64 protein-coding genes and 1 pseudogene (1 of these 65 only partly in view) are annotated in these 56,946 nt (G+C 37.2%); 32 read left to right on the forward strand and 33 right to left on the reverse strand.

Annotated features, from left to right (window positions below; all coding sequences use genetic code 11):
* The 6 genes from QZ276_RS05170 to QZ276_RS05195 form a co-directional block, all read left to right on the forward strand.
* Nucleotides 1-965: phosphomethylpyrimidine synthase ThiC (locus tag QZ276_RS05170; protein ID WP_292485909.1), on the forward strand; the 965-nt coding region annotated here is incomplete at its 5' end.
* Nucleotides 955-1,755 (forward strand): coenzyme F420-0:L-glutamate ligase, encoded by an 801-nt coding sequence (gene cofE / locus QZ276_RS05175; RefSeq protein WP_292485911.1) that lies wholly within the window; start codon nt 955-957, stop codon nt 1,753-1,755. The genes QZ276_RS05170 and cofE, both read left to right, overlap by 11 nt.
* A 104-nt stretch (nt 1,756-1,859) precedes the next feature.
* A complete protein-coding gene (gene trxA, locus QZ276_RS05180) occupies nt 1,860-2,138 on the forward strand; it encodes a thioredoxin (RefSeq protein WP_269634935.1) in 279 nt (92 codons plus the stop codon).
* A gap of 92 nt (nt 2,139-2,230) precedes the next feature.
* Complete coding sequence (locus QZ276_RS05185) at nt 2,231-3,259, forward strand: MBL fold metallo-hydrolase (RefSeq protein WP_292485915.1); 1,029 nt, start codon at nt 2,231-2,233, stop codon at nt 3,257-3,259.
* Between the two features lie 116 nt (nt 3,260-3,375).
* The gene (locus QZ276_RS05190) at nt 3,376-3,768 is read left to right on the forward strand and encodes a hypothetical protein (protein WP_292485916.1); all 393 of its coding nucleotides are present in this window, start codon (nt 3,376-3,378) and stop codon (nt 3,766-3,768) included.
* A 73-nt stretch (nt 3,769-3,841) separates the two neighbouring features.
* On the forward strand, nt 3,842-5,620 hold the full coding sequence (locus tag QZ276_RS05195; RefSeq protein WP_292485918.1) for a ribosome biogenesis/translation initiation ATPase RLI: 1,779 nt from the start codon (nt 3,842-3,844) through the stop codon (nt 5,618-5,620).
* A 3-nt stretch (nt 5,621-5,623) separates the two neighbouring features.
* On the opposite strand, the gene QZ276_RS05200 is transcribed toward QZ276_RS05195, so the two are convergent.
* From QZ276_RS05200 to QZ276_RS05215, 4 genes are all read right to left on the reverse strand, one after another.
* Entirely contained in the window at nt 5,624-5,881 is a 258-nt protein-coding gene (locus QZ276_RS05200; RefSeq protein ID WP_292485920.1) for a DUF5683 domain-containing protein, read from the reverse strand.
* Nucleotides 5,882-5,969: 88 nt separating this feature from the next.
* Complete coding sequence (locus QZ276_RS05205) at nt 5,970-7,364, reverse strand: MATE family efflux transporter (RefSeq protein WP_292485922.1); 1,395 nt, start codon at nt 7,362-7,364, stop codon at nt 5,970-5,972.
* A 196-nt stretch (nt 7,365-7,560) separates the two neighbouring features.
* Complete coding sequence (locus QZ276_RS05210; RefSeq protein ID WP_292485924.1) at nt 7,561-7,863, reverse strand: hypothetical protein; 303 nt, start codon at nt 7,861-7,863, stop codon at nt 7,561-7,563.
* 15 nt (nt 7,864-7,878) lie between these two features.
* Nucleotides 7,879-9,603, reverse strand: a complete 1,725-nt coding sequence (locus QZ276_RS05215; RefSeq protein ID WP_292485925.1) for a BatD family protein — start codon at nt 9,601-9,603, stop codon at nt 7,879-7,881.
* Nucleotides 9,604-9,767: 164 nt separating this feature from the next.
* Here QZ276_RS05215 and QZ276_RS05220 point away from each other — a divergent pair, with 164 nt between their 5' ends.
* Complete coding sequence (locus QZ276_RS05220) at nt 9,768-10,583, forward strand: mechanosensitive ion channel family protein (protein ID WP_292485927.1); 816 nt, start codon at nt 9,768-9,770, stop codon at nt 10,581-10,583.
* A gap of 34 nt (nt 10,584-10,617) precedes the next feature.
* On the opposite strand, the gene QZ276_RS05225 is transcribed toward QZ276_RS05220, so the two are convergent.
* Together QZ276_RS05225 and QZ276_RS05230 are read right to left on the reverse strand one after the other, a co-directional pair.
* Nucleotides 10,618-11,754 carry an isocitrate/isopropylmalate dehydrogenase family protein gene (locus QZ276_RS05225; RefSeq protein ID WP_292485928.1) on the reverse strand — a complete coding sequence of 379 codons (1,137 nt, stop codon included), beginning with the start codon at nt 11,752-11,754 and terminating at the stop codon, nt 10,618-10,620.
* Nucleotides 11,755-11,807: 53 nt separating this feature from the next.
* Complete coding sequence (locus QZ276_RS05230; RefSeq protein ID WP_292485929.1) at nt 11,808-12,290, reverse strand: 3-isopropylmalate dehydratase small subunit; 483 nt, start codon at nt 12,288-12,290, stop codon at nt 11,808-11,810.
* Between the two features lie 221 nt (nt 12,291-12,511).
* Between QZ276_RS05230 and QZ276_RS05235 the strand changes: the two genes are divergently transcribed.
* Nucleotides 12,512-13,708 carry an MFS transporter gene (locus tag QZ276_RS05235; protein ID WP_292485931.1) on the forward strand — a complete coding sequence of 399 codons (1,197 nt, stop codon included), beginning with the start codon at nt 12,512-12,514 and terminating at the stop codon, nt 13,706-13,708.
* Here the strand turns inward: QZ276_RS05235 and QZ276_RS05240 are convergent.
* Both QZ276_RS05240 and QZ276_RS05245 read right to left on the reverse strand, forming a co-directional pair.
* Nucleotides 13,705-15,123, reverse strand: a complete 1,419-nt coding sequence (locus tag QZ276_RS05240) for an NAD(P)/FAD-dependent oxidoreductase (protein WP_292486027.1) — start codon at nt 15,121-15,123, stop codon at nt 13,705-13,707. The genes QZ276_RS05235 and QZ276_RS05240 overlap by 4 nt on opposite strands.
* Nucleotides 15,124-15,175: 52 nt before the next feature.
* Entirely contained in the window at nt 15,176-16,243 is a 1,068-nt protein-coding gene (locus QZ276_RS05245; protein ID WP_292485933.1) for a formate--phosphoribosylaminoimidazolecarboxamide ligase, read from the reverse strand.
* A gap of 164 nt (nt 16,244-16,407) precedes the next feature.
* Between QZ276_RS05245 and truA the strand changes: the two genes are divergently transcribed.
* Nucleotides 16,408-17,241 carry a tRNA pseudouridine(38-40) synthase TruA gene (gene truA, locus QZ276_RS05250; protein ID WP_292485935.1) on the forward strand — a complete coding sequence of 278 codons (834 nt, stop codon included), beginning with the start codon at nt 16,408-16,410 and terminating at the stop codon, nt 17,239-17,241.
* Nucleotides 17,242-17,440: 199 nt separating this feature from the next.
* Here the strand turns inward: truA and QZ276_RS05255 are convergent, their stop codons facing one another.
* Both QZ276_RS05255 and QZ276_RS05260 read right to left on the reverse strand, forming a co-directional pair.
* The gene (locus QZ276_RS05255) at nt 17,441-18,490 is read right to left on the reverse strand and encodes a TRM11 family methyltransferase (protein ID WP_292485937.1); all 1,050 of its coding nucleotides are present in this window, start codon (nt 18,488-18,490) and stop codon (nt 17,441-17,443) included.
* Between the two features lie 30 nt (nt 18,491-18,520).
* Entirely contained in the window at nt 18,521-18,808 is a 288-nt protein-coding gene (locus QZ276_RS05260) for a YunC family protein (RefSeq protein ID WP_292485939.1), read from the reverse strand.
* Between the two features lie 172 nt (nt 18,809-18,980).
* Here QZ276_RS05260 and QZ276_RS05265 point away from each other — a divergent pair, with 172 nt between their 5' ends.
* Nucleotides 18,981-19,694, forward strand: a complete 714-nt coding sequence (locus QZ276_RS05265; RefSeq protein WP_292485940.1) for a hypothetical protein — start codon at nt 18,981-18,983, stop codon at nt 19,692-19,694.
* A 14-nt stretch (nt 19,695-19,708) separates the two neighbouring features.
* On the opposite strand, the gene QZ276_RS05270 is transcribed toward QZ276_RS05265, so the two are convergent.
* Complete coding sequence (locus QZ276_RS05270; RefSeq protein ID WP_292485941.1) at nt 19,709-19,885, reverse strand: preprotein translocase subunit Sec61beta; 177 nt, start codon at nt 19,883-19,885, stop codon at nt 19,709-19,711.
* Between the two features lie 121 nt (nt 19,886-20,006).
* Nucleotides 20,007-21,026, reverse strand: a complete 1,020-nt coding sequence (locus tag QZ276_RS05275; protein WP_292485943.1) for an S-methyl-5-thioribose-1-phosphate isomerase — start codon at nt 21,024-21,026, stop codon at nt 20,007-20,009.
* A 144-nt stretch (nt 21,027-21,170) separates the two neighbouring features.
* Here QZ276_RS05275 and QZ276_RS05280 point away from each other — a divergent pair, with 144 nt between their 5' ends.
* Nucleotides 21,171-21,923 carry an rRNA adenine N-6-methyltransferase family protein gene (locus QZ276_RS05280; RefSeq protein WP_292485944.1) on the forward strand — a complete coding sequence of 251 codons (753 nt, stop codon included), beginning with the start codon at nt 21,171-21,173 and terminating at the stop codon, nt 21,921-21,923.
* 10 nt (nt 21,924-21,933) lie between these two features.
* Here the strand turns inward: QZ276_RS05280 and radB are convergent, their stop codons facing one another.
* On the reverse strand, nt 21,934-22,602 hold the full coding sequence (radB, locus tag QZ276_RS05285) for a DNA repair and recombination protein RadB (RefSeq protein ID WP_292486030.1): 669 nt from the start codon (nt 22,600-22,602) through the stop codon (nt 21,934-21,936).
* A 354-nt stretch (nt 22,603-22,956) separates the two neighbouring features.
* Between radB and QZ276_RS05290 the strand changes: the two genes are divergently transcribed.
* The 3 genes from QZ276_RS05290 to QZ276_RS05300 are packed head-to-tail and all read left to right on the forward strand — an operon-like array spanning nt 22,957 to nt 26,332.
* A complete protein-coding gene (locus QZ276_RS05290) occupies nt 22,957-23,208 on the forward strand; it encodes a glutaredoxin family protein (RefSeq protein WP_292485945.1) in 252 nt (83 codons plus the stop codon).
* Between the two features lie 22 nt (nt 23,209-23,230).
* Entirely contained in the window at nt 23,231-25,561 is a 2,331-nt protein-coding gene (gene nrdD, locus QZ276_RS05295; RefSeq protein ID WP_292485946.1) for an anaerobic ribonucleoside-triphosphate reductase, read from the forward strand.
* Between the two features lie 15 nt (nt 25,562-25,576).
* Nucleotides 25,577-26,332, forward strand: a complete 756-nt coding sequence (locus QZ276_RS05300) for an anaerobic ribonucleoside-triphosphate reductase activating protein (protein ID WP_292484174.1) — start codon at nt 25,577-25,579, stop codon at nt 26,330-26,332.
* On the opposite strand, the gene QZ276_RS05305 is transcribed toward QZ276_RS05300, so the two are convergent.
* The 3 genes from QZ276_RS05305 to QZ276_RS05315 are packed head-to-tail and all read right to left on the reverse strand — an operon-like array spanning nt 26,329 to nt 29,023.
* A complete protein-coding gene (locus QZ276_RS05305) occupies nt 26,329-26,760 on the reverse strand; it encodes a hypothetical protein (RefSeq protein ID WP_292484176.1) in 432 nt (143 codons plus the stop codon). The genes QZ276_RS05300 and QZ276_RS05305 overlap by 4 nt on opposite strands.
* Nucleotides 26,761-26,799: 39 nt before the next feature.
* Complete coding sequence (locus tag QZ276_RS05310) at nt 26,800-27,489, reverse strand: hypothetical protein (protein ID WP_292484177.1); 690 nt, start codon at nt 27,487-27,489, stop codon at nt 26,800-26,802.
* Between the two features lie 40 nt (nt 27,490-27,529).
* The gene (locus QZ276_RS05315) at nt 27,530-29,023 is read right to left on the reverse strand and encodes a cobyric acid synthase (protein ID WP_292485948.1); all 1,494 of its coding nucleotides are present in this window, start codon (nt 29,021-29,023) and stop codon (nt 27,530-27,532) included.
* 87 nt (nt 29,024-29,110) lie between these two features.
* Here QZ276_RS05315 and cbiT point away from each other — a divergent pair, with 87 nt between their 5' ends.
* Genes cbiT through QZ276_RS05350 form a run of 7 tightly spaced genes read left to right on the forward strand, consistent with a single transcriptional unit; the run spans nt 29,111 to nt 33,412 of the window.
* Nucleotides 29,111-29,677 carry a precorrin-6Y C5,15-methyltransferase (decarboxylating) subunit CbiT gene (cbiT, locus tag QZ276_RS05320; protein WP_292485950.1) on the forward strand — a complete coding sequence of 189 codons (567 nt, stop codon included), beginning with the start codon at nt 29,111-29,113 and terminating at the stop codon, nt 29,675-29,677.
* A 26-nt stretch (nt 29,678-29,703) separates the two neighbouring features.
* On the forward strand, nt 29,704-30,336 hold the full coding sequence (locus QZ276_RS05325) for a cobalt-factor II C(20)-methyltransferase (RefSeq protein WP_292485951.1): 633 nt from the start codon (nt 29,704-29,706) through the stop codon (nt 30,334-30,336).
* Nucleotides 30,329-31,060 carry a precorrin-4 C(11)-methyltransferase gene (cobM, locus tag QZ276_RS05330; protein ID WP_292485953.1) on the forward strand — a complete coding sequence of 244 codons (732 nt, stop codon included), beginning with the start codon at nt 30,329-30,331 and terminating at the stop codon, nt 31,058-31,060. Before QZ276_RS05325 ends, cobM begins: the two co-directional genes overlap by 8 nt.
* Nucleotides 31,057-31,572: a cobalamin biosynthesis protein CbiG gene (locus QZ276_RS05335; RefSeq protein ID WP_292485954.1), complete on the forward strand. Its 516-nt coding sequence runs from the start codon at nt 31,057-31,059 to the stop codon at nt 31,570-31,572. The genes cobM and QZ276_RS05335 overlap by 4 nt, the downstream gene beginning before the upstream one ends.
* The gene (locus QZ276_RS05340; protein ID WP_292485955.1) at nt 31,569-31,928 is read left to right on the forward strand and encodes a cobalamin biosynthesis protein; all 360 of its coding nucleotides are present in this window, start codon (nt 31,569-31,571) and stop codon (nt 31,926-31,928) included. The genes QZ276_RS05335 and QZ276_RS05340 overlap by 4 nt, the downstream gene beginning before the upstream one ends.
* Nucleotides 31,897-32,691: a precorrin-3B C(17)-methyltransferase gene (gene cobJ / locus QZ276_RS05345; RefSeq protein ID WP_292485956.1), complete on the forward strand. Its 795-nt coding sequence runs from the start codon at nt 31,897-31,899 to the stop codon at nt 32,689-32,691. Before QZ276_RS05340 ends, cobJ begins: the two co-directional genes overlap by 32 nt.
* Nucleotides 32,681-33,412 (forward strand): precorrin-8X methylmutase, encoded by a 732-nt coding sequence (locus QZ276_RS05350; RefSeq protein ID WP_292485959.1) that lies wholly within the window; start codon nt 32,681-32,683, stop codon nt 33,410-33,412. The genes cobJ and QZ276_RS05350 overlap by 11 nt, the downstream gene beginning before the upstream one ends.
* Here QZ276_RS05350 and QZ276_RS05355 read toward each other — a convergent pair whose 3' ends face one another.
* From QZ276_RS05355 to QZ276_RS05380, 6 genes are all read right to left on the reverse strand, one after another.
* Nucleotides 33,413-34,081 carry a cytochrome c biogenesis CcdA family protein gene (locus tag QZ276_RS05355; RefSeq protein ID WP_292485960.1) on the reverse strand — a complete coding sequence of 223 codons (669 nt, stop codon included), beginning with the start codon at nt 34,079-34,081 and terminating at the stop codon, nt 33,413-33,415. It abuts the gene before it with no gap.
* A gap of 2 nt (nt 34,082-34,083) precedes the next feature.
* Complete coding sequence (locus QZ276_RS05360; protein WP_292485962.1) at nt 34,084-34,578, reverse strand: co-chaperone YbbN; 495 nt, start codon at nt 34,576-34,578, stop codon at nt 34,084-34,086.
* A 121-nt stretch (nt 34,579-34,699) separates the two neighbouring features.
* Entirely contained in the window at nt 34,700-35,422 is a 723-nt protein-coding gene (locus QZ276_RS05365; RefSeq protein ID WP_292485964.1) for a 2,5-diamino-6-(ribosylamino)-4(3H)-pyrimidinone 5'-phosphate reductase, read from the reverse strand.
* A 26-nt stretch (nt 35,423-35,448) separates the two neighbouring features.
* Nucleotides 35,449-36,303 carry a CBS domain-containing protein gene (locus QZ276_RS05370; RefSeq protein ID WP_292485966.1) on the reverse strand — a complete coding sequence of 285 codons (855 nt, stop codon included), beginning with the start codon at nt 36,301-36,303 and terminating at the stop codon, nt 35,449-35,451.
* A gap of 33 nt (nt 36,304-36,336) precedes the next feature.
* The gene (locus tag QZ276_RS05375) at nt 36,337-36,792 is read right to left on the reverse strand and encodes a universal stress protein (protein WP_292485968.1); all 456 of its coding nucleotides are present in this window, start codon (nt 36,790-36,792) and stop codon (nt 36,337-36,339) included.
* A 13-nt stretch (nt 36,793-36,805) separates the two neighbouring features.
* Nucleotides 36,806-37,912 carry an amidohydrolase family protein gene (locus tag QZ276_RS05380; protein WP_292485970.1) on the reverse strand — a complete coding sequence of 369 codons (1,107 nt, stop codon included), beginning with the start codon at nt 37,910-37,912 and terminating at the stop codon, nt 36,806-36,808.
* Nucleotides 37,913-38,774: 862 nt separating this feature from the next.
* On the opposite strand from QZ276_RS05380, the gene QZ276_RS05385 reads away from it, so the two are divergent.
* Entirely contained in the window at nt 38,775-39,089 is a 315-nt protein-coding gene (locus QZ276_RS05385) for a DUF167 domain-containing protein (protein ID WP_292485972.1), read from the forward strand.
* A gap of 48 nt (nt 39,090-39,137) precedes the next feature.
* On the opposite strand, the gene QZ276_RS05390 is transcribed toward QZ276_RS05385, so the two are convergent.
* From QZ276_RS05390 to QZ276_RS05400, 3 genes are read right to left on the reverse strand one after another with little or no spacing between them, the layout of a single operon-like run.
* Entirely contained in the window at nt 39,138-40,343 is a 1,206-nt protein-coding gene (locus QZ276_RS05390) for a class II fructose-bisphosphate aldolase (RefSeq protein ID WP_292485973.1), read from the reverse strand.
* A gap of 49 nt (nt 40,344-40,392) precedes the next feature.
* Nucleotides 40,393-40,875 (reverse strand): tRNA (N6-threonylcarbamoyladenosine(37)-N6)-methyltransferase TrmO, encoded by a 483-nt coding sequence (tsaA, locus tag QZ276_RS05395; protein WP_292485975.1) that lies wholly within the window; start codon nt 40,873-40,875, stop codon nt 40,393-40,395.
* 42 nt (nt 40,876-40,917) lie between these two features.
* A complete protein-coding gene (locus QZ276_RS05400) occupies nt 40,918-41,499 on the reverse strand; it encodes an FmdE family protein (protein ID WP_292485977.1) in 582 nt (193 codons plus the stop codon).
* Nucleotides 41,500-41,689: 190 nt separating this feature from the next.
* Here QZ276_RS05400 and QZ276_RS05405 point away from each other — a divergent pair, with 190 nt between their 5' ends.
* Entirely contained in the window at nt 41,690-42,181 is a 492-nt protein-coding gene (locus tag QZ276_RS05405; RefSeq protein WP_292485980.1) for a toprim domain-containing protein, read from the forward strand.
* Nucleotides 42,182-42,184: 3 nt separating this feature from the next.
* Here the strand turns inward: QZ276_RS05405 and QZ276_RS05410 are convergent, their stop codons facing one another.
* The 3 genes from QZ276_RS05410 to QZ276_RS05420 all read right to left on the reverse strand — a co-directional run bounded on the left by QZ276_RS05410 (nt 42,185) and on the right by QZ276_RS05420 (nt 44,096).
* A complete protein-coding gene (locus QZ276_RS05410; protein ID WP_292485982.1) occupies nt 42,185-42,559 on the reverse strand; it encodes a DUF356 domain-containing protein in 375 nt (124 codons plus the stop codon).
* A 124-nt stretch (nt 42,560-42,683) separates the two neighbouring features.
* Nucleotides 42,684-43,499, reverse strand: a complete 816-nt coding sequence (gene proC, locus QZ276_RS05415; protein WP_292485984.1) for a pyrroline-5-carboxylate reductase — start codon at nt 43,497-43,499, stop codon at nt 42,684-42,686.
* An 87-nt stretch (nt 43,500-43,586) separates the two neighbouring features.
* Nucleotides 43,587-44,096 carry a multiprotein bridging factor aMBF1 gene (locus QZ276_RS05420; RefSeq protein ID WP_292485986.1) on the reverse strand — a complete coding sequence of 170 codons (510 nt, stop codon included), beginning with the start codon at nt 44,094-44,096 and terminating at the stop codon, nt 43,587-43,589.
* A 208-nt stretch (nt 44,097-44,304) separates the two neighbouring features.
* Here QZ276_RS05420 and QZ276_RS05425 point away from each other — a divergent pair, with 208 nt between their 5' ends.
* Both QZ276_RS05425 and QZ276_RS05430 read left to right on the forward strand, forming a co-directional pair.
* Nucleotides 44,305-45,645, forward strand: a complete 1,341-nt coding sequence (locus QZ276_RS05425; protein ID WP_292485988.1) for a proteasome-activating nucleotidase — start codon at nt 44,305-44,307, stop codon at nt 45,643-45,645.
* A gap of 193 nt (nt 45,646-45,838) precedes the next feature.
* Nucleotides 45,839-46,156, forward strand: coding sequence for a DUF2551 domain-containing protein (locus QZ276_RS05430; RefSeq protein WP_292485990.1), 318 nt, complete (start codon nt 45,839-45,841; stop codon nt 46,154-46,156).
* Between the two features lie 15 nt (nt 46,157-46,171).
* Here QZ276_RS05430 and QZ276_RS05435 read toward each other — a convergent pair whose 3' ends face one another.
* Nucleotides 46,172-46,423: a transcriptional regulator gene (locus tag QZ276_RS05435; protein WP_292485992.1), complete on the reverse strand. Its 252-nt coding sequence runs from the start codon at nt 46,421-46,423 to the stop codon at nt 46,172-46,174.
* Nucleotides 46,424-46,789: 366 nt separating this feature from the next.
* Between QZ276_RS05435 and QZ276_RS05440 the strand changes: the two genes are divergently transcribed.
* Nucleotides 46,790-47,404, forward strand: coding sequence for a DUF99 family protein (locus tag QZ276_RS05440; protein WP_292485994.1), 615 nt, complete (start codon nt 46,790-46,792; stop codon nt 47,402-47,404).
* Between the two features lie 4 nt (nt 47,405-47,408).
* On the opposite strand, the gene glmM is transcribed toward QZ276_RS05440, so the two are convergent.
* Entirely contained in the window at nt 47,409-48,758 is a 1,350-nt protein-coding gene (glmM, locus tag QZ276_RS05445) for a phosphoglucosamine mutase (RefSeq protein ID WP_292485997.1), read from the reverse strand.
* A gap of 169 nt (nt 48,759-48,927) precedes the next feature.
* Here glmM and QZ276_RS05450 point away from each other — a divergent pair, with 169 nt between their 5' ends.
* Nucleotides 48,928-49,317: a GNAT family N-acetyltransferase gene (locus QZ276_RS05450; protein ID WP_292485999.1), complete on the forward strand. Its 390-nt coding sequence runs from the start codon at nt 48,928-48,930 to the stop codon at nt 49,315-49,317.
* Nucleotides 49,318-49,349: 32 nt separating this feature from the next.
* Here the strand turns inward: QZ276_RS05450 and QZ276_RS11545 are convergent, their stop codons facing one another.
* Nucleotides 49,350-49,421: a PGF-CTERM sorting domain-containing protein gene (locus QZ276_RS11545; protein ID WP_369334626.1), complete on the reverse strand. Its 72-nt coding sequence runs from the start codon at nt 49,419-49,421 to the stop codon at nt 49,350-49,352.
* 885 nt (nt 49,422-50,306) lie between these two features.
* Between QZ276_RS11545 and QZ276_RS05455 the strand changes: the two genes are divergently transcribed.
* On the forward strand, nt 50,307-51,071 hold the full coding sequence (locus QZ276_RS05455) for a DUF166 domain-containing protein (protein ID WP_292486001.1): 765 nt from the start codon (nt 50,307-50,309) through the stop codon (nt 51,069-51,071).
* The gene (locus QZ276_RS05460) at nt 51,055-51,432 is read left to right on the forward strand and encodes a DUF5830 family protein (RefSeq protein ID WP_292486003.1); all 378 of its coding nucleotides are present in this window, start codon (nt 51,055-51,057) and stop codon (nt 51,430-51,432) included. The genes QZ276_RS05455 and QZ276_RS05460 overlap by 17 nt, the downstream gene beginning before the upstream one ends.
* A 3-nt stretch (nt 51,433-51,435) precedes the next feature.
* Here QZ276_RS05460 and QZ276_RS05465 read toward each other — a convergent pair whose 3' ends face one another.
* On the reverse strand, nt 51,436-51,861 hold the full coding sequence (locus QZ276_RS05465) for a nucleoside 2-deoxyribosyltransferase domain-containing protein (RefSeq protein ID WP_292486005.1): 426 nt from the start codon (nt 51,859-51,861) through the stop codon (nt 51,436-51,438).
* A gap of 154 nt (nt 51,862-52,015) precedes the next feature.
* Here QZ276_RS05465 and QZ276_RS05470 point away from each other — a divergent pair, with 154 nt between their 5' ends.
* Nucleotides 52,016-53,467, forward strand: coding sequence for a dihydrolipoyl dehydrogenase (locus QZ276_RS05470; RefSeq protein WP_292486007.1), 1,452 nt, complete (start codon nt 52,016-52,018; stop codon nt 53,465-53,467).
* 112 nt (nt 53,468-53,579) lie between these two features.
* On the opposite strand, the pseudogene QZ276_RS05475 reads toward QZ276_RS05470, so the two are convergent.
* Nucleotides 53,580-54,308, reverse strand: a pseudogene (locus QZ276_RS05475) (permease).
* Nucleotides 54,309-54,888: 580 nt separating this feature from the next.
* Here QZ276_RS05475 and QZ276_RS05480 point away from each other — a divergent pair.
* Together QZ276_RS05480 and QZ276_RS05485 are read left to right on the forward strand one after the other, a co-directional pair.
* The gene (locus QZ276_RS05480; protein ID WP_292486009.1) at nt 54,889-55,074 is read left to right on the forward strand and encodes a hypothetical protein; all 186 of its coding nucleotides are present in this window, start codon (nt 54,889-54,891) and stop codon (nt 55,072-55,074) included.
* 122 nt (nt 55,075-55,196) lie between these two features.
* Nucleotides 55,197-56,946: the 5' portion of a hydantoinase/oxoprolinase family protein gene (locus tag QZ276_RS05485; protein WP_292486011.1), read on the forward strand. The gene runs 188 nt beyond the window's last position; only the first 1,750 of its 1,938 coding nucleotides appear in the window; it begins with the start codon at nt 55,197-55,199; its stop codon lies beyond the right edge, outside the window.

Consider the following 56,946-nt stretch of genomic DNA (forward strand, 5'->3'; position numbering starts at 1 on the left):
GTGGAGATATCTCAGATATACGTAGTAGAGTATTTGAAAACACCACCCTCCCTATTACAACTGTTCCTATTTATCAGTCTATAGTGGAACACGGAATGAAAAATGTAACATATGAGGATATATTCTCTACACTTGAAAGACATGTGGATGAAGGAGTAAGTTCTGTTGTTCTGCACTGTGTAGATAATAATACACTTGGTAAACTAAAGGGTTCAGAAAGAGTTATGGGTATGGTATCAAAAGGTGGATCATTTACCAGTGTATTTATGCTGACCAATGAATGTAAAAACCCATTCATTCAAAATTTTGATGCTGTCCTTGAAATCCTGAGGAAAAATGATGTGGTGCTTTCACTCGGTAATACCATGAGAAGCGGATGTATCCATGACCTTTATGATGATGCACAAATGTCGGAAATAGAAACCAATATCCGTCTTGCAAACAGGGCAAATGAAAAAGGTGTACAGGTGATTGTGGAAGGTACCGGTGGACATGTTCAGGCAAATGATATTCCTGATACAGTTAGATACTACAAATCCCTGTCTGAATACCCTCTTTTTGTGGCAGGACCCCTGCCTATAGATGTAGCCCTTGGATACGACCATATAGCAGGTTCTGTAGGTGCCAGTATGGCAAGTGGAGCAGGAGCTGATTATCTCTGCTACATAACGCCGTCTGAACATCTTTCACTGCCCACACCGGAACAGGTCAGAGAAGGACTGGTTGCGTTTAAAATCGCTGGTCATATAGGGGATACAATAAAATACGGTATAAGTGACAGAGATTTTATGCTGTCTATGAAACGGAGAAAGTTTGACTGGGACGGTCAAATAGAAATGGCGATTGATCCGGATAAACCTAAAGAAATGTGTCCAATGGAAGGTCCATGTACAATGTGTGGGGAATATTGTGCTATAAAAATTATGCAAAACTATCTCTCTGGAGATAATAGATATGGACATTAATTGCCCTAACATGCAGATGTTTGGAATAAAAACACCGATTATAAAATCCGGAGACGATATCTTAAAAGCTGTTGGAGCTGGGTTTGAAAATGCAAGGATTATCCCACAGGATAATGATATACTTATTTTGGCAGAATCAGCGGTTGCAACTGCTGAACATCGAATGATAAAACTTAGTGATGTCAAATCCAGTGAAATGGCTAAAGAATACGCTCAAAAATATGAGATAGACCCCAGAGAAATGGAACTTATTCTTCAGGAATGTGATGAAATAATTGGTGGTGTACCTGGTGCTGTACTTACCATTACAAGGGGAAATCTATCACCAAACGCGGGAATTGATAGTTCTAATGCACCTGATGGTTATGTAATACTTTTGCCGGAAAACGCACAAAAAAGTGCAGAATCAATCCGAGAGGGCATAAATAAACAATTTTTCTGCAACTTGGGGGTTATCATAGGAGATAGCAGAACCCAGCCGATGAGGCTTGGATGTGTAGGAATTGCACTTGGTACATCTGGTATTGTGCCTGTAGAAGATGCTCGAGGATGTCGGGATTTATACGGCAAGTCTTTAAACATTACACATAAAGCAACAGCAGATAACCTCGTATCTGCTGCCCAGATTATTATGGGTGAGGCGGGAGAATGTACTCCAGCTATCCTTGTAAGAGGTGCACCTGTAGACATTGTAAACGAATCGGTAGAAATGCACCTTTTTTCAAGAAACGAATGCATGTATTACAGCAATATAAGTAAAAACAACAAGTCTCTGTCCAAATGTCAATAACTTATTTATATGAAGAGAACACTGGTTTTGTATAACAATTGCAATACCAAAATGTTATTGTAAAGTTAAAATACCGTTTTGAATTTTAATATAAACATAAAAAGGTGAACAAAATGGGTAAACCAATATTATTAGATTTCAGTGCCACATGGTGTGGACCGTGTAAAATGCAAAAACCAATTATTGATGATCTTAAAGAAAAATATGGAGATCAGGTAGACATCAAAGAAGTAGATGTTGATGAAAATGGTGAAATGGCAAGGAACTACAATGTTATGGCAGTACCTACCATTGTAATCGAAAAAGATGGTGAAGAAGTCAAACGATTCACAGGATTAAAACAGGCAGATGTCCTGAGTGCAGAACTGGATAAACTTCTATAACCTTTCCTTTTGTTACTTTTTTGATATTAAATTGCATCCTTTCTAATCAGAATATGTATATATCTTAATATTATTCACCTGATTTGAGAGGGATGAAAATATCAGAACAATTAATAGGTCTTGGAATTTTTGCTTACCGGCAAAAAAACGCAAGAGGCACATTTAAACCACACCTTTCCATAAGTTTCAGGTCCAAAAAGGGCAGATTACATACTTTTTCTATTGATACAACCCGAATACCTGAAAAATATACACAGCCTGATGCATATCTTATAACACATGCACATGGAGACCATCACGGCAAGTCTGCAATGCTTTCAAACCGTTCATTGTGTTCTGATAAGACAGCACTTGCACTGGAATCCAGATATGGTAAGAAATTCAATGGTAAATCGGTTGAAATAGGCGAAACAATAGATGTCGGTGACGTATCCATCTATACCTATCCCACCGAACATACGGTAGGGTCAACTGCATTTTACTGGGAAAATGATGTAGGTACACGTATATTGGTAACAGGTGATGTGAAAGATGCATCCTGTCTACCAGATTGTGATGTTTTGATAACAGAGGCAAATTATGGGGACCCTGCGGATTTAAAATGCCACTTTAATGATGATCTGGATGGTTTTAAGGATATTTTTGAAAGCTGTAACCGTGTAGCCTTCGGTGCCTATGCTTTTGGAAAAGCCCAGAGAACCGTAGAAATTCTCAGGAAAGTGGGATATAACGGAGCTATAGAAATGGAGGACAATACTCTGAACCTGACACAACTTTTACTTGATAATCCGGGTGAACTTTCAGGTATCGGAGAGTCCGACAACAATGAGGTGTGTGTAGTTCCTCCTCACTATTTGGATGACCTGCCTGAAGATATATCAAAGTACAATGTAACCGGAAGAATAAACAAAAATCAGGTGTATCCGTCAATCCAGATAAGCGACCACCTTGATGCGTTTGGACTTGTTGATATGGTGAAATCAATAAATCCTGAAATTACTATTGTATATCATCCAAAGGGACATAGACCATCAAAATTTGCAGATTATTTGAATTCTATAGGTATTGATTCTATATCCATTGATAACATCAACAATGTTTTGAGCAATGAATTTATTTAACTGGTAGATATTTATCTGGGACAATAAATGTTTATATAGCTTCCAATAATTCATGGTATTCTACTTACAAAACCGTTTATCTATTCATATTAACTCATTCAGGAGACCGGAACAATTTGAGTGAATCAACCCCCCAAAAACAGGGAAAAGGAAAAAAAGAAGAATCAGAGGAACAGGAAAGTACCAGTAAGGTGAAGGGTCCTGAAGCATTTGAAAAAACACCGGAACAAAGAAGAAAAGACCGGGTAGAAGGAATTATTAAAACTGCAGTTGCGTCAATACTTGGTATTATAGCAGGAGTTGTTGCTGAGTATATTTTAGGAACTGGTGCAGGTACCACATGGTATGCAATAATAGTCATAATAGCGATTGTTACCTATTATATGCAGCGTGTTATCTACCCCCAGATAAACATCAGCACAAAAGAGTTTGGACTTAAAGATTGGTTTTATGTGGAGTTTCTCGTAATAGATTTTGCACTGGTTACTTGGGTATTGATGCTGAATTAAATATACAGGTTAATTTAAAAACTTCCTTTTTACAAATAGATAAATTCAGGTTTTTAACAGGAATTGGTTGGTTATGAGGATAGCAGTATTAAACTATGATAGATGTCAGCCCAGAAAGTGCAGTAAAGAATGCCATAAATACTGTCCCAGAGTAAGGACAGGTGATGAAACAATCTATTTTGGTGAAAAAGGAAAACCTATAATTTCTGAGGAACTGTGTGTAGGCTGTGGTATATGTGTCGATAAATGTCCCTACAAGGCTATAATGATTATCGGCTTACCGGAAGCACTTAAAGAACCTCCGACACACAGATATGGAACAAATGGTTTTGTGCTTTATGGACTTCCAACACCACAGGCAGGAAGAGTTACAGGTATTCTTGGTCCAAACGGTATAGGTAAAAGTACTGTAGTCAATATTCTATCCGGTACACTTGTTCCAAATCTTGGTGAATACGAAGAGGAATCCAGCTGGTACAGGGTTATTGAGAGATATTCAGGTACACAGATTCAGGACTATTTTAAAAAACTGTTAAACGGTAAAGTAAAGGTCTCTCAAAAACCACAATACATTGATAAAATACCCAAAGCGTTTAACGGAAAAACCCGTGAACTTCTTGAAAAAGCAGATGACCGTGGAGTGCTGGATCAACTGATTGAAAGACTTGACCTGGATGAGATAATAGATCGTAATATAAATGAGTTGAGTGGGGGTGAACTCCAGAGGGTTGCAATTGCGGCTTGTATGGTTAAGGATGCAGAATTCTATTTCTTTGATGAAATAAGCCCCTACCTTGACATCTATCAGCGTATAAATGCTGCACAACTTATACAGGAACTTGCTCAGGAAAAAGCTGTTCTTGTTGTAGAACACGACCTCGCTATCCTTGATATGCTTGCAGATGTAGTTCATGTTGCCTATGGTGTTCCCGGAGCATATGGTGTAATCACCTATCCCAAAGGTGTGCGTATAGCCATTAATCAGTATCTTAAAGGTTATCTTCCCGAAGAAAATATTCGTATTCGTCCAGAACCAATCGAGTTTGAGGTTCATCCTCCGAGGGCTGAAGCAGAAGTTGAAACACTGGTTGAATACGGAAAATTCTCTAAACAATACAAGGATGGTTTTTCGTTAACATCTGATGGCGGTTCATTAAAACAGGGTGAAGTGCTTGGTGTAGTTGGACCCAATGGTATTGGGAAATCGACTTTTGTAAAGGTACTTGCGGGAGAAATAGAACCTGATGATGGTGAACTCGATTTTGACATCAATATTTCTTTTAAACCCCAGTATGTTAAAGGTGATATCAATCTCAGGGTACAGGATTTTTTGAGAAGTATAACCAGCAGATTTGATACCAGTTATTATCAGGGAGAAATTGCAAGACCACTACAGATTGAAGAGTTATATGATAAGATGCTTCCCAATTTAAGTGGGGGAGAACTGCAAAGAGTTGCAATCGCTGCCTGTCTTAGCCGTGACGCGGATATGTATATCCTTGATGAGCCAAGTGCACATCTGGATGTAGAACAGCGTTCACTGACAACAAAAGCTATCAAGCGTTTTGCTGAAAATAATAAAAAGACCGCTATGGTGGTTGACCATGACATTTATATGATTGATATGCTGAGTGAGCGGTTGATTGTCTTTGAAGGTAAACCAGCGATATATGGTGTAGCAAAAAGACCATCCAGTATGCAGGAAGGTATGAATAAATTCCTTTCCAACCTTGATATAACTTTCAGAAGGGATGATGATACATCGCGTCCCAGAGTGAACAAGCCGAATTCCCGATTGGACAGGGAACAAAAAGCAGCAGGAGAATATTATTATTACGATTTTGATGAATGAAACTTAACCGGTCTGGATTTCTCCACTGTTCATTTTAACTGCATCGGTGTATGCATCGTACATATTGTATATCCAGAATATGGGATAAAGTACAAATCCAACAGCAGCAAACATTGTAACTATTAATATTATAGCAATTACAAAAAACATCTGACCTTTTTTGACCTGCTGGTTATATATTTGACCAAGTCCTGGAAATATCAATGAAAGCCCTAATGCAGCCAGAGGGTTTTTTAATCTCTCTTCATTTGTATTATCCATAATTAACCTCCACTTCCCATCAAATATTTATGTAGTTTTTAGTATAAGTACTTTTTCAATCTTTTTATAAAAAATAACGTAAATAATTTTATCTGGCACTTTGTGGGATTTCGTATTCATATCCGGTTTCAGGAATATACCCTTTTAGAACCTTAAATTCTCTATTCATCATAAAAATACTAAGCAGGAAGGATAAAAACCCGGCAATTGGGAAAGCTATCCATACTCCTTTTAAATCGAAGAATCCAGGTAGTATAATAACCAGAGGTATCAGGAAAAGAATCTGGCGCGATACAGACAGAACAAATGAAGGTTTTGCTTTACCAATAGCCTGATATAAAGTAGCTCCTATAAATTCAAAACTTGCAAGCGGCACAACCAGTACCATAATTCTTATTGCGGATTTTCCAGAGTTTATAAGATTTGGGTCATTACTAAAAACACCAAAAAGTTGTTCGGGGAATGCATAAAATATTGCAAAACCGATGGATGCCATTACAGTAGTTACAATAATCGATAACCTTACAGATTCCATCACTCTCTCAAAGTTTCTGGCACCGTAATTGAATCCTACAATAGGTTGTAATCCCTGAACAATTCCTATCATTGGCATGAATATGAACATGAACAGTCGGTTTATAATTCCAAAAACAGCGATTGAAATGTCTCCTCCATATATTGCAAGAACATTGTTTAGTACCACCACCATCAAACTGCTGGATGATTGTCTGGCAAACGGTGACAACCCTATGGTAATGTTTTCTTTTATGATATCATATTGTGGTATCAAATTTTTAAGATGAAGTTTCAGTACGCTTTTTCCGCTGAACAGATAATATACAAGGAATAATGAACCGATAATCTGTGAAATTATAGTAGCAGAGGCTGCTCCTTTAACACCCCATCCAAACCCAAATATAAAGACGGGGTCAAGGATAATGTTTGTCACTCCTGCGATGACCATCGTAAACATTGCCATGTTGGCGTTGCCTTCTGCACGCACGACATTGTTTGTAGCCATTGCAAAAATAAAGAATATACATCCGTAGGTGATGATACGAAGATAATCCACAGCATATGGGAGGATTGTATCGGTTGCACCGAAGGCCTTCATTATAGGATTAATATAAAGACTGACTGCAACAGTTATCAGGGCACTGAAAACAAATATAAGGAATATGACATTTCCAAGCGTTTTTTCAGCTCTGTCTATATTGTTCGACCCGAGATTACGGGATATAATCGAGGCACCGCCAATACCAATTATAAGACCCAAACCAGCCATAATCATCTGCACAGGAAATGCAACGGTTAACCCTCCGATGCCCTGGGCACTGGCATCTCCAAGGGCTTTCCCTACAAAAATAGTATCAACTATATTATAGAGAGCCTGAATCACCATGCCTGCAATGGCAGGAGCTGATAATTTTAATAGGAGGTTACTGATTTTTTCATTGTTCAGTAATTCTCTTCTATCATTCAATATAACTCCTCTCTATTAACAGGATTAGTATTCCAGTAAGTATTCAGACGGCTGGTTTAAAAAAATCTGTAATCTTCATCGATATATAAAAATGTATATCGAGGTTACAATATGAACTTTACCGTTTTTGTGGATTAATCTCTAAAGTTTTCATCTTTATAAGGGTTTTGAATGAGGTATATTGTGATATATGAATTTAGGCTTTGTTTCTTGAGAGATACCACGTCAAAAATTCCGTATACATTATAAGTCCTATAAGGGTCGACCATATAATAAGCAGTATATGGAAATTATTTACAGGAACCAGATCATTTGCAAGAACCATATGTTGATGTGATAGGAACCCTATAACTGTTTCCGGTATAAGAAGTACCATAACCACAGGCGCAGAAACAAGTAACAGTATAGCCATCATGGATGATACATTAATAAGTAAAAGGAGAACAAGTAACGAAAATATTCCGAATATAAGTATTGATGTGATGGTTATCATTTCCATAAAATCCCTCTTTTATTATCCCTTTCGTTTTATATTTATATAGGCTGATATTGGAGCTAATGAGAGTAATGCAAGAATCGCCATAAAGGCTGTAACCATGAATTTGGTTGCATCAATTCTTGTTAGTATAGGTTCTTCAGGTTTATGTTCTGTGACTACACCTTTATCCACGTAAAGTATTGCGGAATTGGAAATAGCCTTTGTCTGGTTGTTATTTATATCAACTTCCAGTTCAGGTAAAACATATCTTCCGGATTCATTGGTTGTTAATGTGTATGTTATTTCTTTATCTGCTTTTGGACCTAATTTACCATTCCATTGTAAATCTCCAGAAACCAGGTTTAGCTCTTCAGGGATGCTATCTGTGAAACTGATATTTGCTATCCGATTGCCGGTATTTTCAATGTTTATTTTCACTTCTACATTGTTACTAACGTTTATAGAATCAGAACTTAATGATTTGTCTACTTGTATCCATGAACTGTGTACATCAATTTCCTTTTCACTGGATTCAGTAGTATATTTACTACCTTCATCAACCCATTCAAGTACTGCAGGTTTTAATGTATATCTTCCGGGTTTTGTTGGTTTGACTTGATAGGTTACTTTTTTCGTTGAATCAGAATTAACTACCAGTGAATTTTCCAGTGAATCGTTCCCAATGATTGTAAATGAATCAGGGATTTCATCGGTAACATCTACCAGTTTTTTGGAATTGCCCATGTTGTGTATTATTAAACTAACCTGGACAGTATCATTTTCTTTTTCCCTGTACAGTGTGACATCTTCTTTGCTAATTTCTTTTTCTATTTTCATGTATGAGTTAATCTGGGTGCTAACCGTTTTTGAATCTGTATAGGTGTTACCGCGATAATCACGCCCTGAAACTACAAAACTGGTAACCATATTTTCCCCGGTAGGATCATTTGGGGGGTTGATTCTAACAGGGAATATTTTACTCTTGTTTTGGTCTATTACATTGCGCATCATTACAGGTTGGCCAATTTTTCCGGTGTTTGATGAACTTTCAAGTTTAACTTCCTGTACAGGAGTGCTGCCTGTATTTTCTACAAGGGCTTTGTATTCAATGGTTTCATTCGGGTTATAGCTGTCTTTATTGTTTAAAATGTCAATAGAAAAGTCTGGATTTCCGGGTCTATATGTTTCAAGATATACAACACCCTTTTCAGGGTATAGACTTGCAACTCTTACCATAAACTCATTGTAATATTTTCTGGATTCGGCTTCTTTGTAATTATCTGTGAATATATTTTTCTTATAAGGGTTGGAAACTTCAAGCACAACTTCCTTTTTCTTAAATTCCTTTACTTGTACAGTATAGTTTCCGTTTTTCAGTTCATATCCTTTATGGAATCCCTTTCTTTCGGTATCTTTAACCCATGCCTTTTTATAAACATGTCTGTAAAGCTCAACAGAAACGTTATTCGTGTTTATATCATGAATCTTTATTTTCAGGTCATCTTCATATGTATTTTCGCTGTTGGCTTTTGTATCAAAAAATAACTTCTCTTTATATACATTGTTCTGGTAAATAAGGACATTCGCGGAAGGTGGGTTTGTTCCAGGGTTTATTTCATGAATTTTGATAGTGTAGGGCCCGACTTTTGCACGTTCATCTTTTGAAAGTTTATATTCTCCTCCATATTCCCATATGAGCTCATCCTGAAAAGAGTAGGCAGATATAGCCGGAACTAACTGGAAAATTAAAAAGACGAACATTAGCAGGATAATTATTCTGGAGGATCTTATCATTAAATTTCTTTACGTAGTCATATTTTTTAAATCTTATTATTTTATATTTATTTTAACATAAAATATTTTATTCAATCTGGCTGAGGTTAATTTTTTATACTTCATTACCCTAAAATATTTTAAGGGTTTTTATGGGGAATGGTTTATTATCTCAAAATATACCATACACAGAATTGTTTGTATCAGATATGGTTTTTGCAATTGCAGTTTTGTTGGCAGGTTTTATATTTGCTCGGATTTTGATATCACTGTTTAATAAAGGGTTAAAAAAGACTCAATTACCGGATCTTGTAATTGAATTCTTATCCAGATTTTTGTCTATACTATTATATGTGCTTGTAATTCTTGCGTTTGCAGGTGCGCTTGGTTTTGCGGTGGGATCGGTATTTCTGGGTCTTTCAGCAGTTATTGGTTTGATTCTTGGATTTGGTATGCAGGATACCCTGACAAACTTAACGGCAGGGATATGGATAGCGACCTTACGACCCATTGATAAAGACGATTATGTAACTATAAATGGAATGTTTGGAAAGGTGGAAGCAGTAGGTATGATGGCGACTGAAATTCTTACTCCTGATAATCAGTTTATTACAATTCCCAATCAACTTGTATGGGGAAGTGCAGTAATTAATGATACCCGCATGCCAATAAGAAGAGCAAGAGTGGATGTAGGAGTAAGTTATGACACTGATCTTGATAAAGCAATTCAGGTGGCTTTTGATGTTATGAAAAACAACTCAATGGTACTTGATGACCCTGCACCTGCTGTAATAACATCAGAACTTGGTGATTCTTCGGTTAATCTCCAACTGCGAGCATGGGCAAACAACGAGGATGTCTGGACTGTTAAATGGGACCTGACCAGTGAAATATTCAAAGCTTATAGAAAAGAAGGAATTGAAATTCCATATCCACAGATGGACGTTCATCTGGATAAAGAAGGGTAATAATAAGTTAAATGCACCTTAAATGGTGCATTTTTCATAATTCTTCTCTTATAATTCTTGCAATGTTGTCTCCAACTTCAGATGTCTTGGAACTTCCACCCATATCATAGGTTTTGATTTTGTTCTCGGCAATGCTTTTTTCGATTGCTGACAAAATATCATTTGAAGCTTCAGTTTCACCAAGTTGGTCAACAAGCATTGACCCTGCCCATATGGTTGCAATAGGGTTGACCTTGTCTTGTCCCTTATATTTGGGAGCAGACCCATGTATTGGTTCAAACATACTGGTGCCTTCAGGGTTGATATTGCCTCCGGGAGCAAGTCCAAGACCACCCTGAATCATTGCACCAAGGTCGGTAATAATGTCGCCAAACATATTCGGAGTTACAACAACATCGTACCATTCAGGGTTTTTGGCAAACCACATTGTAATGGCATCCACATAATTGAAATCGGTATCAATTTCAGGATAGTTTTCTGAAATATCGTTAAACTGCTCTCTCCAGAAACCATAGATATCAGACAACACATTTGCCTTGTCCACAGATGCGACATGCTTATCTTTGTTTCTCTTCATGGCAAGGTCAAATGCATATTTAATAACCCTGCGAGTCCCCTCTTTTGAAATCATGCCTATCTGGTAGGCGATTTCTTCACTATCGGTGTCAATATCCAGACCGAACCTTGTGCTGTACATAGACCTTGTTACTTCGAGTTCTTCTTCACTGATTCCTTTCTTAGCCCTTCCGCCGATTCCGATGTAGAAGTCTTCTGTATTTTCTCTGACAACTGTAAAATCAATATCTTTGGGATTTTTGTTTTTAAGTGGTGTCCAGACACCATCCAGAAGTTTTACCGGTCGCAAATTTATATACTGGTCAAAGTAAAATCTGGCTTTAAGTAGTATACCCTTTTCAAGTACACCAGGAGCAACTCTTGGATCTCCTATAGAACCCAGATATATTGATTTGTAATTGGAAAGTTCTTTGAGTGTATCTTCTGATAACAGTTCACCAGTTTCTAAATAGTGGTCTGCACCATTTGGAAATTCTATCCAGTCAACATCGAATCCGTGTTTTTCTCCGGCTGCGTCAATGACCTTTTTGCCTTCTGCTATGATTTCGGGACCAACACCGTCTCCCGGTATAACTGGAACTTTGTATTGTGTCATATTTGTCTCCTGTACATTATTTATCATTTTAATGGTCTTTTATCTGTTTTGGATCAATTAACAAGCCTTTTTGTGTATTCTATCAATCCACCAGCATCCACAATTTCACGGACGAAATCCGGAAGTGGAGTTGCCTGATATTTTTCATTCTTTGTTTTGTTTTCTATAACACCAGTGGAAAGTTCGACTTCGATTTCATCCCCCTCTTCAATCATGTCTGTTTCTGAACATTCAAGAAGAGGTACTCCTATATTGATTGCGTTTCTAAAAAATATACGTGCAAAGGATTTGGCAATTACACACCCGATTTTTGTACCTTTAAGAGCAAGAGGTGCGTGCTCTCTTGAGGATCCGCATCCAAAGTTACTACCTGCAACAATGATATCGTTTTCTTTTACATTTTCGGCAAAATCAGGGCGCACTCCTTCAAACGCATGTTTTGCAAGTTCTTCAGGAGTATTAAAAATTAGATACCTCCCGGGAATTATAGCATCGGTATCAATATCATCTCCAAATTTCCAAACTTTTCCTTTCATATCTATCACCGGATAACTAAATTTTACATTTGTTTTTTAGTATGTTTTACACATTTATTAAATACGTTATTGTATAATTATTGTTTTAATAGAATTTAGAAACTAATAATCCTAAATAATAGTTGTTACTGTTTATTTAATAGAGTGATAATTTCCCTGAATTCCTCTATCCTGATATAATTTTGGTTTTTGATAACATAAAATTTTAAAGATTAGATATAATGACTGCATCAATACCCACATTCAGCAGAAAACGGCAGATGTTTTTACTATCAATTGGGACATTTTGTGTATTTCTGGGAATCCTTTCTCTTATACCACTTCTTCCAGATATATCAGAGGATTTGAATATATCAAAATCACATCTTGGCTGGGTTGCAGGAACATTTCTTATTTTTATGGCTCTTTTGCAGGTTCCATTTGGGTTAATATCGGACAGGTTTGGTAGAAAAGTTCTGATATTTTCCGGAATTTTCATTTTTGGAACTGGGGTGGGTATTCTATCACTTGCTTCTAATTTTATTACTTTGCTGTTTGCCAGAGCAGTATCAGGCACTGGGGCGGCAATATTCTTCCAGACCTCTTTTACAATGGTGGGTGATATGTTTAAGTATCAGGAGCGTGGAAGAGCCATGAGTGTACTGGCTGTTGCAACCGGTTTTGGGACAATATCCGGCTATTCAGTAGGTGGGATATTTGGGGGTATATACGGCTGGAGAGAAGTATTCATGGCACTTGCAGGAATAGCGTTTTTTGTTTCATTTTTGTCACTTTTTATGCGTGAAACCCGTGTTGAAATTACAGAAAGAAAAACAACATCCAATGTCCTTCAGTTCTCTTTTGATATGTTCAGGAAAAGAACCATTGTATTTATAACACTTATTGCGATGTTGTGCGATATGGCAGCGATTGGAGCATCCTATGTAGTACCGTTTTTTGCCAAAGATGCAGGTATTACAACAGCAATTACCGGTTTGATATTTATACCACACGCTGCCGTTAGTTCACTGGGAGCATCATTCAGTGGTTGGGTATCAGATATAGTTGGCAGGAAAAAACCACTTGTTATAATAGCAATTCTGGGTGGATGTGCACTGTTTCTGCTCTCACAGATACCGCCTATTTCTTCGATTATAGCTTTTAATTTTGCATTTGTAGGTTTATGTTTTGGTCCTGTAGTTACACTGACCTCCACGTTACTGGTGGATGAAGTGGTAAAAGTGGATTCATCAATTATTGCCACTACAATGGGTACTTTCAATATGGTTCGATGGTTAGGTTCGGCTGCAGGACCGGTAATGGCAGGTATATTTCTGGAATTTTACGGTACAAGAATAGCGTTCATACTTCTTTCAGTGACAGTTTTTGTTTCAGTGTTACTTTCAGTAGGTATAAAAGAAAAAAAAGAATATTATTAATTCATCTCTTCGGTTTTTAATATTCCTCTTGCAGCCATCACCCCAGTAGCAGCAGCGTTGACAATGTCTCTTGATAACCCAGTGCCATCACCTGCTGCATAAAGGTTTTTGATGCTGGATTCCATGTTTTGGTTAATCTGCACCTGCATGGCGTAGAATTTTATTTCTGGGGCATACAACAGTGTTGAATCAGATGCAACACCCGGTATAATCTGGTTGAGTGTTTCAAGACCTTCGATGATGTCCATCACAATTCTGTGGGGCATTGCCATGGAAATATCACCAGGTGTGACATCTTTTAATGTATTGACAACTGGATTACGTGCAAGTCTTCCATCGGTAGACCTTCTACCGCGCCTTAAATCGCCCATTCTCTGGAGTACAGGTTTGCCTCCTCCGATGGTTGTGGCTAATTTGGCTATGGAACGGGCGTATTTTGTAGTGTTTTCTATGGGGTGGGTCAGTTCTATGTGTACAAGGAATGCAAAATTGGTGTTTTCGGAAGTTTTTTTGCGCAGAGAATGTCCGTTAGTGGCGATAAAATCCTCATATTCTTCTTTGACCACAAATCCGTGTTCATTTGTACAAAAAGTACGGACAAAATCGTCATATCTTTGGGTCTGTATGTGGAATTTGGGGTCGCGGTTGATATTTGTAACAGGATCCATTATAATGGCTGGGACTTCTACACGGACGCCTATATCGATACCACCGTATTTTGCAGAAATTGAATGTTTGCTGACGATATTGTTGACCCATTCACCACCAACACGGCCCGGAGCAAGCATTGTGTAATGGGATTTTATGATTTTATCATTGTCAAGTACAATTCCCCTGCACTCATCATTTTCAACTAAAATATCCTGTACTTTGGTATTTAGTAAAAATGAAACACCTTTGTCATCCAGACCCCTTTTGAATCTGGATATTAATTCAGGGGTATTATCAGAACCGATGTGTCGCTGTTTAATTTCAATAAACTGGGCGCCAACGGATGCAGCCCGTCGCTTTAAATCCTCGATTTCCTGCGTTTTGTAGGATGGTACAATTTCAGGGGCACCGTATTTTAAAAACACATCATCCACATAATCTACCAGTTTCCAGGCACTGTCTTGGTCACCTGTCAGTTTGGAAAGGTTTCCTCCGATATCAGGTCTTAAATTAAGCGTTCCATCTGAATATGTTCCTGCTCCTCCAACACCACACATAATGTCACACGGTGCACAGTGTGTGCATTGCTGAACCGAGTCCATAGAGCATTGTCTATTTTCAATGTCCTGACCCATTTCAACTACCAGTACTTTCAGGTTCTGGTCGCTTAATTCATTCGCGGCAAACATTCCGGCTGGACCAGAACCAATTATTATCACATCGTATTCTACATCCGGGTATATTTCTTCCTTGTCCAAATTCATGGGGTTGTACCAGCCATTTAAATCGGTAGCACTTTTTTTGTATAACAAATTTTTAGGATAGTATTTTTTCTAATCTATCCATTGATTTTGCGAGTTTGATTTCCTGGGCTATTCTTCTGCCTGTAGATAAATCAGATTCTATAAAATCAGAATATGGAGAACCTGAAGGGTAGAGATTTGTACCTGCAACTATACGTGCTGATATTTCAAATACTTTAATCTCTAATTTATCGGTAACTACAGTTTCAAGACAGAACGGTCCGATCATACCGCCAAACAGGTTTAATGATTCCTCGACAACTTTTTCTCCAAGAGAAAATACATGCGGCAGAAGTGATTCACGTGCAACAAGTGGTACGTTTCCTGTAACAACATATGTTGGATTGATACCTGCATCTTCGAGTTCCTTGGATGAACCCAGTCTAAAGATTTCATCAGCATTGGATTCGACTCTTCTGTCCATGCTGAGCATTTCAAGAGTTCCTTTGCTTAATTTGTATCCTTCTTCCCTTAATGGAGAATAGAAGAAATGGAAATAGTACCTTGTACCTACTATAAATTCCTGGACAACATAATTTTCTTTAGGGTCTACGTTTTCTTTAAACTCCTCGTAATTCTTGGCGATGAAGAACCCGCGACCGCCTTTAGCACCCTGATATTTTACCATTACCGGTCCATTGATATCTTCGGGATTTATTATTCTGGGCATATGGATGCCAGCTCTTTCAAGCCATTCTCTTTCTTTTGTCCTATTTGATTCCCAGTCAAGAACATCCCGGTTTCCAAATGTAGGAATTTCAAGGTTTGCAAAGTTATCAGCACCTACATACTCCACGAATGAACCGTGGGGAACAAGTATTGCGTTTTTTTCTATGAATTTATCAGTCATATTAGGGATGTCTTTGTAACTATCAACGATGATGAACTCATCAGGTTTTGCTTTCGGGAATGCATCATAATATTTGGGAGGATTTCCTACACAAATACCGATTGTCTTGAACCCTTCTTTACGGGCTCCGTCAAAAATCTGCAGGCTTGAATGTGAGCATACTGTTGCGATAGCCAGATTGTCAAAATCATAGTTTTGCAGGATTTCTGAAATTTGTTCTTCTGTTACCATAATTAAACACCGGTGAATGACATTAAATAGTGCTGTACAGTATTTAAGTTTGTGTAGATGTTGATAATCTATATTATATATTTTTCCAATATCTAATTGTTGTAAATAATGCACACAAATATATTATATAAAAAAAATCTATTAGATTATTATGGAGCCTGCTTATGAAAAAAAGGGTGGCATTAAAACTTGCATATATAGGAACTGAATATCACGGGTCACAAGTACAGCCCGAATTGCCGACTATTGAGGGGGAACTGTTCAAATCTCTTAAAAATCTTGAAATTATAGATAGTCCCAAATCAGCAAATTTTGTAAGTTCTGGAAGAACTGATACAGGAGTTCATTCACTTGGTCAGGTGGTGGCGTTTGATACAAATAACCCAAGGCTTGCAGTACCCAGAGTGATCAATTCACAACTTCCAGAATCCATCTGGGCGTGGGCATGTGCTGTTTTTCCTGATGAGTTTAACCCAAGACATGAGGCATTGAGCCGCAGATACCTGTATATAATGAGTGGTGAAGAATACGATATATCAAGAATTAGAACGGCTTCTAAATATCTAATAGGAACACATGATTTTGCCAATTTCTGTACACCTGTAAAGGGTAAATCTACTGTACGCACAGTACAAAGAATTAATATACGGGTAAAGGCAAACCTCACTTTGATAGATATACAGGCAGACAGTTTCCTGTGGAAAATGGTGCGTAAAATAGTAACAGCACTCATGATGGTCGGCTATGGAACAAGGGATACTAAATGGCTGGAACAAATGCTAAATCCCGAATACTATGAAGAAGGTATAGAACCCGCACCTTCATATGGGCTTATTTTGAAGGATGTGGATTACCTGCAACCCATTGAATGGGATGTGGATGATTATTCAATCCAAAAAGCACGCAACCAGTTACGCCAGCATTTAATCCGCTACAGGGTGATGGCGGAAGTTCTTGAGCATCTTGTACCACAGGAAAAACGTTATCATGAATTATGATTAAAGTGGTTTTTGATAATTATAACCCTTAAAGGTAACACATGTTGTCCAAATAAAGCCTTTTATATTGTTGAAAACCAACATTAAACTTGCCCATTGTAATTACTCCCTCCTGTCCTCTATCTCGCCTAAAAATCTCCTGCCGCCTCTCTCAGGGGGAGTTATCTCCCATTATCTTTTAATTATTATGGGCAATTTTTTATTTTTTATACAGCACGGATACAATTCTTGTAAGACTTCGATGCACTCTCTGGTGATGTTCTTTATGAAGAACAAAACCTGCATCCTTAACAAGTTCTTTTACCGGGTTGCCTGTTACTATGACTGCATATTTTCCTTTTTTCAGGACACGATACATTTCTATGAATGACATGGCATACAAATAGTTCATTGATTCGGCTTTTATCAGTGCTGATTTTCCGTATGGAGGGTCGGTAACAATCGCATCCATTGATTCATCTACAAAGGGCAACCGGCATGCATCACCCATTAACAGCGAATAATCCAGATTCAGGTCATCAAGGTTCATACGTGCTCCTGACATGATTTTATATTGGACTTCCAGACCAATGCAGTTGACATCCACAAGACCCGCTTCCATAAGAATACCAGCAGTCCCACAGAACGGGTCAAACAGTGTTTCTCCTGATTTGACCTTTGACAGATTAACAACAGTTCGAGCCATTCTCGGCATCAGTACACCGGGATAAAAGAATGGTCTTTTATGAGGAACTCTGTATTCAAAACAACTGCGGTCAACTTTTGCCACAACCGAGCCCATTATACATTTATCAGTAAGTATCAGACGGAATTCGATATCTGGATTATTCAGATTCACACGATACGATTTTTCATTGCCTTTCCTGTAGATACATCCTCCAACTTTTTTTTCAAGCTGTTCCCCGTTTATGGATGTATAATGTTTGACCTTATTTACACGTACTGCATATGTCTGTCCGGGTGTGATATGTTTGTTTATGTTGAGGTTTTCAGCGGTTTTTAGAATATCATCAAAATCGGTATCACAGATTCCAGCCACTTTTAGTATTGAATGCGACATTGCCAGACGATTTGAAACAGAATTCAGTTTATTAACAACCTCTTTATTGTTTTCTGAAATATCCACAACAAGGCACTGGTCAAAATGGGCATATTCACTATATTCAAGCTCTTCTACATCAAGGCATGCAAAAATTTCAAAGACAGGCAAGCTTTCATGCTCGCCCGATAAATCAAAAGCGTAAAGCATAAAAATAAAACATTTTTAATTTTTTGATAGTTAAAACATTTTCTCAAGCGCTTCCTTGCCTGTCATTCCTGTATCTATTCCCATCTCTTTTGCAGGCTGTGATGCTTCAATAATTTCAGCGTTTAAGACATCTTCAAAGGAATTGACACCTTTAACCTTTGCAGCAGCATCATCAAGTTTGTTTGCAGCGTTAATATCCAGATATCCACACATCACAAAACCTTTATCGGCTTTTATAACAATGATTGGAGCATTATGCATATTAAAGTTTAAACCAAGACCTGTGCCATTATGTAGGTTTACCTGTTCGACAATCATATTTTTAAAATAATATCCAATTTAGATTAACTTTTTGGATAGAATCAGTTTTCTTCCTTTGATTGTGTTCATATCATTATATTAACCAATGACCAATGAACCAAAAAGTTAGAATACATTGCAACTTAGATATGTTGTATTCTGTTAATTTGTAAAAAGGTTGTAAACAGATATGTATTTCAGACCTTATATAGAAAAAGCCTCAGAATGGCTAAAAAAACAAAATATCGATAATGTAAAGGATTTGTCCAGATTAACATTAGCCTGTGATTTATGGGGTATTGAAAACCACTATGCTGCAAAACTTATATATAAAAAACGTAACAGTTCATGGAATAATTCTGTAAGAGACACAAGTAGAGCATGTTCATCACTGGCAAACATAGGTATAATTTTCCCGGATACAGAAGAATGGCTTTTAAACCAGAAAACCAATGATTCATGGAACAAAGATGTATATAATACAGCATATGCCTTAATTGCACTTTCTGATATGGATGTATCAGAAAATATAGGATGTAACTGGATTATTGAAAATTATGGTTCCTATTGGGAACATGTAGGAACTACATCACTTGTAATCACTGCACTTGTAAAACAGGAAAAATTATTGTCCTCAAAACATTACCAAAATTTCATCCAAAATCGTGCAGAGTGGATATTATCACAGTCAGATAAGGATGGTGGATGGTCATATATATCAACTAGCAATCTGGCGATACAAGCATTGATGTTTGCGGGTTATATAAATCAACTCAAGCCACATATCCAATGGCTACTGGATAATTTTAATGAGAATGGTTACTGGGGATATAACAATAAAAAGGTTATAGCTACAGCATGGTCTCTAATGACACTGGCAATGTATAATAGTTATAAGTTTTAAAAATTAAAAAGGGCTTATGGCCATAGACCAAAACTGGCGTTTAATGCCAGAATACCCACACCTATAGCTAAACCGAATATTACAATAGGTTTCGGGTCCAGATGGATGGCTCTTTTATCCGCCTCATAATATCTCATAAGACCCGCAGATGACATCATTCCGCCTTCGTTGCTTGATTTCTTTTTTGGCATTGTATCCTCCTTTAACTATAATCGGTGATTGTTATATATAACAATTTATAACCTATTTGTTGATTTAAAACTTTTCGTCAAATGTTTTCTGTTTATACTTAAAAGTGATGTAAGTCCGAGTTTACATTAACACTTCATCCAGTAAAAATGGCGGGTGAAATTCACCATTTTCTGTAATTATAGCACTGATGTTTTCCATAGGTGTAGCATCAAATGCAGGGTTGTAAACATTTACATTTTCAGGGGCTATCTGGATATTTCCAAAATACCGCAGTTCATCAGCGTTTCGTTGCTCTATTTTTACACTTCCTTCCCATCCCTTAAAATCAAAGGTTGATGTAGGAGCGGCAACATAAAATGGGATCTCATGTTCTTTTGCTAACACTGAATGTGTGTAGGTTCCTATTTTGTTAAATACAGCATCTTCGGTAATCCTATCGGCTCCGACAATGACTTTGTCAATAGCTTCATGTCTTATAATATGTCCGGCCATGGAATCCGAGATTAATGTAACAGGTATATTATCCTGCATCAGTTCCCATGTAGTGAGTCTACTACCCTGATTCAATGGTCTGGTTTCACATGCAACTACTTTGATATTTTTTCCAGACTCAATAGCTGACCGGATAACTCCGAGAGCAGTACCCCAGTCAACGCAGGCAAGTTTTCCGGCGTTACAATGGGTTAATACAGTGTCTCCATCTTCCAGCAATTTTGCTCCATGTTCTCCGATTTTTTTATTAATGGCGACATCTTCATCAGCAATCTGTTTTGCTTCTTCTATTGCAATATTTTTCATTCCTTCAAAATCGTAGGCATCAGAGGTGGCTTTAATAACTCTTTCCACGCCCCATGCAAGGTTTACTGCAGTAGGCCGGGTGGATTTAATAGTTTCTGCGACTGAATGCAGGTCTTTTGTCAGGTCATCCATGTTATCGGTTTTACTTAAAACAGCAGCAAGGGCAATTCCATATCCACCGGCTGCACCCAGTGCAGGAGCACCTCTTATACGTAGAGATTTTATAGCTTCACACAATGATTCTATTGTTTTGCATTCTATAACCTTATATTCACTTGGAAGCAGGGTCTGGTCAATTAATTGTATTGTATTGGATTCATCATTCCAGTCAATTGTCCTCATATTTACACCTTAATTGTTAGTAGCTGTGATAAACGAATTATTTAAAAGCAGATAAAACAATAATCCAGTTATCTTTATTTGGATTTTAATATTATAGTCCCCCTTAAAAATCCTTACCATAGTTAATCATTGGGTGAACATAAAATGGAAATAGGTGAGATAGTTTTACTAAAAACTGAATATATGGGAAAGGCACGGGAATATGTAGCAACGGTATCATATGATAGTTTCCATACAGATCTTGGAATTATAGATATGGATATTCTTTTTGATAAAGAGCCGGGTGACACTGTAAACTCGCACATTAATCATGAATTCCACATCAGAAAACTCAGGACACCGGATATTTTCAATCATGCAAAACGTACAGGGGCGCCCATGATGCCAAGGGATATAGGCATCATAATAACAAATACGGGAATCAATAAAAATGATGTAGTACTTGATGTGGGTACAGGCACCGGTATACTTGCCATGTATCTTGGTTCTGTTGCAAAAAGAGTGGTGACCTATGAATCCAATGGGGATTTTTTTAAAGTATCCAGAAAAAACATAAATTCACTGGGTTCAAATAATATAGAACTTCGTCACGGTAACCTTGTTGATGAAATAGAAAATATCAATGAGCAATTTGATGTAATAACACTTGATACTGTGGATGCAGGAAAAATAGTCCCTTATACAGTAAATTTACTACGACCCGGTGGATACCTTGCTGTTTACTCTCCTTTTTTTGAACAGACAAAAGAAATACGTGAAGCAATAGATAATATAAATTTTTTGGAAGTTTCAACTGTTGAATGTATTGAGCGAAATATATCCTTCACAGAACGTGGGACAAGACCGGCAAGTTCAAGGGTTGGTCATACTGGGTTTATAACTATAGCAAGAATTTGATACAATCCAATCATTTTAGGCCATCTGGACCTATCATAAATTCACAGGTTTCACCTTCTGGACGAGAGCGGTGTTTTTGCAAAACTGCTCTTCTTTTATTATTTCCTGTACATTCAAACTGTAGTATATTTTTTGACAGGTGTTCTATCCCGCTTCCTCCAATAGGTTTTACTTCTCCGGTTGATGCATCGGTATATATCTGATTGGTGATAACTACCGATAAACTGTGTTTTCTGGCAAGTCCGTGCAGATATCCTATCTGATTTGATAATTCGCGCCTTTTCTGAATACTTGAATCCTCATTCTCAAGTTCAAATCTATAGAAAGCGGTCGCAGAATCTACGATTATAAGTCCGATGTTTTCCTCACTTATTTTTTCGGTATCTTTTATTGCTGAATACTGCTCTTCAAAGTTGAAGGGTTCATAGATTATGATGTTTTGTGCAATTTCTTTGGAGTTTTCACCTGCAATCTGTTTGAATCTGTCAGGAGACAGAGCTTCAGTATCAACATATATGACCTTTTTACCCTGCTTCACACACTCAACAGAAAGTTGTATGCAGAGGTTAGTTTTTCCACTACCGGGTTCTCCATATACTTGGGATACTATACCGGTTTCAAATCCACCGCCAAGAAGGTTGTCCAATGGTTTGCATCCAGAAGGTAGTCGTACGCTTATTTCTTACACCCCGTTTTTTAAAATTTGTATGTAACTAATCTACAATAACAATAATTGAAATATACATCTTTTGGATATATATGCTCTGACCACAAATTTTAAAATATTTTTTTATGTTATCATATTTGTTATCATATTTGCAACTGATTTGTATCCATTAATATTTTTAGTATTCAAATTTGAAATGGAAAAGCATTATTAAACTGTAATTCGTTCTATTATTTACTACGAATAAATGTCATGAATTCGAGTATAAAACCTATTGACCATATATTTTGAGCATTTCGAAACCACCATTCGGTGCCGCAAAATATCAGTATATAAAAATAAAATTATATTAAAGGGTGTGTATATTTGTCTGAAATTATTATTTACACAACAGAAACCTGCCCTAAATGCGAGCAGTTGAAAAAACTATTAAAGTCCAATAATATAGCTTTCAAAGAAGCGGATATGTCCACTCCCGAAGCCTTGACAGAATTAAGAGTTAATGGAGTATTCGATGTTACTGCTCCAATTCTGCAAATCGGTGATAAATTCCTCACAAATGATGAATTGTTCGATGGGGGAGAAGTAGACAGTAACGCAATAAGTGATATATTATAAAATTAGATGGGAGGATTTTACGATGGAGGCATATAAACTAAAATCAAAAACGGAAAATTCTGAATCATTTTCCCGGGGACAACAACAGGGTGTCCAGCAAACACTTGATGGGGATATTGTTCCAGAAATGCCCAAGGTAAGAACTACCGAGGGGTACATGGTTGATTGGGACAAAAACGTGATTATTAAACAATTGACAAAAGAAACTAAACTGGCTGAGAAATTCTTCAACATCTATCAGGTATCCTATGAAGATGCAAAAGAAATCGCAGACCTTGCTGAAGATAGGATTAGAAGCATGAATATTCAATTTTTATCAGGCCCTCTTATCCGTGAAATCGTGAATACCATACTCATCGAAAAGGGTCATGTTGAATGGAGAAATATTTGTACCAGAGTGGGTACACCAGTTTATGATGCATTTGAAATTGATACCGGTGCAGGTTTTGAAGCTAATGATAACGCAAACCTGCAGGATAACGCTGAAACCTCCCATAAAAAGAAAGCCGATAAAATATCCAAAGAACAGTATACTCTGATGCTTCCACCAAAACTAGCAGACCTCCATCTCAACGGAGACCTTCATATCCATGATCTTGAATACTTCGGAACAAGACCTTTCTGCCAGGACCATGATTTGCGTTATTTCTTCTACTACGGATTGATGCCCGACGGTTCAGGTACCAAAGCAAGCGTTGCAGGTCCTGCCAAAAATGCGGAAGTTGCAGTTTTGCATGCAGTCAAAGCACTTGGGAGTGCCCAAACAAATTTCGCCGGTGGTCAGGGATTCTATAATTTCCTTACTTTCCTTGCACCATACATGGAAAACAAGGGTTACAATGAAATCAAACAGCTCATGCAGATGTTTGTCTATGAAATGACACAGATGATGGTTGCACGTGGTGGACAGCTTGTGTTCTCATCTGTACAATTATCGCCTGGTGTACCGGAACTTTGGGTAGACAAACCTGTCGTATCACACGGAACAGTGCATGACGGAAACTACGCAGAACACCGAACATATGGTGAATTCGAGAGAGAAGTAAGGCTCACTTTCAAAGCGTTGATGGAAGTAATGTTAGATGGTGATTACTGGGGCAAACCCTTCAACTTCCCGAAACCAGAAATTTCGATAGAGCCGCAGTTCATGGAAGAAGATGAAGAATTCAACAAACAACACCCTGAAATCCCGACATATGAGGATTTATACGACCTCTCATTTGAACTGGCAGCCAAGTTTGGTACACCTTATTTTGATAACCAGATACCAGCATACAGAGGCGCAGGCAAAGGTATATCCTGTTACCAGTGCTGTGCATACCAGTTCTCTGCAGATGAAGACAACGATGCGGATTTTGAAGATAAACTGTATTTCAAAGAAGGTAAACACTTCTCTATGGGCGCATGGCAGGTATTGACCCTTAACTGTCCAAGGTCTGCATATAGAGCTGATGGTGATTATGATGCACTCATAAGCGACCTGAAACGTCTGATGAACAGAAGTGTAGAAGTTTTCCTTGCTAAAAAACAATGGATGGATTATATAATAGACAACAACAGAATGCCTTTTGCATCCCAGAGACCCAAAGACCCGATAACAGGTGAAAAAGGTTCAATACTTGTTGATACTGACAGTCTGGTATATACCATCGGTGTTATCGGAATCAATGAAATGGTTCAATATCACACAGGTTGCCAGTTACATGAATCAAAGGAAGCTTTCAGACTGGCTGTTCGTGTAATGACTGAACTTGAGATGTATGCAAAAGATCTCAGTAACAAATACGGTATGCAAATTGCACTTGCAAGGACACCTGCAGAAACCACAGGTCAAAGATTTGCAGTGGCTGACCTCCTCCAGAAAGGCTTTGCGAATAAAGCTGAACAGGTAATTAAAGGTGATGTTGAATCAGCCAAACAGAAACTCAACAAAGACCATGACCTACCAATCTATTACACAAATGGTATACATATACCACCCAGTGCAGACTTGTCTATAATTGACAGAATCAACTACGAACATACGTTCTTTCCGATTGTAGATGGTGGAAACATAATGCACATCTGGATGGGCGAAGCACATCCGGATCCTAAAGGTTTGAAACAGTTTGCACTTAACATCGCGAAAAATACCCAGACTGGATACTTTGCATTTACAAAAGATATGACAGTATGTATGGATGATTTCCATGTTGCAGATGGTCTCAAGGACAACTGTCCAAATTGTGAATCCAGTAATGTAGAATTCCTATCCAGAGTAACAGGGTATATACAGGCTGTAGGTGGCTGGAACGAAGCTAAAAAACAGGAGCTTGAAGACCGTAAACGTTACGCTTCTGTGGATATGGTCTAAATATTAAGTGTTATTATGAAATTAAACCATGGTGGAACTGTACCGATATCTACTATCGATTGGCACGGAAGGGTGTCAATCGTTATATCTTTTAGAGGATGTCCTTTTAGATGCCCATACTGCCACAACCATGAACTTTTGTTCGGTTCTAATCCAGTTGATTTCGGTGAAATCGAATCACAAATCAACAAATCCAAAATTTTTGTGGACAATGTAGTGTTTACAGGTGGGGAACCGTTCATGCAACCCGATGCCTTGAAACATTTAGCGGGTTTTGCTAAATATAATAACCTGCTTGTGGGTATCAACACAAATGGTTTTTATCCGGAACGTATAAAAGAAATTGTTGATGAGGGCAAAGTTGATAAATTCTTTGTTGATTTAAAAGCTCCTCTTGATGATGTGGATTTATACAGAAAAATATCGGGTTATAATAGTCCAGATTATCCAGAACCTGTAAGCAGAGTGGCTGAATCTTTAAAAATATTATATGAAAATGGGGTTGAATTTGAACTTCGAACCACTGTGATTCGTGATTTTATAGGTAACTTCGATGACATAACAAAAATATCTGGATGGATATCCAAATATCTATCTAAAGATGTACCCTATGTTATCCAGAGAGGACTTCCTGGGCATTCAAAGGATTCGGATTTGCATGGTATAAAACCGCTGGAAAGAGAGGAAATCTTGGGACTTTCTGAATATGCCTGTAATTATTTGAATGATGTACGTATAAACACTGATTCAGGATATGAGAATGTTTGTTAATATTTACCGGTAAGTTTTGCTATACTTCTATGTAATCCATGGATGCTGAAAGGGCTTCCCATATACATCATCGGGCATTTATCTGTTATAAATTCTATTTCCGATTTTCTGGATGCTTCATCAAGTTCGAGAGTACCGGTTCTCCAGTGGATCCATACCCTTTTGACACCTTTGTCTTGTAAAGTATTGATAAAATCAGCCGGATTGTATTTTGTCGTGCCTATGACTGCGTTCTCCATGTCATCAGGAATATCTGAAATATTTTTTAATGTATCTGGGTCGGGTTTATCAGACAAATCAACCACACTGATATTTTTGTTTCGGTTGCCAAGTTCTTTTATGGTTAATTTCATTGCTGGTTTGGTTTTATCGGTGATTACTACAAAATTATCATAATTCCAGAATTTTTCCTGTTCAAGTTGAGCCATATAATCCCACTCCCCTGTCTAAATTTTGAAAAATGAAAATCAATCCAGGTTTTCAAGATATTTTTCTGTTATTTTGTCATGTTTTATGCCGTCAGATAACAGTTTGCTTTTGTCAATCCACATCTCTGATGGACTCTGCAACCCAGAGGGTTTATGTTGCACACGACTTATGGTATTGGATGTGATATTCTCCTGAGAACCAAGAGAATCAAACTGGTTAATATCTCTGTCCTTTAAATCATTATTTTTGGTCTCGCTATATTCTGGGTGTTCTTGGTTAACATATGGGTTTTGTTCTGTTATATTGGTGACACCATCACTATCGAGCCTCATATCAGATGCACTATGAAGCCCCTGGGCGTGGATGTCATCAAAACCGGTGACAATACCTGTAACAGGAGATTCAAGTGTTTCAAGTCCTCTACCCATAGTAAAAAGTCCGTTTAATTTGTTGCACTCACCAGTTTTATCAGTATCTTCATTTTCATTAGGATTACTATATCCAATGTTATCGTAGAGGTTGTTTTTATCTATCCACATTTCTGAAGGGCTCTGTAATCCCTGTGCTTTATGTGGTGTATATTCGATACCTGCTATCAAACCTGTAAAAGGTGATGCTATAGTATCAAGTCCATTGCCGAAATTGCAAAGGTCACTGGTATTAACGTTTTTGTACATATTTTCGTTGTTAGAATCTGTGTTATTTTTATTATCTAAATCCTCAGTCATTGTAATCCCGATTGGTTTTGTTTTATATTAATATCTTTGCTTAAACCTTACCAGAGCCTATACCCAGAATGTCGTATAATTTTTCCATGTCCAGTCCGTCAGAGACCATATCTCCCAGCATATTATAGGCTTCTTGTTGTGATATAATTTTTTGTGGCTTAAATTCCAGCCCTTTTTTCTCACAGAGGTATCTGACAAACGAGTTCCTGATGTTTTCATTTTCAAATAAACCATGCAAGTAAGTTCCAAATACAAGTCCAGTATCATCCATGCATCCATCATCTTCAAAAACAAAATTTTGTGAAGTGGTATTACCCATATGGATTTCATATCCTGATATTTTCTCTCCTTTGATAGGTTCCAGCATTGGTCCGCCACATGTTACGGTTTTTGTAGTCTGCACAGTTGTCTTTTTGTAGGCATCAAATATGGTTTCAATATCCAGTAATCCCAAACCCTCGTACTCTGCTTTTTGTTCACCTTCGACACCTGAATCATGGATTTTTGTTCCAAGCATCTGGTATCCGCCGCATATTCCAATAATTGGTATTTTTCCGTGTAGTTTTTTAATCTGGTCATACATCCCGCTTTCTCTAAGGTCTACAAAATCACTGATAGTGTTTTTAGTACCGGGTATGATAACAGCATCGGGGTTGCCAAGGTTGTCTTCTAAATCTACATAATTTACTTTGGCGAGGTTCTCCAGCGGCTCAAAATCGGTAAAGTTTGAAATCCTTGGAAGTCTTATAACTGCAATTTCTACATCATTGCTGCTATCATTGTTATTTGATTTGTCATTGATGGATACTGAATCTTCAGATGGAATTTTAATACTTGAAAACGGCAACACTCCCAGAACAGGTATACCTGTTCGTTTTTCCAGTTCCTCAAGACCTGGGTTAAGGATTTCCGGGTCACCTCTGAATTTGTTTATAATAAAACCTGATACTCTTTTGCGAACATCTTTTGGAAGGAGTTCAATAGTGCCGTAAAGACTTGCAAACACACCACCACGTTCAATATCTCCTACAAGTATAATTGGTGCATTTGTAGCCCTTGCAGTGCCTATATTGACAACATCCCTCTCATAAAGGTTGATTTCAGCAGCACCACCAGCACCTTCCATCACTATGATTTCATATTCATCACCCAATCTATCCAGAGACCCTTTTAATATTTCATGAGTATCTTCAATAGAATCGTAATATTCTCCTGCGGTTTTATCAGCATACGGTTCTCCAAGAATTATAACCTGGGATTGTCGATCACCCTTGGGTTTGAGCAGGATGGGATTCATGTCTGCAGTCGGTTCAACTCCTGCAGATTTAGCTTGTATTGCCTGTGCAATACCAATTTCTTTACCGTCCTTTGTAATCCATGAATTCAGACTCATGTTCTGGGCTTTAAAAGGTGCTACTCTATAATTTCTGGAAAATACATTGCATAACGCGGTTACTATAGCACTTTTACCTACATGTGACGCGGTTCCCAGTATAAGCAAGCTTTTTGTATCGCCATTAGTTTTTGGTTTCATTCATCACTACCTTCAAGTAATAAACTTTATGTGTAACAAGTTATATTTAGTAGATTCGAGTTTATTTAACTTTAACCAGGTGAAATATTGTCTAATTTACTGTATATCAGTGGTGGTCCAACAAAACCGGAAGTTATCTCTGTATCTTTATCCAAACTCGATTTGCATGACGGAGATACATTTGTAGATTTGGGCTGTGGTACAGGTGCTGTATCTATAGAGGCATCTAAAATGAGACAGGGACTTAAAATTTATGCAATTGATTCACGTTCTGAAGCAATTGGTACCGCAGCCCAAAATTTTGAGACGTATCAGTTACAGGATATAAACCTGATTCATGGTGAATCTTCTAAGGTTTTAACCGAGAATACAGACATTGATTCAATAGATTGTGCTTTTATAGGAGGCACAAAAAACATCAATCAGGTACTTGAAATACTTGTAGACAAGGGTGTAAAAAACCTTGTAATAAACGCAGTGCGGATGGAAACCGTTGTTAAAGCCATGCAGAAAATGCATGATATGGATATATTTGATGAAGTGCTGCATCTGTCGGTTTCACGCGGGACACCCATTGCAGGTGAAACCATGTTTAAACCTGATAATCCTGTTTATATAATAGTGGGTAAATCACAATCCAGACTAAATCAATAATAAATGAAATTCCCAGAGAGATTACAATGCTAATAGGAGTAGGATTAGGACCTGGAGACCCAGAACTTCTGACATTAAAAGCGGTAGATACCCTGAAAAAGAGTTCCAAGGTCTATGTACCAGGCAGACTTGCTGCTGAACTGGTAGAACCGTATGCAGACCCTGAAATACTTGAATTCCCCATGTTGAAGGATTACGATGTTTTAAATGATGTCTGGAAACAAAATGCAGAGATTGTTGCAGAAGATGCAAGGGACAATCTGGTATCTTTTGGGTTAATCGGCGACCCGAATTTCTTCTCAACTTTTTCCCATCTTGAACGTGTTTTGAACAAACTCTATCCAGAAGTGGAAACTGATACAATACCCGGTATAAGTTCCATCACAGCGTTTGCATCCAGAACCAGAACACCTGTTTATTCTTCTTTTGAAGTGAATGACGGTTCTGATATTGATTCAAAGGTTGTTCTGAAGGCAAAAAAACCCAGAGAAATAATGGGAGAGATGCGAAAAGAAGGGTTTAATGATTTTGCTTTTGCACAGCGTCTTTTTATGGACAATGAGGTTGTCATCAAGGATGTAGATAAAATACCCGAGAAAGGTAACTATTTTAGTATCATGTACGGTAGAAAATCCAATCAGGTGAATAATAATGAATGATAATAAGGTATATTTTGTGGGTTCAGGTCCCGGTGATGCGAAATTAATCACAGTCAAGGGCAAAGAACTCCTTGAAAATGCGGATACAGTAATATATGCAGGTTCGCTTGTAAACCCTGAAATCCTTGACTATTCAAATGGTGAAATGGTGGACAGTTACGGGATGACCCTTGATGAAATCACCTCAAAGATAGTTGATGATGTTAAATCCGATAAAATAGTAGTTCGCCTGCACAGTGGTGACCCTTCCCTTTACGGGTCGATATTGGAACAAATGGATGAACTGAAAAAACACGACATAGATGTGGAAATTATACCGGGTGTATCGTCAGTTTTTGCATCCGCATCATCGCTTAAGACCCAGATGACCTTAAACGGGGTGTCTGATAGTTTGATTATTACCCGACCAGCAGGTAAAACACTTGATGAGGATAAAATCAATGAATTATCCAAACATCATGAAACCATGGCAATTTTCCTTGGAACTCAAAAAATCGATCAGATAATGGAAAAAGTGGATTACCCTTCAGATACACCTGTGGCTGTTATATATCATGCATCATGGGATGATGAGAAAGTTATCAAAGGAACTGTATCGGATATATCACAGAAAGTAAAAGACGCGGGTATCAAAAGGTCTGCAATGATTATCATTGGTGGAGTAGTAGACCCCATCGAGTTCAGGAGGTCGTACCTATACGGAGTACCACAGGAACCGCTGTGATAACTTTCCAGAGAAATCTTGAAATTGCACAGCGTATAGCTGACCATTTAAATGCAGATGTACTTATATATGACAAAGACGTTTTTAAAAAAGCGTTTGAAGAATATAATATAATTGTAGCAGTGTTTGCAACAGGTATTGTTGTAAGAGATATTGCGCCCTTGTTAAAGGATAAATGGACTGACCCGGCTGTAGTGGTAGTGGATTCAAATCTATCATTTGCCATACCTTTGCTGGGCGGACATCATGGAGCCAATGACACAGCACGCAGGATTGCATATCTTGGGGCGGTTCCTGTAATTACTACCGCTACAGAAGTCCACCAGAAATATTCAGTGGAAGGAATTGCATCATCTATGGGATGCGACATAGTGAATAAAGACTCCACTAAGACAGTTAACTGTGCGCTACTCGAGCAGGATGTAGAAGTCCTTGAACTTAGAGGTCCCAAGATAGTAAAGGTTGATGATGATGTTTCTGTACTTAAAAAGAAAAGGCAGGATGAAAATTGACACTGGTAATTGGAATCGGAACTCGCAGGGATGTAACAACTCAGGAAGTCATTGATGCCGTATCAAAAGCATTGAATGAGTCAGGTTATAATCTGGATGATGTATCACTCATGGCATCCGCTAAAATGAAAGAAAACGAAACCGGTCTACTGGATGCTGCGAATATAATGGATATAAAAATTCAATTTATATCTCATGATATACTCAATCAATACAAATCACCTACAAAATCACAGGCAAGCCGGTTCGGGCTTGATGGAGTTGCAGAACCATCTGCAATAGCGCTTTCGGAAAAAAAGGAATTGTTGTTAAGGAAGAAAAAATATGGCAGAGTCACAATCGCAATCGGAGAATAAACATGGTAAGCTCTATGTAGTAGGGATTGGTCCGGGTTCAGTAGAACATTTAACAATACATGCCAGAGATGTAATTCAAAATTCGGACTATGTTATAGGCAACGGTACTTACCTTGACCAGATTGAAAGTTTGTTGAACGTTCAGGAAATAATACGTAGCTCTATGGGTAAAGAAGTAGACCGTGCCAGCAGGGCAGTTGAACTTGCCCAAAGTTCAGTTGTATCCATGGTAAGTGGTGGAGATGCCAATATCTACGGAATGGCAGGTCTGGTTCTTGAGGTTGCAGAAAATGCCAAACAGGATGTAGAGGTTGAAATAGTACCTGGTGTAACTGCCATAACAGCATCTGCAAGTATTCTGGGTTCGCCGATTGTAAATGATTTTGCTGTTATAAGTCTTAGTGATTTGCTCACTCCATGGGACATGATAGAAAAACGTCTTGATTCAGTAGCATCCACAGATTTTGTTATATCTTTATATAATCCCAAGAGCAGAAAACGGAACTCTAATTTTTCACGAGCCATAGAAATCATCAAGCAATATAGAGATGGTTCTGTACCTGTGGGACTTGTAAAAAATGCACTTCGTGATGAAAAACAGGATTATATTGTAACAACACTTGATAATGTATTGGATTATGAAGACTGGGTGGATATGCGTACCACCGTACTTGTTGGCAACAGTGAATCACGTATCTGGAGCCAAAGCGGTTCAGATAGAATTATAACCCCAAGGGGGTATCACAGAAAATATGAATACTAAAAATAAAAATCCACAAGATGATTCAGGGGACGACAGTCTGGATGAATTTGTGGAATTCACTACCGATATTGACCCTGAACTTGTAGAAATCTGTAATGATAGTGGTGCACAAACTAAAGAAGCAAAAGCTATCTACATGACAAGCCGCAATATTGCACGTAAAATAGTTGGAGATGAAATACCTGAAGACCGAGTACGTCAAAGATGTGTAATATCCACTGGAGACCCTTCAGTTGCAGAAATCATGAAATTTGAAGGCGACCCTATTAACTCAGGAGTTGATGCCATTAAAAAAGGCTCTCCTATATTTGTAGATATCAGGATGGTTAAGGCAGGCATCACTACAAAAGGACACAACTGTGATGTGATATGTGTTCTTGATAGGGATGAAGATGCAGAAATTGCTCATAAATATGGTATTACAAGGACTGCAGCAGGTTTTCTAAAATGTAAAGATGAACTTGATGGGGCTATAATAGCAATCGGGAATGCACCTTCTGCCGCGATAACAGTTTGCCGACTAATAGAACATGGTGTACGTCCTGCACTTGTAGTGGGTACACCTGTAGGATTTGTAAATTCAGCCGAATCAAAGGAAATGGTTCGGAATATGGATGTACCATCAATTACCTGTGAAGGTACAAGAGGTGGAACTCCAATTGCAGTAGCGTGTGTTAATGAACTGGTTTCGATTTCACGCGAAAAACAAGAATGTGAATAATCACAGCATATAGGTTGTAATATGACTGGTGTAAATCATCCAGATTCCGATTGATATCAGCACTATTCCAGCTGTTTTTTTCACATGAATTCCATATTTTGAAATTTTACCAAGTTTTGATGTTGTTATGTTTGCAGAGTAGGCTATTATCAGCATCGGAACTGCAAATCCCATCGAATATATTAAAAGTAAAAATCCTCCCTGAATGATATTGCTACCTACAGCAACCATAGTGAGAATTGCTCCTAGTATAGGTCCTACACATGGAATCCATATAATCCCAAGAGATATGCCCAGAACCAATCCACCCAATAATCCGTTATCGTTTAAACGTTTACTGGAGAATTTATCCAGTAATGCATTATTGAATATGTTCAATTCAAGCAACATCACCAGTCCAAGTCCTATAATGACTATTTCAGCAACAAGGTAAATATAATCTCTGTATGCCTGAAAACCAGCACTGAATGCCGATGTTATTATTCCCATTAAGGTAAAGGATATCGATAATCCCAGTATAATGGCAATTGGTCTGTATTTTCCACTGTTACTGGAATATGCAAGTATTGCAGGTAATAAAGGAAGAACACACGGTGAAATGATACTGGCAATCCCTGCAACAAACGCTGCAGCAGGACCGGCTGTTGAGGCAGATGTTATAAAATCCATATTTAACCGGTTCTGTTTTCAATTGCATATTCAAGTGTTTTTACAAGTCTTTGTTTTTGAGTGACACCTAAAAATCTGGCTTTTTCGCGCTGGATGGTTGTATCACCGTTTTCTGTCATGTATACATATTCTCCACCGCTATTGATATCAACAACGACAACAGAATCAGGTATTGAATGGATATTGAATCTTTTGGCAATATCTGGTGTCATATCCACATTTACGTACATTACCTCTGCTTTTTCCTTGTATTCATTTGCGATTTCTTCAATGATGGGTCTTTGTCTGTCACATGCAGAGCACCATTCTGCACCGAATTCAATCAAAACTGAATTGTTTTCAATTGTTTTGTTTATCTGCTGGATGCTGGTAACTCTATCTGAACCGCCGGATGAGTAATCATTATTGTTATTATCAGCACCATTATCACTTTCAATACAACCTATTGTAGATAGTATAAATATTGATAAAATTGTGAATAATACGAGTTTTTTCATATACCCACCACCACTAAGTTTGTGATTTTTATTTGATTTATTATTTTGTAGGTTTAAATTTTTTGTGCGTATTTGGCAAAACCGAACAAAATTTTTGTCTATATGAAACTTAATTTAAAAATTAAAAGCATTCAGATTTTTCACTGTTTTTGACTTGCCATCTAACCAATAAACCTTCATCCATCTGCTCAAAATCTACAAGTTTTAATTTAAGCATATCTATTTCTGGAAATCCTGAACCATCAACAAGGCTTGGTGCGGTAGACCCACCTATAATGAGATTGCCAATAAAAGCATGGATTTCATCTACAAGTTTCAGGGATAAAAGGCTCCAGTTTAAGTTGGATCCCCCTTCAACCATCAGTTTTTCAATCCCCATATCTTTTAATTTTTCAACCAGTATTTTAAGGTCAACTTTATCATTACCGGCAACAATAACCTCTGCTTTTTTTTCCAGTGTTTTTATCTTCTCCTCTGGTGCACATTTTGAGACAGCAATTACTCGTTTTCCTTCGCCTTTTTTAATAATATCAGCATCTATAGGTGTCCTTCCATTGCTGTCTACAACTATACGTGCAGGGTTTTCATCAAAACCATTATCCTTTCGGTATTTTTTTCGATTTTCGGATTTTATGGTAAGGCTTGGGTCATCAGCAAGTACCGTTCCGATACCTACCATTACTGCATCAGAGTCCTTTTTAAGCTCATCAACGCGTTCAAAGTCACTGTCTCCTGATATCTTGACCTGCTTGCGTTCTTTTGTGGATATTTTTCCGTCTGCCGATACAGCAGCATTTAGAAAAATAAAGGGTCTATTACAGGTATTGGTTCGTTTTTCATTCATAAGTTGTCAACGACTAAATTCAATGGTCAGTGTTCCAGTAACGCTTTTAACAGATCGCGGTCTCTGAGAAGTCCTAGTAAGTCACCATTACCATTGATAACAGGTATCTGATCGATGTCATGGCGTTTCATGGACAGTGCACATTCACTTACCCCTGACATGGGAGTGGCTGTGATTAAATCAGTAACCATTATCTCGCTGGTGGCTACATTTGGTGCTTTTATTCTTGAAACACTATAGTAGATACTCATAGTATCTCTTATTGATTCCCATGTCCATTCATCTTCATCTTCTGCAGTTGCTGACATGTCCGATACTTCTACTGAATCCTCAATAATACTGGCGCTTATAATATCTCTATCAGAAATCAATCCCACAAAACCGAGACTTTTGTCCAGTACTGGAGATACATTCATATTTGAAAATTCCATGATTTTTGCCACAATAGGCAGCGGAGTTTCATCCCATACAGGAACAAGTCCGTCATTAAGATACATATCAATCTGGTCAGTTATATTAAGGTCAGCCATGCTTCCAACCACATCTGCAATGGTTACAAGTCCTACAAGCTGTTCTTCATCTACAACAGGCAACCTGCGAACGTTGTGGTCAAGGAGTAGTCTTGCAGCTACTGTTATATCAACGTCAGATGAAATAGTAACAGGGTCTCTTGTCATAAGAAGAGCAAGCTGTTCCTCTTCAGGATATTTGAGCAAATTATTGCGACTGACAATCCCCACTACTTTATTTTCTTTGATAACAGGTACCCCGGAAACCTGTTTATCTTTTAATATTTCAAGAACTTCTTCCCGTGAACCGGGAATTGTTGCATATGCAACATCTTTAATCATTATGTCTCTTATTTTGGTATTTTTTGGCATCGTTTCCTCGAAACCTCCGTTTTATTTAATTATTTATTCCTTCTTTTCTTCTCCTCTTACTACCAGCACAGGTGCAGGAGAATTACGTATAACTTTTTCTGCAACACTACCAAGCAAAAATTTATCCAGACCGCTTTTACCTAAAGTTCCCATTACTATAACATCTATATCATTGTTATTGGCAAAATCGATTATTTCATGACTTGGATGGCCTTCAAGGATAGTAGGTTCACATTCAAGTCCGGCTTCTTCCGCCAATTTTACTACTTGATCGGTTGCTTCTCTACCTTCCTTTTTTATAAGATCATACATCATTTCCCAGCCTGAATCCATAGGGATAGATGAAAATGCAGCAGTATCAACTACATAGACAGGGTAAACCTTTGCATTGCTGATTTTTGCAAGGTCAACTCCGTATTCAATCGCTTTTTGATTTTGTTCTGAACCATCGGTAGCAATCAATATTTTTTTGTATAAATCACTATTCATATTTTGTTCTCCTTTATGCACGGATTATTGATAGTATATCGTCAGGTCTCCCACGTCTGACAATTCCGCTAACCGGATTGTTGATGTTTGATAGATTATTGGATTTGCCGTTAAGTACCATGAGACTTGCAAGGTTTCCTTCCTGTATTGAACCGGTTTTTTCAAGTCCCAAAGCTGTTGCACCCTTAAGAGTGCACATTTTAAATACTTGTCTGTCTTCTATTCCAAACAATTTTGATAACGTTTCCATTTCTGCAAACATGTTTACAGAATTTAGCATGACATTATCAGTACCTATAGCCACATTAATCTCCTCTTCAAGCATATCTGCAACAGGCGGCATACCAACACCGGTTGTAAAATTAGAACGAGGACAAGCAACTACTGGTATGTTTTCATCGGATACATCCTTAAGGTCCTGACGGTTTGCATGGGTTAAGTGTACCATTAAATCAGGTTTAAGGGACAATGCCTCTGATATATCAGAACGCTGTTTTTCACCAGCATGAATAGCAAAAAGCCCTTTGTTTTTTCTGGTATAATCGCTAATTTTTTCCAATAACTTCATGTCCATATCATTAACACCGCTGATTCCCAGTCCTTTAGTGTTTTTTAGTATTCTGTCTATTTCAGATATGGCGTTACTTTCAGGACCTTCGGTATCTGTGGGTCTCCCAAGAATAATGTTGTCAATGTTTGTATCATCAATGGCTTCTTTTAATGCCTGTATTCCTGTCACACCGCTTTCTCTAAAATCTGCGAATGCACCTGTACCAGTGTTAATCATATCTTTTATACTTGACTTCATACTCTCCACGAGTTTGTTGTATGAAGTCCTGTGTAAAATTTGATGTTTGAGACCATCGGGTGGTTTTACCAGTAAATCAAGATCTCGTTCAAGTCTATATCCTCTGTATCTCCCTAGAGGTGGGTCTTTGAATACAGAATCTCCGATATGTGTATGAGCGTTTACAAAACAAGGAGCGATAATATTGTCTGTTTCGCGTTTTTCTTCCCCTATTTCTTTTATAACCCCCTCTTTGATACAGATATAGCCATCAATTAGCTCAAGTTCATCACCAGCCAGAATGGTGCCAGATATTACCTGTTCTCCTGACATGAAATCATATATGAGTAGTTATAATAATTAATATAGTTAATTGTTAGAACAAGTTCAACATAAATTCTAATGTTAAAAATCGGGAACCTAACCACATCTTAGTGTTCTGGGTTCACTTATTCCAGAGGAAAAAGGGTTAGAACTGATAAATCTAAAAAAATTCTGTCGACATTGATTTTATATACATGTTAATATAATCTATACTGTAGGTGTTGCGGGACAATAAAAATAGCACCAAATCCTGAGAAAGACGTAGAGGGGGTTGTTGGCTAGTGGGGTCTAATTGTCCCGCAACTGACTCTTATTATTCTATTTTTATTATAAAATCTTTTTGTGTTTATTAAAATAGTTTTTACATTTTTGGTATTTTTATTAACAGAAATGGATATGATTATACATAATATTGAAGTTACTGATTATAGCCCGAGCTTTTAGAGTCTGCTTGCTTTGGTTAAAACAATCTTTTCTGGATATTATGAGCTTTAAATTTCCTCATAATGCGGTCATAATCTTTATCGTTATCGACAAATATAATGTCACCTCTTTGGTTTATATGTCCGGGACAGGTTCTCAAACATTATGCAATCTTCGATGGAATTTACTTCTAACGTTAAGTTTATATTTTTCTACACAATAATAGTAATCGCGTATTGTAAAGTTCCTTGCATGAGATTAGGGCTTTAAACAAGCCTTTCTGTGAGTGTACAGATAACCCCAATACGCGACAATATGATAATGCGACAATGCCCGTCACGAGGGGTAACTGGAATTGACAGCGGAAAATCCAGAGGATGATATTCCGGAGTTAGTGCGTCGGGTTACAGCATTATCATAAAATCTCACAATTTTTTCTGGTGTGGATATGTCACTTGAAGATGCTGTAAGAGAATCAGATAATTTGGTTGTTATTGATATATCTGTGACTCCCAATTCTAAAACTATTAGTGTACCTGATAATTACAATCAGTGGCGAAACCGCATAGAAGTAAAACTTACCCAGAAGGCAGAGAGTGGGAAAGCTAATAATCAGTTAATTGAAAACTTTTCAGAATTTTTCGGGGTTAATAAATCGAATATAAAAATTACCAGTGGCGAAAAAAGCAGTCAGAAATCGGTTAGTATCAAAGGATTAAGTTATGATAATGCTGTATCAATACTTAAATCAGGGGTTAAATGATATATTGTAAAAATAAATTCCAGCTAAAAACTGGAATTATTTCTGTATTTATTCTATGCCATCTCTGACAATATTGGCTGTTCTTTCAGCATTGAAAGCTTTCAGGAAATAGAGCGTTTCGGCATAAGCCATTGCATCGATTGCTCGTCTTGTATCCTCGTTTACAGAATATATTCTGTCAAAGAATTGTTTGATTGCGAATTTGCTATATTTGCCAAATATTTCGCTGTCTGTTTTTTCCGGTGATTTTTGTTTGTAGTTTTCTACTGTCCAGTTCCAGATATCGTTATATAGTTCGGGTTCAAAAAGTTTGAAAGCATCCCATACAAGGTTCATGTAGAAAGTACCCACATTTCCTTTTATTATCTCTCCATGTGGGAAATGGTCATGTATAAGTTCACGTGGTGTACCAGTAATCCCGTGTTGTGCTATTCTAACTTTTAGGTTATTCTCTTTTAAAGCCTGTGCCACTTTTATGGTCTGGGGTATGTCGATTGATACCTGTTCTATGAGTTTGCCCTGTGAATCATAGGTGTTTCCATGAGCACTTCCGTTTGCTATCGCCAGTACTTGTGGATAAACTCCATTTTCATTTAGTGCTTTGATAAATGTAACAGCTTCTTCCGGTTTGGTTAGCACTCTTCCATGCTCGTCTTCCCTTCCAATTTCTCCTACTTCTACTTCAAGCCCGTATTCTCTGTCAACCATCTTTTCTTCTATAAATTTTGCAATCTCAGTTGTTGCATCTATATTATCTTTCAATTCTTCACGAAGGTCTCCACCTTGGAAATTGAAAAGGTGTGATGCGTCAATAGCAAAAGATGTGTATCCTGCATCTATCTGGGCTTTTACTAATTCTTTTGTTTTTTCTATGTCTTCTCTATCACCTTTTTTGATACCAATATGGTCGGCATGTAATGCCCATATATCGTACCCTACATCTTTTGCTGCCTGATAACACTGTTCTGAAAAATCAGAAGGATATAACCCTGTATATCCATTTTCAAGGTTGCATTCAGACCTTGCAAGCTCCAGTATTATGGGAGCATCCGCATCCTTGGCTGCGCGCAAGATTCCTCTTGTAACCAGACCTATTCTGGGGTTTGCAGCCATAACAATTGTTTTCTGATTCTGTAAAATATTGAATATGTATTTACTGGGTTTTGGGTCATATTCACTTTCAAGCATTTGATTGCAATAATTTCTGAATTGTTCAGAGATTTCGCATATCGGTTCAAAATCTTCGTCTGTCATAATTTACCTCGTATGAATATAGTGTAAATTTGATTTTTTACTTTATTAATTATTCTGTAAATCTGCTATCGGATTTTTTTGTTTTAACTTTATGTATATTGTTTTCCAGCCAACCGATTTTAATATCTTTTTTATCATCTACAATCATATCTGGTACATAGGGCTTGATATCCAAAAGAGGTGTACCATCGACAATATCGGCATCTTTAATATGTACAATGTTTTTATCAACATCTACAACACGAACTACAGAAATTCCTATGGGATTAGGTCGTTTTGGAGCTCTTGTTGCGAATAACCCATGTTTTTTGGAGTCCATGAATGGCTTAACAGATAGAGAATAGTCATCGGACAAATGGAAATGATATATAAGATATATATGTGAAAATCCTTCGAGGTCTTCTAATCCTTTTTCATATTCGGGATAAATTTCTATATAACCATTTATCCCTCTGGCACCTGCTGGTTGTATGGGGCTCTCCTCACGTTTTTTTAAATCTGTATGAATCACTCCTATTGGTTCATATTTCATTTGGTTCGTCTCCTATATTTCAGTAGGATTTAATTTAGAATATCAACATAATTCCTCATAACATGGTATACAAACACATTTTTCATTGATGGTTTTTGTTCTGGATGACATAACTCCTTCCCTGCATTCATCACATATGACTGTTTCAAATATCTGTGCTTTCTGTGGAGCTTTAGCTGATACATTTTCGAAGTGGAAAAGTTCATTTTCTGGAGCTTCCAGTATGTTAACGGTTTTTTGTTCATGGATTTTTCTAAATTCTCTGATTTCTTCTTCAGTTGCTCTCTTGTTTTGTATTTTTTTAAAAATTTCAAGATGACGTTCGCTGGCGGGTTCATTATGGGGTTTGAGTGAAATCCTTATACCTTTTTCATCTTCTCTTTTTATGAATGTGTACACATGTTTCCCATAATCTTTGAATACAAAATTCCCTTTACCAAATGTACATCCTGTAAGCGCCTGTATTGCATCTACTGCACATGAATTGTTTTCCACTATGGCAACTAGTTCTTCATCTTCTGATCGGTTTTTGAATTTATCAAGGGCTATTTGGGCTACTCTATATCCAATTGCAAGTCCTGGACATTGATGACCGTGAAATTCTACTGCTTTTTCAAAACTCATATAAAAACTCCTTTTCTTATTTTTAATTTAATAATAAAATACTAAGTGTTACGATTTTTAATATTGTTGTGAACTAAATATTAATAATATTTTTCTGAAACATTTAAAAACTATGGAATCTATAATCACAAGTATATACATTTATTCAATTTTCAAGTATTCTATATAAATTGGCTAACAAACGATTGATATGCACAATCAAAACAACCTTAAAAACTCCATTTTTGAATACAGAAAACATCTGGAGCAAATTGAACAAATTCTTGATGAACTTTTTCAGCATTCGGAAGAAGGAGATATTTTAGTAGTAGAAGGCAAACGTGATATACGTTCACTGAAAAAACTCGGGATTGATGGTGATATTGAAACAGTATCCAACAAATCACTACTGGACTTTTCGGAAAATGTCGCTTATACTGGAAAAAGCGTAGTGATATTAACCGATTGGGATCGCAGGGGTGAAATTGTTGCGTCCAAATTATCAGAATACCTGCAAACGATGGATGCTGATTATGATATAGAGGTACGTGAACAACTTAAATCACTGGTAAAAAAAGAAATAAAGGATATTGAAAGCCTGTATACATATGTGGTTAAATTAAGGAGTATAGCGGGCAGTACATCAGATTTTGCAGACATTGCAGATGAATTTGAATATTATTATCACCGTTCATATCGATGATAATCACATGTTCATAGGTTTAGATTCGCGTTTGTTATTAAAACCTCTGTCAAAAACTGGATAATTTTTGGACTTGTTTATCAGTTCATTATATGCTTCATGTCTGGGACTGACAATAACAATATGTGCTGGTGGATGTATTTTCTTTAGTCTACTGATTACTGCTCCAGCATTGTCATCTAACTCTACAAGTGCAGCAGATTTGCACCTGGCTTTTAGGGGGACTCTTAAAACACTTACAAGGAGGTGGTCTGCATAATCTGGTTCTATCTGTTTGGGTTTAGCCTGGAACTGGAATTTGCCATATTGTTCCAGATCATGAAGGGCGATTTTTACCTTGTCTGTGTTGTCCCCTCTTATTACTGCAAATGATTTCATTTTCCCCACTTCCAAAATAAAAATATCTCATACATGTTTTATTATTATCTTATAATATGTTTTCACTATAATAATCTTTGCCCTGAATTTATATGTTATTTGCTATCAGGTAAAAAATGTACAATCATTTACCCAGTTCTCTTGAACGTCTGGATGATTCTATAACTGCATCCATGAACGCAGATCTTATGCCATGTTCTTCGAGTTCATGAACTCCTCTTATAGTAGTACCTCCTGGAGAGGTGACCATATCTTTTAGTTCTGCAGGATGAGAATCGGTTTCAAGAACCAACTTGGCAGCACCAAGTACTGTTTGGGCTGCAAACGTCAATGCGTTTTTCCGGTCAAGTCCTTCATATACGGCACCATCTGCCATTGCTTCAATAACAGGGAATATATATGCAGGTCCGCTTCCAGATACACCTGTAAAAGCATCCATCAGGTCTTCAGATACAACACGTGCAGTTCCGACAGTTTTGAAAATTTCAAGGGCGTTTTCAACATCTTCATTTGTTGTATTTTCTCCGGGACATATGGCAGAAGAAGATTCGCCAACAGTTGCAGCAATATTTGGCATGACCCTTATTAATTTAGAACCAGAATCCAGTTCATCCTCAATTTCTGATATAGGGACACCAGCAGCAATCGATATAACCAGTTTATCTTCAGTCATTTCATCTTTAAACCCTGCAATCACTTTTCTTATTACCTGAGGTTTTACAGCAAGGATGATTATGTCAGAATTTATGACTGTTTGTTTATTATCATTGGATACATTAATCCCCAATTCATTCTGTAAATTTTCAAGTGACTGGTTGTATACGTCACTTGCATAAACATTACTGCTGTCAACGATATTTGATTTCAGGATTCCGCGAATGAGGGAACTCCCCATTTTTCCTGTACCTATTAATCCTATGTTTTTATTTTCTAGTCCCATATCAATACCTTTTAAAATTTGAAGCAAAAAATTTGTTAAAAATAATTGAGAGGTAAACAATCTGATAAACTTTTTGAAAACCTGTAATCACTCACGTTTTATTTTTACAATGTCTCCAAGTGTGGTATTTTTGGATTTATTATCTTCGCCAGTATCGACATCTTCAACCTTTTCAGTAAGCTGTATATTGAGAGCATGTTCAAGCTTTTTGCGTACAGAATCTTCAGGAGTGATATCCCCACGTTCTATCTTTTTGATAAGTGATTCTTTTTCTTTTATTTTGGCAGCCAATTCTTCCTGTGTCCATTCAAGACGTTCTCTTATGTCTCTTATAATCTGGTCATAATCTTCTACCAGATCATATGTTGGACCTTCAAACTTGGTTTTTTTAGGAGCTGGTTTTTTCTCGGTTTTTTTGGCAGCCGATTTTTTACCGGTTTCTGTTTGTTGTTTTGTTTGTGTTCTGGTATCAACGCTTGTGCCATACTGTGCACATGTTGAACAAACTTCAAGTTCGCTTCCTTCAATATTTACTTTAGTAGGTTTGCCTTTGATTTCTGTACCACATATTTCGCATTGTACTTGTGTTGTTTGCATTTCGTATCAACTCTACAAACGTTCTCAAAATCCACTAAAAAGGGTATATTACGTATATACTTAAATAATAATCGGAGCTTAATGTGAAATTTTCTACCGAGTAATATAAATATGTCCCCTCGTAATAACATAATTCATCATGAATATTTGTTAGAAACCATTCGAAAGGGATATATATCGTCTAATCTTATATAATAAATAGAGCTTTATGAGCGAGACTACTAATGAAGACATAGATGAAAATAAATACGAAATTACTGAAGAAAATATGAATGAGAATAATTACAAGTACAATATCAACAAAGACAAATTTGATGAAAACGAAAATTCTTATGAATATTTGGCTGATAGCGAGGGGGACTTTTCCAAATATCTACTGGATCGCATGAAACAACTTGAGCATCGAAACAGTCGTCTCAATGAGCAGTACAATCAAATTGAGTCTGAAAAACGTTATGTTGAAAATCAAAAGCTCAAATACGAACGTGAAGTTCGCAAATTACAGGCTGAAATTGACCGGTTAAAATCATCCCCATTAATTATTGGAACAGTAATGGATGTACTTGATAACGGTAAACTGATGGTAAGAAGCAGCACCGGTCCGCAGTTTATGGTCAGTATGTCCAAATACCTGGAAGATGAAGAAATAGAACCAGGAACAACAGTAGCACTTAACCAGCAGACATTTGCTGTTGTTGATGTAGTCCAGTCCACAGAAGAACCAATGGTATCTGCTATGGAAGTTATTGATTCCCAGCAAGTGGATTATGACCAGATAGGTGGACTGGATGAACAGATAAAAGAAATAATTGAATCTGTAGAATATCCACTTACAAAACCAGAATCCTTTGCAAGAATAGGAATATCTGCTCCGAAAGGGATTTTGCTTGCAGGACCACCAGGTACTGGTAAAACCCTGCTTGCAAAGGCTGTTGCTCACAGAACCGATGCAAGTTTTATCAGAGTGGTAGGTTCTGAACTTGTCCAGAAATATATCGGTGAAGGTGCAAAACTTGTACGAGAAGTTTTTGAAATGGCACGCAAAAAAGCACCGAGTATAGTATTCATCGATGAACTTGATGCTATAGCTGCAAAACGTTTGAACGATACCAATGGAGCGGATAGGGAAGTTCAGAGGACATTGATGCAGCTTCTGGCAGAAATGGACGGATTCGATGAAAGAGGAGATGTCCGAATTATCGCAGCTACCAACAGGTCTGACGTCCTTGATCCGGCAATACTTAGACCCGGTAGATTCGACCGGGTGATAACAGTACCGATGCCAGATGTTGAATCCAGAGAAAACATATTGCAGATACATACCAGAAACATGGCTGTTTCTGATAACATAGATTTCAAAAAGCTTGCAAATCTTACTGAAGGAGCAAGTGGTGCAGACCTGAGTGCTATAGCAATGGAAGCTGGAATGCTTGCTGTACGTAATGATAAGGAATCCGTAGAAACGGATGATTTCTTGAAAGCTGTAGACAAAGTTATGAATTCTGGAAATGAATCTGTTGAAATACAGCCAGAGGGAATGTTTGGCTAAATATTAACCTCTGGTTATTTTTCTAATCTTTTTTTTACTTCATCAATAAATTAGACTATGGTATAAACTGAAATTAACTATTTATACGATTCTGTATTAGTAGTATTTACTACTGAACTATTTTCCATAGAGTTATTTATATCACAGGTAACTAATGTAATAATATCCAATAGTAGTGGTCAGGTGTTGTTTTATGGATTCTCTCCAGCTTAAAATAAAACATAGATTGCAGAAGTTTATCGAAAAGGATGAAGATGGAGTTCGCAGTAATATACTATGTGTGTTTTTAAATAAAAATAAATTAACTATTGATGATTTGTATTCAATCATAACAACCAAATATAATATATCCCGGAATTCGGTTGCATCAATGGTGGGGTATATACAATCCAAATTGGGCATAATCCAGTCGTATAAAAAGGACTACAAGTCACCTACAGTATATTATTTGAAAGAAAAATATGCTTTTATTATAAAAATGGTTCTTAAACAAAAATTTACTGTAAGTTAATCATTTTTCCTATTTTTACATTTCGTTAGCCAGTGAATGCGCCCATCCTGTGCCGTCACATGACCTACAGGGTTTATCGGTGTCTATTCTGTCCACACTGTTTCCGTCACACCATGCACAGCTGTTAGCCGGTTGTGCAACCAGTACACTTCCAAGTCCTTCACAAATTCGACATGGTCGCTCATGAGTGCTCCTGTCATTACCGGTTCCTCTGCACCAGCCACAGGTTTCCGGGCTGTAATTAATATTGATGTATACATTACCCATGTACCTAACCTCGTGTACTTTTATGGTTTAATTTCCTTATTTAGTTTCTCATTTAAAATGAAGTAAATCGTCTTTTAATTTTGTATTTATTGCTACAAATCACAATTTTTATGTATCTAAATAGATATAAGATTTAAAAGTATATTATAAAATCTACTACAGGTATAATATGGCTTCAGACGAAGTATCTCCGGCAACCCTGAGAAGTGTAATGTGGGTTATGTTTGCAATGTGGATTATAACTATTATTGTAGGATTGTTAATATTCTAAAATAAGTTTCTCTCCACGTATAAAGCAGAAAGCAATAATATGTTATTTTCTTGGTTTTGTAGATGCATCTTTTTCTAACTTGAAAGTATAATGGAGTGGGAAATATATCTGATAAAAACACCAGACTTCATATAAAATCCGAGATAAGGGTACTGGGAATTGATGATTCTGCACTTCTTAGTGACAGGATAATGATAGTTGGAGCAGTATTTCGGGGTGGTGATTGGCTGGATGGTGTACTGCGTTCTGAAATTACCCGTGACGGTATGGATGGTACAGATACTATAATACAGATGGTTAAACCGAGCAAACACTTTGTACAACTCAGGGTAATCATGCTTGATGGTATAACATTTGGCGGATTCAATCCCATTGATATTGTAAAGCTAAACGATGAGACAGGTTTGCCGGTGGTAGCTATAATGCGTAAGTACCCTGATTTTAAAAAGATAGAATCAGCACTTAAATATCTCCCAGAACCAGAGAAACGGATGGATATTATTAAAAAGGCAGGAGAAATTGCAGAAGTAACCACTTATGCCGACCAGAGAGCCAGCCCTTTATACATCCAGTGGGCGGGGATAGAAGAAGAAGATGCTCGCCGTATTGTACAGCAAACATCTACAAGAAGTAACATCCCTGAACCTTTAAGAGTAGCGCACCTTATAGCCACAGGCGTAGTATTCGGAGAGTCCAGGGGTAAAGCCTGAATTATTATTCACAACTTTTAATCCAAAAATCCCCGTTTTCCATAAGTTTTTCTGCTCTGCTCATTGTTTTTGATTCAGCGTATACTCTTATTATCGGTTCTGTACCTGATGGTCTTACAAGCACCCATCCGTCTTCAAACCATACTTTGACACCGTCTATTGTGTCAATTTTGATACCTGTATTATCTTCATGCACCTTTTTCTTTATACATTCCATGGTGTATTCAAGATTATTGCACGGTATCTTTGTTTTGGAATTATAATATTCAGGAACATCCTCAGCAAGCCTTGACAATGGTTTACCTGATGTCATTATTTCAAGTAGTTTTGCACATGACATAGCACCGTCCCTGCAGTATTGATGTTCTGGGAATATTAGCCCTCCATTACCTTCTCCGCCAAATACAGCTTTTGTCTCCATCATTTTCCGGGCTACGTTTATGGAACCTACAGCAGTCCAGATAAGTTCAACACCTGCTTTCTTTGCAACATCAGCCATACGCTGTGACGAGCTTACAGGAGTTACAATCGGTCCTTTCTTCTGGCTCAATATATTTTTAGCCATCAATGAAAGCAGTACTTCTTCATCTACAAAGTCCCCGTTTTCATCTATAAACACAGCGCGGTCTGCATCACCATCCTGTGCGACGCCCATATCAGCACCGCTGAGGCGTATAATTTCTGAAAGTTCCTCCAATACTTCTGGAGTAGGTTCAGGATTTCTCCATGGGAATGTGCCATCAATTTGGGCATTGATTGTTATCACTTCACAACCCAGTTTTCTGAGCAAAAAGGGGAGAGTGAGTGAACCTGCACCACAACCAGTATCCACTACAACCTTGAAGTTCTGTCTTTGGATTTTTGCCGCATCTACTGAATCAATGATACCTTTTATGTAATAATTGTTAATATTATAATCTGTCTGCAAATTACCTGTGTTTTCCCATCCTGTATTATTATATTGTTTTGAATAATAGATATTCTCGACTTCTTTTTCTCCTTCTCGAGAAAATTCAGTTCCATCACCGTCTATCAGTTTAATCCCGTTATATTCTCGAGGATTATGGGATGCAGTAATGATTATACCTGCATCAGTTCTGGTATTTTTTATGTAGTACTGTATAGATGGTGTAGGAACCATATCGACATCAATAACTGATAGTCCTGAAGAAAGAGAGCCTGATATAGCAGCATATTTAATCATGTTTCCTGAAACTCTTGTGTCTCTTCCTATGGCTATAGTAGCATTATTACCCAAATAAGTACCAAGACTTTTAGCAATATCAACAGCAAGTTCAGGCGTGATTTCTTCGTTAGCTATACCCCTGACTCCATTAGTTCCAAATAATCCCATTTATATCCACCACTGTAATCAATTTGTTTTGTTATCAGTTCTGCTTTTTTATTTGTAAGAACAAATTCATTTGTAACATATTTAGATTTATGGATACCTTTATACATCAAATCCTTTCATCAATATTTGGTATAAACACCATTAAAGTATAATGATGACCAGAGTTAACATGGATTCGGATATAAGAATAAGGGAAGCTACTAATGTAGATTTGTTATCTGTCCGGTTGCTTCTGTCCACCTGTTTTCTTGAGATGGATGATGTAGCTATAGATAATTTTGTTGTTGCTGAAACCATTGATAGAACAAAAATAATCGGTATAGCTGCAGAAGTAAGCCGAAATTATCCCGAGATTCATACAGTTGCAGTGCATCCAAATTACCGGGCGAAAGGCATTGGCTCAAAACTTGTAAGGTATATTCTGGACAGACAGCCAGAGCAAAGAGAAAGAATTTATGTACACACTGTTGCACCTGAATTTTTTAATAAGCTCGGATTATTAAGGACAAATGAATTATATTATAGAGGATATATAACTATGTATTATCCTTTAATATAAAAAGTAAACAGAGGAGTTATATCCTCTGAAAATCATTTCCTTCGGGACAAGTGGGCAACTGTAATCAGACCGGCGAGTGCAAAGAGACCTGCAAATCCGGGAATTGATTAGGGTTTGGATTTTTTACTGGTAATTTGTTCAGTTTCATTAGTTTCGGTATTCTGTTTGGGTTATTCTTTAACACTTGGGTTGGACTCTGTCGTAGATTTGGATACATCTTTACCTTTATCAATAACAGAGATTGTAAAGTTTGAAAAACCGAGTAACTGTGCCATTAGTTTTATGGTGTCCTGGTTCTCGTCTACAACAGATGTTTTTTAAGTAGTCCATTTACAAGGTTCCATCCTTCAGAAAGTGGTTTTTTGCGAATGTATCTTCTGGGTTAGTATCTTTTTTCCATTTATAACCTACCCCAATCGGTTCTTTGGTTTTTACAAATACAGCATTTGCAGGGTTTTTGAATTCATTTCTTACATTGTTTCTGCCGATGCTCCTAAACCATCAGAAACATTACTGCTATAACTAAAGCTACCATTGTAGGAATTGACTTCTCTTGCCCGTTAATAATATGATTCCCATATCATTATTTAACAGGCATCAACTCAAAAGATATCATCTTTTTTAGCGAAAGGATATCATCCAAGCTATTAACCAAATCTGGAGATGATAAAGATGTTATATATCCTGCTTATCGACAGGAGTTAACGATTTTCACTGTTGGATGGTGATTTGCTTTTAAAATCTTGTTCTCCATCTGGATACCCCTCCAAATTGAAGGCTTACGAGTTGAAGCCTGTTTATTTTTTATTGGTTTCGTTTCTAAATATCTATAACTGACACCTACTCATCTTTTTTATCTTATGTCAGTTACGTAACAATTTTACGTAAGTAAATTACTTAATATTTTTTTGTTTATAAAATTCAGCTTAAGAAAATATCTACAGTAGGGATAATCAATTAATATATTAAACACAGAATAGGTTGACAGAATGAAAATCAGTGTATTTTACACCGGAGCATTTGGTGAGAAAGTAATAGGCAACCTTATCAATACTACAAATTTTTGTACCTCTTGTGGTGAGTTACTCTGTGACCACTGCCGAAGTGTACGCAAAGGTATATCTCATATGATAGTACAAACATATGAGTTCCCAGAGGATATGCCTGAGTTAATTGATGACCCAACAGAATATATTCCTGAAAATTTATCAGTGACAGATCTTATTATTGCCATTGATTTGCATCCTGATTTATTGACCGTACTCCCAGAAATAGCTAGAAGAACAAAAGCATCATCAGTCATTTCACCTGTTGAAAGACCTCAACTTGCACCACCGGGACTTGTCGAGCAGGTGAAAAATGAACTTGAAAATGCAGGAGTAGAGGCAGAGTTCCCAAAGCCTTTTTGCTCACTCGAAAAAACCGGTAAAAAAGTAATAGACCAGTTTGTTGATTTGGGTTTTGGAAGACCACTGTTAAAAATAGAACTGAATACAGACAACGATACTTTCAGGTTTGTCCGTGTTTTAAGGGACGCACCATGCGGTTCGACATGGTTTGTAGCCAAACAACTAACAGGTACAGATGTAGATAATTACAAAGAGACGGTTTCAAAAGCCCATCATTCTTATCCGTGTACAGCAAGCATGGAAAAGGATGTAGAGCTGGGTGATACCATTCTGCATCAGGCAGGATTTATAATACGAAAAAGTGTAGAAGAGGGGATGTCGGAAAATAATGGAGAACAGAGCTAATAATATTGACAAGGGACTGGAAATTATCGCGGCACTGGATGTTAATCAGTTACAACCGATTGAACTCAGGGATATTTTATATTATACAGTTGCGAAAAACTACGAGGTTGTAGATGAAATTTTATCGTCTGCGATTGATGAAGGTATAGTGGAAAGAAGAGATGATACCTATCATTTAACTCCTGAAACATCTTCTCTTGAATTCGAAAAACCCAGAATAATAAAACAGGAAGACAAAAGTATATGTAAACTCTGTGGAAAGTCATTAAATACCAGCTACTATATTGAATTTAAATCGGACACGATAGGTCCTTATGGTTCAACCTGTGTCAGAAAAATTCACCTAAACCACATTGATTAAAACTTAGGTGTATTGCTCGAATATTTCCAGAACTCCGGGTATATCAAACGCAATCGCATCTGCTGACTGGTCTATCATGAGGTTAACCATACCCTCTGAACCCATTGTTCTGAAATCGGTTCTAAGACCAAATATCATTTTTCCTTTTGCATAGGCGTATCCGATTTCCCATGCAGTACCTGAATCCACATCTGCACCATCAAGGACTGCAAGAATTATATCCGAATCATCAATGATTTCAACATTATTCTGGAATATATAATTCTGTTTATGTTCATGACGCATATCTACAGTATCTTCAGTATGTTCCTGCGGCAGATATACAGGAAATCCTTTTTGAGCGACGGCGTCTCTTAATTTTTTGTTAAAATCCAGTTCACCTTCAGAAAACAGAGGTCCTGCGATGTATACTTTTTTACTTGTGTCCAATTATATCACCTTATGTTCTATGGTTTAGGTTCTATTTGGGTTTAACTGGATTAGGTTGGGTATAATTGACCTTTTTGGATAATAGTTTTTTAGGATAGTGTGATATATACACTAATAACTGATAATATACAATATTGTAAAATGGGGTTTGTAAATGATAAATTATGACCTTATTGTAATCGGCACTGGTTCTGGAATGAATTTTGTAAACGCTATTATCGATAGTAACCCAGAAATTAAAATCGCAGTAATTGATAAGGATGCACCTGGCGGAATATGCCTCACAAGAGGCTGTATCCCCTCCAAATTATTGATTTATCCTGCTGAACTTATAAGAGATATTGAATCGGCTGAACGTTTCGGGATTAATGTAGATATGCAAAATATTGATTTTAAAAACATTATGGACAATATGAGAGATAAAATATCATCCGACATCAATATGATAAGACAGGGATTGTCAGAAAGCAAAAATGTGGATTATTATCCAGAATCAGCAGAATTTGTAGAACCTTATACAATGAATGTGGGAAACGAAAGTATATATTCTGATATGATTTTTATCTGTACAGGATCAAAGCCTGTAATTCCGCCTGTTAAAGGTTTAAATGAAGTGGGGTATCTGACAAGTGATACAGTCCTTGAAATGGACAATCTTCCTGAAAGTATAGCTGTCATAGGTGGGGGATATATAGCAGCGGAATACGGTCATTTCTTATCAGCAATGGGTTCAAATGTGACTCTTATAGGACGAAATCCACAGTTTGTTCCCGAAGAAGAACCTGAAATATCGGCTCTTGCTATGAATAAAATGTCTGGCTATATGAACCTCTATACCAACCATGAAGCTGCTGAAGTTCAAAATAAAGATAACAAAAAGAAGGTAATTTTTAAGGATAGAGGTAGTGGAGAGCATAAAGAGATAACAGTTGATGATATACTGGTAGCCACCGGCAGAGGTCCGAATACTGATATACTACGCCCTGAAAAAGGGGGTATAGAAACCGATGAAAAAGGCTGGATAAAAGTAGATGACCATCTTGAAACGTCCAAACCCAATGTCTGGGCATTAGGAGATGCAAATGGCAAATATCTTCTCAAACACGTGGCAAATTATGAGTCCGGTGTTGTATATCAGAATGCAATATTAAACCGTAATATTAAGGTGGATTATCATGCAGTGCCCCATGCTGTTTTTTCCTATCCTGAAATTGCTTCAGTGGGTTTAAAAGAAAAGGAAGCTGTTGAAATATACGGGGAAGATAATATAATTATCGGATTTTATAGTTATGAGGAGACTGCCAAGGGTCAGGCAATGAAGGTTCAGGATGATTTTGTAAAAATTATCATGGAATATAGTTCAGAAAAAATCCTTGGAGCACATATAATAGGTCCTTATGCATCGATTTTAATCCATCAGATAATACCTCTAATGTATACACCAGACCAGAGTGCTGCTCCAATCATGGACAGTATGACGATTCATCCATCACTTAGCGAAGTTGTTACAAATGCGTTCTATTTCCTGATGCCTGTTCATCATTATCATCATATACTTGAACATCTGGGATTAGATGAATACACAGGTTATAGAACCAGTCAATAAAAAAATAAAAGGATTTTTTGCTTAATCCTTTTCTCCAAATATACCCTTTTTCAAGTGTAATTAAAATATGGACTTTGTCAAAGGCATAGTTTCTGTTAGTATGAGAGATGGGTTAAAATATAAAATTAAACACAAAACCCATCAATGTAATTCTCAGTCCTACTATGCCGGCATAGGCAATTATTAGTTGTTTTTTCATAACTTTTTTAAGCATAACAAATCCCGGGAAGGATAATGCTGCAACAGACATCATGAATGCAAGCGAAGTGCCAACAGGCAATCCTTTGCCAACCAGACTTTCTACTACAGGGATAACACCCATTATATTGGTATATATTGGAATTCCTACTATAACAGCACCCGGTACTGCAAGTGAACCTGTTAAATAACTTGTTATGATTTCCTGTGGGACGAATCCGTGGATAAGTGCACCCAAACCTACACCTATCTGTACATAAGGTAAGATTTGTTTAACAATATTTTTGGCTTCAGTGTAGGCTATATTGCACCTTTCCCTGATGGATACATCTTTCTCACAATAGGTTTGGGCGCCAAAATCAAATTTTTCTATATGTTTTTCAAATCCAAGGTTATTCAACAAGAACCCCCCAAATGATCCAACGATTATACCTCCCAGAACATATAAACCGGTAATTTACCAGCCAAGAGTTCCTAAAAGAACCACAATGGCAGCTTCATTTACCATAGGTGATACAAACAGGAATGTGATAATCATACCAAATGGCACACCTGCACTGACAAATCCGAGAAAAAGAGGAATTGTTGAACAGGAGCAAAAAGGGATACAATTCCCATAAGTGCAGCTATACCATATCCAAATATACTATGTTTACCTTTAAGATAATCTCTTAGTTTTTCAGGGGCGAGATAAGTTCTCAGAAAACCAATTCCAAATATAACAAGAAGTATTATAGTAATAATTTTTAGACTATCATATATCCAAAAGTGCAGGGCATCAGAAGCATTACCTGTTAAACCGGTTAGATATACAATATAATCTGCTATTATTTCAAATACCGTTTTTTATATGCCTCATTTTTATTTTTTAGGTTATAGTGGTCTAATATCAGTATTATTATTTCAAATATTATTGAAATAATTACGAAGAAGGGGCAACAGGGGTACGTGAAAGCCAACGGTTTCTAACCGTCTCCTTAAATCAAAACACTCTAAATTAAAAATTTAGAGTTAAACTTAAATCAGAGATTTAAGTTGTTTAAAGGATATCTTTAAACTTCGTTTAAAGATTGATAAAACAACCCCGTTGTTTATTGTTTTTTAATCATAAATCTTTTAACGTAGTTAACCATATTTAGATGTGTACAAAAACAATGCTTTCGGTGTACAATTGCTTTGAGCAAGTTGCCTGATATAAGACATTGTTAAATTCAACCAGTTGTTTGTGTATCATCAAATTCCATCAGGTATTGTTTGGTGTCGAACACAAACAATGCGATGCAGACAGAGATGTATCGTACGGAAGTACTGGCGCCCCGCAAGTGGCAACATCAAGATGGGGGATGACCATAGAACCCAATGGATTTATCCGTTGGATTATGTCAGTTATATGTTGTCATCTGTGCTAAGAAATTGTCAAGTTAACACTGATACGGCAACACGACATGTTTATAAAAGCATCACACAATATCTGATAGGAATTAAAAATAACTATATAAATTAGTTATAATGATTTGATGAGGATTTTGATATGGAATACAGTCTTGGTATTGATGCAGGGGGGACCTACACTGATGTTGTAATAATGAGAAACCATGATGGTGTCATTGTAGATTTTTATAAATCATTAACAACCTATCCAGACCTTGTAGAAGGAGTAAAAAATGCAATCGATGGATTGGACTGTTCTTATTTAAAGGGCGTTAACATTGTTTCTGTTTCTACTACCTTGGCTACCAATACAGTACTTGAAAATACCGGATATCCAGTGGGTTTGATACTTGTAGGAGATTATGATGATCCTGAGGATTTGGGTGTAGAGCACTATATTGTAGTAAGTGGAGGGCATACCACAAGAGGCGATGAGGCTTCCAAGCTGGATGAAGAGAAAGTAGAAGATTTTATCAAAAACGTAAAAGACAAAGTATCAGCATTTGCAGTGTCATCCTATTTCAGTGTGAGAAATCCCGATCATGAATTAAGAGTTAAGCAAAAAATCTTGGAGTTAACTGGTTACCCTGTTGTTTGCGGTCACGAACTCTCTCAAGACCTTGGAGTTTATGAAAGAGGTATTACTGCCTATTTAAACGCTCAACTATTGCCCATTACTACTAAATTTATAGATTCTGTTAAATACGAGATTGAGAGGAGAGGTATAGACGCTAAAATGCGGATGTTAAAATGTGATGGGTCTATAGTTGGAATTAATGAGGCACTTGAGAAACCAATAGAATTGATATTTTCAGGTCCTTCAGCCAGTCTCATGGGCGCAGCATATCTGACAAATCTTGATAGTTGTGCAGTAGTTGATATTGGTGGAACAAGTACAGATGTATCTTTGATGGAAAACGGACTTCCTGAACTGATAGATACCGGTGCATTAGTTGGAGGTTGGCAGACAAAAGTAAGAGCACTTCGAATGGAAACGTCTGCAATGGGCGGAGACAGTCATGTGTGGGTGAAAAACCAGACTGTTCGTATAGGGCCAAGAAGGGTCATTCCTTTATGTGTGGCAGCAGAAACCTATCCTGGATTGGTATACAAATTAAAAAAAGATAGAATATCATCCAGTAAACAGTTGACAGAAAATATCCAGCCTACAAAATTTTATGTTAAGACCAGAGAAAAACCTGTCAACCTTACTGAATCCGAAAATCGGATACTTGAATTAATCGAAAACAATGAACCAGCATCTATAAATGAGATATTTAGGGAAACCTTTACTCCTGGCATATATCTAAATTCACTTATTCAGAAACGTTTGGTCCAGCCTATAGGATTTACACCAACCGATGCTTTACATATCCTTGGGGATTATGAATATTGGAATATTAATGCGTCCCATATCGGAGCAACTCTTTTGTCACGGCTGGTAAATACATTAAACTATAAATTCTGTGGGCAGGTAAAAAATAAAGTTACACATAACCTTGCTTTGAACCTTACATCTTTTGTTCTCAAAAATGTAGACAGGTCAGAAATCGATAAAATTCTTCATGATAGTCATCTTTCCAAAATAAAAATCCTAATACCACTTATTTTAATAGGGGCATCAGCACAGGTTTATCAAAACAATTTAAAAAAATTAATAGATGCTGACATTAAAGTACCAGAATTTGCAGAAGTGGGAAATGCAGTTGGTGCGATAGCTGGAAAAGGTGTAAAGAGAGTCTATATATTAATTAAATCTGTCTATGATGATGAAAACAACATGATGAAAGCTGTTGTTTTTTCACCCGGTAGAAGAGATGAGTTTTACGACTATGATGAAGCGTTAGAAT

The sequence above is a fragment of the Methanohalobium sp. genome, assembly GCF_018609725.1.
Classification (GTDB): Archaea; Halobacteriota; Methanosarcinia; order Methanosarcinales; family Methanosarcinaceae; genus Methanohalobium.

What these genes read in the sequence shown, in the direction of transcription:
- cofE (WP_292485911.1), top strand. Translation starts at nt 955, where the DNA reads ATGGACATTAATTGCCCTAACATGCAGATGTTTGGAATAAAAACACCG.
- QZ276_RS05185 (WP_292485915.1), top strand. Translation starts at nt 2,231, where the DNA reads ATGAAAATATCAGAACAATTAATAGGTCTTGGAATTTTTGCTTACCGG.
- QZ276_RS05195 (WP_292485918.1), top strand. Translation starts at nt 3,842, where the DNA reads ATGAGGATAGCAGTATTAAACTATGATAGATGTCAGCCCAGAAAGTGC.
- QZ276_RS05200 (WP_292485920.1), bottom strand. Translation starts at nt 5,881, where the DNA reads ATGGATAATACAAATGAAGAGAGATTAAAAAACCCTCTGGCTGCATTA.
- QZ276_RS05210 (WP_292485924.1), bottom strand. Translation starts at nt 7,863, where the DNA reads ATGGAAATGATAACCATCACATCAATACTTATATTCGGAATATTTTCG.
- QZ276_RS05215 (WP_292485925.1), bottom strand. Translation starts at nt 9,603, where the DNA reads ATGTTCGTCTTTTTAATTTTCCAGTTAGTTCCGGCTATATCTGCCTAC.
- QZ276_RS05220 (WP_292485927.1), top strand. Translation starts at nt 9,768, where the DNA reads ATGGGGAATGGTTTATTATCTCAAAATATACCATACACAGAATTGTTT.
- QZ276_RS05225 (WP_292485928.1), bottom strand. Translation starts at nt 11,754, where the DNA reads ATGACACAATACAAAGTTCCAGTTATACCGGGAGACGGTGTTGGTCCC.
- QZ276_RS05230 (WP_292485929.1), bottom strand. Translation starts at nt 12,290, where the DNA reads ATGAAAGGAAAAGTTTGGAAATTTGGAGATGATATTGATACCGATGCT.
- QZ276_RS05235 (WP_292485931.1), top strand. Translation starts at nt 12,512, where the DNA reads ATGACTGCATCAATACCCACATTCAGCAGAAAACGGCAGATGTTTTTA.
- QZ276_RS05240 (WP_292486027.1), bottom strand. Translation starts at nt 15,123, where the DNA reads ATGAATTTGGACAAGGAAGAAATATACCCGGATGTAGAATACGATGTG.
- QZ276_RS05245 (WP_292485933.1), bottom strand. Translation starts at nt 16,243, where the DNA reads ATGGTAACAGAAGAACAAATTTCAGAAATCCTGCAAAACTATGATTTT.
- truA (WP_292485935.1), top strand. Translation starts at nt 16,408, where the DNA reads ATGAAAAAAAGGGTGGCATTAAAACTTGCATATATAGGAACTGAATAT.
- QZ276_RS05255 (WP_292485937.1), bottom strand. Translation starts at nt 18,490, where the DNA reads ATGCTTTACGCTTTTGATTTATCGGGCGAGCATGAAAGCTTGCCTGTC.
- QZ276_RS05260 (WP_292485939.1), bottom strand. Translation starts at nt 18,808, where the DNA reads ATGATTGTCGAACAGGTAAACCTACATAATGGCACAGGTCTTGGTTTA.
- QZ276_RS05265 (WP_292485940.1), top strand. Translation starts at nt 18,981, where the DNA reads ATGTATTTCAGACCTTATATAGAAAAAGCCTCAGAATGGCTAAAAAAA.
- QZ276_RS05270 (WP_292485941.1), bottom strand. Translation starts at nt 19,885, where the DNA reads ATGCCAAAAAAGAAATCAAGCAACGAAGGCGGAATGATGTCATCTGCG.
- QZ276_RS05275 (WP_292485943.1), bottom strand. Translation starts at nt 21,026, where the DNA reads ATGAGGACAATTGACTGGAATGATGAATCCAATACAATACAATTAATT.
- QZ276_RS05280 (WP_292485944.1), top strand. Translation starts at nt 21,171, where the DNA reads ATGGAAATAGGTGAGATAGTTTTACTAAAAACTGAATATATGGGAAAG.
- nrdD (WP_292485946.1), top strand. Translation starts at nt 23,231, where the DNA reads ATGGAGGCATATAAACTAAAATCAAAAACGGAAAATTCTGAATCATTT.
- QZ276_RS05300 (WP_292484174.1), top strand. Translation starts at nt 25,577, where the DNA reads ATGAAATTAAACCATGGTGGAACTGTACCGATATCTACTATCGATTGG.
- QZ276_RS05305 (WP_292484176.1), bottom strand. Translation starts at nt 26,760, where the DNA reads ATGGCTCAACTTGAACAGGAAAAATTCTGGAATTATGATAATTTTGTA.
- QZ276_RS05310 (WP_292484177.1), bottom strand. Translation starts at nt 27,489, where the DNA reads ATGACTGAGGATTTAGATAATAAAAATAACACAGATTCTAACAACGAA.
- QZ276_RS05315 (WP_292485948.1), bottom strand. Translation starts at nt 29,023, where the DNA reads ATGAAACCAAAAACTAATGGCGATACAAAAAGCTTGCTTATACTGGGA.
- QZ276_RS05325 (WP_292485951.1), top strand. Translation starts at nt 29,704, where the DNA reads ATGCTAATAGGAGTAGGATTAGGACCTGGAGACCCAGAACTTCTGACA.
- cobM (WP_292485953.1), top strand. Translation starts at nt 30,329, where the DNA reads ATGAATGATAATAAGGTATATTTTGTGGGTTCAGGTCCCGGTGATGCG.
- cobJ (WP_292485956.1), top strand. Translation starts at nt 31,897, where the DNA reads ATGGCAGAGTCACAATCGCAATCGGAGAATAAACATGGTAAGCTCTAT.
- QZ276_RS05350 (WP_292485959.1), top strand. Translation starts at nt 32,681, where the DNA reads ATGAATACTAAAAATAAAAATCCACAAGATGATTCAGGGGACGACAGT.
- QZ276_RS05355 (WP_292485960.1), bottom strand. Translation starts at nt 34,081, where the DNA reads ATGGATTTTATAACATCTGCCTCAACAGCCGGTCCTGCTGCAGCGTTT.
- QZ276_RS05360 (WP_292485962.1), bottom strand. Translation starts at nt 34,578, where the DNA reads ATGAAAAAACTCGTATTATTCACAATTTTATCAATATTTATACTATCT.
- QZ276_RS05365 (WP_292485964.1), bottom strand. Translation starts at nt 35,422, where the DNA reads ATGAATGAAAAACGAACCAATACCTGTAATAGACCCTTTATTTTTCTA.
- QZ276_RS05370 (WP_292485966.1), bottom strand. Translation starts at nt 36,303, where the DNA reads ATGCCAAAAAATACCAAAATAAGAGACATAATGATTAAAGATGTTGCA.
- QZ276_RS05375 (WP_292485968.1), bottom strand. Translation starts at nt 36,792, where the DNA reads ATGAATAGTGATTTATACAAAAAAATATTGATTGCTACCGATGGTTCA.
- QZ276_RS05380 (WP_292485970.1), bottom strand. Translation starts at nt 37,912, where the DNA reads ATGTCAGGAGAACAGGTAATATCTGGCACCATTCTGGCTGGTGATGAA.
- QZ276_RS05385 (WP_292485972.1), top strand. Translation starts at nt 38,775, where the DNA reads ATGTCACTTGAAGATGCTGTAAGAGAATCAGATAATTTGGTTGTTATT.
- QZ276_RS05390 (WP_292485973.1), bottom strand. Translation starts at nt 40,343, where the DNA reads ATGACAGACGAAGATTTTGAACCGATATGCGAAATCTCTGAACAATTC.
- tsaA (WP_292485975.1), bottom strand. Translation starts at nt 40,875, where the DNA reads ATGAAATATGAACCAATAGGAGTGATTCATACAGATTTAAAAAAACGT.
- QZ276_RS05400 (WP_292485977.1), bottom strand. Translation starts at nt 41,499, where the DNA reads ATGAGTTTTGAAAAAGCAGTAGAATTTCACGGTCATCAATGTCCAGGA.
- QZ276_RS05405 (WP_292485980.1), top strand. Translation starts at nt 41,690, where the DNA reads ATGCACAATCAAAACAACCTTAAAAACTCCATTTTTGAATACAGAAAA.
- QZ276_RS05410 (WP_292485982.1), bottom strand. Translation starts at nt 42,559, where the DNA reads ATGAAATCATTTGCAGTAATAAGAGGGGACAACACAGACAAGGTAAAA.
- proC (WP_292485984.1), bottom strand. Translation starts at nt 43,499, where the DNA reads ATGGGACTAGAAAATAAAAACATAGGATTAATAGGTACAGGAAAAATG.
- QZ276_RS05420 (WP_292485986.1), bottom strand. Translation starts at nt 44,096, where the DNA reads ATGCAAACAACACAAGTACAATGCGAAATATGTGGTACAGAAATCAAA.
- QZ276_RS05425 (WP_292485988.1), top strand. Translation starts at nt 44,305, where the DNA reads ATGAGCGAGACTACTAATGAAGACATAGATGAAAATAAATACGAAATT.
- QZ276_RS05430 (WP_292485990.1), top strand. Translation starts at nt 45,839, where the DNA reads ATGGATTCTCTCCAGCTTAAAATAAAACATAGATTGCAGAAGTTTATC.
- QZ276_RS05435 (WP_292485992.1), bottom strand. Translation starts at nt 46,423, where the DNA reads ATGGGTAATGTATACATCAATATTAATTACAGCCCGGAAACCTGTGGC.
- glmM (WP_292485997.1), bottom strand. Translation starts at nt 48,758, where the DNA reads ATGGGATTATTTGGAACTAATGGAGTCAGGGGTATAGCTAACGAAGAA.
- QZ276_RS05450 (WP_292485999.1), top strand. Translation starts at nt 48,928, where the DNA reads ATGGATTCGGATATAAGAATAAGGGAAGCTACTAATGTAGATTTGTTA.
- QZ276_RS05455 (WP_292486001.1), top strand. Translation starts at nt 50,307, where the DNA reads ATGAAAATCAGTGTATTTTACACCGGAGCATTTGGTGAGAAAGTAATA.
- QZ276_RS05460 (WP_292486003.1), top strand. Translation starts at nt 51,055, where the DNA reads ATGGAGAACAGAGCTAATAATATTGACAAGGGACTGGAAATTATCGCG.
- QZ276_RS05470 (WP_292486007.1), top strand. Translation starts at nt 52,016, where the DNA reads ATGATAAATTATGACCTTATTGTAATCGGCACTGGTTCTGGAATGAAT.